Annotated in this window: 49 protein-coding genes (1 of these 49 cut by a window edge); 19 read left to right on the forward strand and 30 right to left on the reverse strand. The window is 68.7% G+C overall.

Going from position 1 to position 55,795, the window contains the following annotated elements:
- Positions 1-789, reverse strand: a 789-nt coding sequence (locus ACODTB_RS14215) for an MFS transporter (protein WP_488929426.1), incomplete at its 3' end; no start/stop codon positions are given.
- Positions 786-1,490 (reverse strand): ProQ/FinO family protein, encoded by a 705-nt coding sequence (locus tag ACODTB_RS14220; RefSeq protein ID WP_488929427.1) that lies wholly within the window; start codon positions 1,488-1,490, stop codon positions 786-788. The genes ACODTB_RS14215 and ACODTB_RS14220, both read right to left, overlap by 4 nt.
- Positions 1,491-1,830: 340 nt before the next feature.
- Between ACODTB_RS14220 and ACODTB_RS14225 the strand changes: the two genes are divergently transcribed.
- Entirely contained in the window at positions 1,831-2,721 is an 891-nt protein-coding gene (locus ACODTB_RS14225) for a hypothetical protein (RefSeq protein ID WP_291112023.1), read from the forward strand.
- Positions 2,722-2,788: 67 nt separating this feature from the next.
- On the opposite strand, the gene ssb is transcribed toward ACODTB_RS14225, so the two are convergent.
- Complete coding sequence (gene ssb / locus ACODTB_RS14230) at positions 2,789-3,289, reverse strand: single-stranded DNA-binding protein (RefSeq protein WP_291112021.1); 501 nt, start codon at positions 3,287-3,289, stop codon at positions 2,789-2,791.
- Positions 3,290-3,395: 106 nt separating this feature from the next.
- Here ssb and ACODTB_RS14235 point away from each other — a divergent pair, with 106 nt between their 5' ends.
- Positions 3,396-4,769 carry a chloride channel protein gene (locus ACODTB_RS14235; protein ID WP_291112019.1) on the forward strand — a complete coding sequence of 458 codons (1,374 nt, stop codon included), beginning with the start codon at positions 3,396-3,398 and terminating at the stop codon, positions 4,767-4,769.
- On the opposite strand, the gene ACODTB_RS14240 is transcribed toward ACODTB_RS14235, so the two are convergent.
- Positions 4,752-5,945, reverse strand: a complete 1,194-nt coding sequence (locus ACODTB_RS14240; RefSeq protein WP_291112073.1) for an MFS transporter — start codon at positions 5,943-5,945, stop codon at positions 4,752-4,754. The two genes, ACODTB_RS14235 and ACODTB_RS14240, sit on opposite strands and share 18 nt — an antisense overlap.
- 277 nt (positions 5,946-6,222) lie before the next feature.
- Here ACODTB_RS14240 and uvrA point away from each other — a divergent pair, with 277 nt between their 5' ends.
- Positions 6,223-9,276, forward strand: coding sequence for an excinuclease ABC subunit UvrA (gene uvrA, locus ACODTB_RS14245; protein ID WP_291112070.1), 3,054 nt, complete (start codon positions 6,223-6,225; stop codon positions 9,274-9,276).
- A gap of 93 nt (positions 9,277-9,369) precedes the next feature.
- On the opposite strand, the gene ACODTB_RS14250 is transcribed toward uvrA, so the two are convergent.
- A complete protein-coding gene (locus ACODTB_RS14250) occupies positions 9,370-9,939 on the reverse strand; it encodes a hypothetical protein (RefSeq protein ID WP_488929428.1) in 570 nt (189 codons plus the stop codon).
- A 187-nt stretch (positions 9,940-10,126) separates the two neighbouring features.
- Here ACODTB_RS14250 and ACODTB_RS14255 point away from each other — a divergent pair, with 187 nt between their 5' ends.
- Positions 10,127-11,680, forward strand: coding sequence for a CYTH and CHAD domain-containing protein (locus ACODTB_RS14255; protein ID WP_488929429.1), 1,554 nt, complete (start codon positions 10,127-10,129; stop codon positions 11,678-11,680).
- A gap of 9 nt (positions 11,681-11,689) precedes the next feature.
- Here ACODTB_RS14255 and ACODTB_RS14260 read toward each other — a convergent pair whose 3' ends face one another.
- The 5 genes from ACODTB_RS14260 to pyrF all read right to left on the reverse strand — a co-directional run bounded on the left by ACODTB_RS14260 (position 11,690) and on the right by pyrF (position 17,472).
- Positions 11,690-12,307, reverse strand: a complete 618-nt coding sequence (locus ACODTB_RS14260; RefSeq protein ID WP_291112013.1) for a glutathione S-transferase family protein — start codon at positions 12,305-12,307, stop codon at positions 11,690-11,692.
- Positions 12,304-13,023: a glutathione S-transferase family protein gene (locus ACODTB_RS14265; protein ID WP_291112010.1), complete on the reverse strand. Its 720-nt coding sequence runs from the start codon at positions 13,021-13,023 to the stop codon at positions 12,304-12,306. Before ACODTB_RS14265 ends, ACODTB_RS14260 begins: the two co-directional genes overlap by 4 nt.
- A gap of 120 nt (positions 13,024-13,143) precedes the next feature.
- On the reverse strand, positions 13,144-14,604 hold the full coding sequence (locus tag ACODTB_RS14270) for a DUF1501 domain-containing protein (RefSeq protein WP_291112008.1): 1,461 nt from the start codon (positions 14,602-14,604) through the stop codon (positions 13,144-13,146).
- 10 nt (positions 14,605-14,614) lie between these two features.
- The gene (locus ACODTB_RS14275) at positions 14,615-16,477 is read right to left on the reverse strand and encodes a DUF1800 domain-containing protein (protein WP_291112005.1); all 1,863 of its coding nucleotides are present in this window, start codon (positions 16,475-16,477) and stop codon (positions 14,615-14,617) included.
- A gap of 155 nt (positions 16,478-16,632) precedes the next feature.
- A complete protein-coding gene (pyrF, locus tag ACODTB_RS14280) occupies positions 16,633-17,472 on the reverse strand; it encodes an orotidine-5'-phosphate decarboxylase (protein ID WP_444687585.1) in 840 nt (279 codons plus the stop codon).
- Between the two features lie 86 nt (positions 17,473-17,558).
- Here pyrF and ACODTB_RS14285 point away from each other — a divergent pair, with 86 nt between their 5' ends.
- Positions 17,559-18,461: a DMT family transporter gene (locus ACODTB_RS14285; protein ID WP_291112000.1), complete on the forward strand. Its 903-nt coding sequence runs from the start codon at positions 17,559-17,561 to the stop codon at positions 18,459-18,461.
- A gap of 50 nt (positions 18,462-18,511) precedes the next feature.
- On the opposite strand, the gene ACODTB_RS14290 is transcribed toward ACODTB_RS14285, so the two are convergent.
- The 3 genes from ACODTB_RS14290 to tsaB form a co-directional block, all read right to left on the reverse strand.
- The gene (locus ACODTB_RS14290; RefSeq protein WP_488929430.1) at positions 18,512-19,360 is read right to left on the reverse strand and encodes a uracil-DNA glycosylase; all 849 of its coding nucleotides are present in this window, start codon (positions 19,358-19,360) and stop codon (positions 18,512-18,514) included.
- Complete coding sequence (rimI, locus tag ACODTB_RS14295) at positions 19,357-19,845, reverse strand: ribosomal protein S18-alanine N-acetyltransferase (protein ID WP_291112068.1); 489 nt, start codon at positions 19,843-19,845, stop codon at positions 19,357-19,359. The genes ACODTB_RS14290 and rimI overlap by 4 nt, the downstream gene beginning before the upstream one ends.
- Before the next feature lie 146 nt (positions 19,846-19,991).
- Positions 19,992-20,762 carry a tRNA (adenosine(37)-N6)-threonylcarbamoyltransferase complex dimerization subunit type 1 TsaB gene (gene tsaB / locus ACODTB_RS14300; RefSeq protein ID WP_291111995.1) on the reverse strand — a complete coding sequence of 257 codons (771 nt, stop codon included), beginning with the start codon at positions 20,760-20,762 and terminating at the stop codon, positions 19,992-19,994.
- Between the two features lie 125 nt (positions 20,763-20,887).
- Between tsaB and dacB the strand changes: the two genes are divergently transcribed.
- Complete coding sequence (gene dacB / locus ACODTB_RS14305; RefSeq protein WP_291111993.1) at positions 20,888-22,435, forward strand: D-alanyl-D-alanine carboxypeptidase/D-alanyl-D-alanine endopeptidase; 1,548 nt, start codon at positions 20,888-20,890, stop codon at positions 22,433-22,435.
- Between the two features lie 112 nt (positions 22,436-22,547).
- On the forward strand, positions 22,548-24,860 hold the full coding sequence (locus tag ACODTB_RS14310) for a hypothetical protein (RefSeq protein WP_291111990.1): 2,313 nt from the start codon (positions 22,548-22,550) through the stop codon (positions 24,858-24,860).
- A gap of 25 nt (positions 24,861-24,885) precedes the next feature.
- Here the strand turns inward: ACODTB_RS14310 and ACODTB_RS14315 are convergent, their stop codons facing one another.
- The 3 genes from ACODTB_RS14315 to purE are packed head-to-tail and all read right to left on the reverse strand — an operon-like array spanning position 24,886 to position 27,637.
- On the reverse strand, positions 24,886-25,902 hold the full coding sequence (locus tag ACODTB_RS14315) for an L-threonylcarbamoyladenylate synthase (protein WP_291111987.1): 1,017 nt from the start codon (positions 25,900-25,902) through the stop codon (positions 24,886-24,888).
- An 8-nt stretch (positions 25,903-25,910) separates the two neighbouring features.
- The gene (locus ACODTB_RS14320) at positions 25,911-27,152 is read right to left on the reverse strand and encodes a 5-(carboxyamino)imidazole ribonucleotide synthase (RefSeq protein ID WP_291111984.1); all 1,242 of its coding nucleotides are present in this window, start codon (positions 27,150-27,152) and stop codon (positions 25,911-25,913) included.
- A complete protein-coding gene (gene purE, locus ACODTB_RS14325; protein ID WP_291111981.1) occupies positions 27,149-27,637 on the reverse strand; it encodes a 5-(carboxyamino)imidazole ribonucleotide mutase in 489 nt (162 codons plus the stop codon). Before purE ends, ACODTB_RS14320 begins: the two co-directional genes overlap by 4 nt.
- Before the next feature lie 112 nt (positions 27,638-27,749).
- Between purE and trxA the strand changes: the two genes are divergently transcribed.
- Positions 27,750-28,661 carry a thioredoxin gene (gene trxA, locus ACODTB_RS14330; protein WP_291111979.1) on the forward strand — a complete coding sequence of 304 codons (912 nt, stop codon included), beginning with the start codon at positions 27,750-27,752 and terminating at the stop codon, positions 28,659-28,661.
- Here trxA and ACODTB_RS14335 read toward each other — a convergent pair.
- The 3 genes from ACODTB_RS14335 to ACODTB_RS14345 form a co-directional block, all read right to left on the reverse strand.
- Positions 28,658-29,566 (reverse strand): phosphoribosylaminoimidazolesuccinocarboxamide synthase, encoded by a 909-nt coding sequence (locus tag ACODTB_RS14335; protein ID WP_291111976.1) that lies wholly within the window; start codon positions 29,564-29,566, stop codon positions 28,658-28,660. The two genes, trxA and ACODTB_RS14335, sit on opposite strands and share 4 nt — an antisense overlap.
- A gap of 129 nt (positions 29,567-29,695) precedes the next feature.
- Positions 29,696-30,694 (reverse strand): tripartite tricarboxylate transporter substrate binding protein, encoded by a 999-nt coding sequence (locus ACODTB_RS14340; RefSeq protein WP_291111974.1) that lies wholly within the window; start codon positions 30,692-30,694, stop codon positions 29,696-29,698.
- 40 nt (positions 30,695-30,734) lie between these two features.
- A complete protein-coding gene (locus tag ACODTB_RS14345; RefSeq protein ID WP_291111971.1) occupies positions 30,735-32,423 on the reverse strand; it encodes a long-chain fatty acid--CoA ligase in 1,689 nt (562 codons plus the stop codon).
- Positions 32,424-32,605: 182 nt separating this feature from the next.
- On the opposite strand from ACODTB_RS14345, the gene ACODTB_RS14350 reads away from it, so the two are divergent.
- Positions 32,606-33,433, forward strand: coding sequence for an IclR family transcriptional regulator (locus tag ACODTB_RS14350; RefSeq protein ID WP_488929431.1), 828 nt, complete (start codon positions 32,606-32,608; stop codon positions 33,431-33,433).
- 60 nt (positions 33,434-33,493) lie between these two features.
- On the opposite strand, the gene fba is transcribed toward ACODTB_RS14350, so the two are convergent.
- The gene (gene fba / locus ACODTB_RS14355; protein ID WP_291111965.1) at positions 33,494-34,558 is read right to left on the reverse strand and encodes a class II fructose-bisphosphate aldolase; all 1,065 of its coding nucleotides are present in this window, start codon (positions 34,556-34,558) and stop codon (positions 33,494-33,496) included.
- Positions 34,559-34,700: 142 nt separating this feature from the next.
- Between fba and ACODTB_RS14360 the strand changes: the two genes are divergently transcribed.
- A complete protein-coding gene (locus tag ACODTB_RS14360; RefSeq protein WP_291111962.1) occupies positions 34,701-35,279 on the forward strand; it encodes a phosphatase PAP2 family protein in 579 nt (192 codons plus the stop codon).
- A 107-nt stretch (positions 35,280-35,386) separates the two neighbouring features.
- The gene (locus ACODTB_RS14365) at positions 35,387-36,154 is read left to right on the forward strand and encodes a DUF481 domain-containing protein (RefSeq protein ID WP_291111959.1); all 768 of its coding nucleotides are present in this window, start codon (positions 35,387-35,389) and stop codon (positions 36,152-36,154) included.
- Here ACODTB_RS14365 and pyk read toward each other — a convergent pair.
- Complete coding sequence (pyk, locus tag ACODTB_RS14370; protein ID WP_291111957.1) at positions 36,151-37,584, reverse strand: pyruvate kinase; 1,434 nt, start codon at positions 37,582-37,584, stop codon at positions 36,151-36,153. The two genes, ACODTB_RS14365 and pyk, sit on opposite strands and share 4 nt — an antisense overlap.
- A gap of 235 nt (positions 37,585-37,819) precedes the next feature.
- Here pyk and ACODTB_RS14375 point away from each other — a divergent pair, with 235 nt between their 5' ends.
- Positions 37,820-37,978, forward strand: a complete 159-nt coding sequence (locus ACODTB_RS14375) for a hypothetical protein (protein WP_382328135.1) — start codon at positions 37,820-37,822, stop codon at positions 37,976-37,978.
- Between the two features lie 13 nt (positions 37,979-37,991).
- Here the strand turns inward: ACODTB_RS14375 and ACODTB_RS14380 are convergent, their stop codons facing one another.
- The 7 genes from ACODTB_RS14380 to ACODTB_RS14410 form a co-directional block, all read right to left on the reverse strand.
- Entirely contained in the window at positions 37,992-38,687 is a 696-nt protein-coding gene (locus ACODTB_RS14380) for a DUF1345 domain-containing protein (RefSeq protein WP_291111952.1), read from the reverse strand.
- A 25-nt stretch (positions 38,688-38,712) separates the two neighbouring features.
- Positions 38,713-40,068 (reverse strand): sensor histidine kinase, encoded by a 1,356-nt coding sequence (locus ACODTB_RS14385; RefSeq protein ID WP_291111950.1) that lies wholly within the window; start codon positions 40,066-40,068, stop codon positions 38,713-38,715.
- A complete protein-coding gene (locus ACODTB_RS14390; protein WP_291111947.1) occupies positions 40,068-41,471 on the reverse strand; it encodes a CHASE3 domain-containing protein in 1,404 nt (467 codons plus the stop codon). The genes ACODTB_RS14385 and ACODTB_RS14390 overlap by 1 nt, the downstream gene beginning before the upstream one ends.
- Before the next feature lie 18 nt (positions 41,472-41,489).
- Positions 41,490-41,891, reverse strand: coding sequence for a response regulator transcription factor (locus ACODTB_RS14395; RefSeq protein ID WP_291111944.1), 402 nt, complete (start codon positions 41,889-41,891; stop codon positions 41,490-41,492).
- Positions 41,892-42,058: 167 nt separating this feature from the next.
- Positions 42,059-42,370, reverse strand: a complete 312-nt coding sequence (locus tag ACODTB_RS14400; protein ID WP_291111941.1) for a BON domain-containing protein — start codon at positions 42,368-42,370, stop codon at positions 42,059-42,061.
- Positions 42,371-42,483: 113 nt separating this feature from the next.
- Positions 42,484-42,924, reverse strand: a complete 441-nt coding sequence (locus tag ACODTB_RS14405; RefSeq protein WP_291111938.1) for a BON domain-containing protein — start codon at positions 42,922-42,924, stop codon at positions 42,484-42,486.
- A gap of 60 nt (positions 42,925-42,984) precedes the next feature.
- On the reverse strand, positions 42,985-43,224 hold the full coding sequence (locus ACODTB_RS14410) for a CsbD family protein (protein WP_291111936.1): 240 nt from the start codon (positions 43,222-43,224) through the stop codon (positions 42,985-42,987).
- A gap of 220 nt (positions 43,225-43,444) precedes the next feature.
- Here ACODTB_RS14410 and ACODTB_RS14415 point away from each other — a divergent pair, with 220 nt between their 5' ends.
- The 6 genes from ACODTB_RS14415 to ACODTB_RS14440 all read left to right on the forward strand — a co-directional run bounded on the left by ACODTB_RS14415 (position 43,445) and on the right by ACODTB_RS14440 (position 52,129).
- A complete protein-coding gene (locus ACODTB_RS14415) occupies positions 43,445-44,077 on the forward strand; it encodes a response regulator (protein ID WP_291111933.1) in 633 nt (210 codons plus the stop codon).
- Between the two features lie 155 nt (positions 44,078-44,232).
- On the forward strand, positions 44,233-44,397 hold the full coding sequence (locus ACODTB_RS14420) for a DUF1328 domain-containing protein (RefSeq protein ID WP_291111930.1): 165 nt from the start codon (positions 44,233-44,235) through the stop codon (positions 44,395-44,397).
- Positions 44,398-44,527: 130 nt separating this feature from the next.
- A complete protein-coding gene (locus tag ACODTB_RS14425; RefSeq protein WP_291111927.1) occupies positions 44,528-47,179 on the forward strand; it encodes a PAS domain-containing sensor histidine kinase in 2,652 nt (883 codons plus the stop codon).
- Positions 47,176-47,814 (forward strand): response regulator transcription factor, encoded by a 639-nt coding sequence (locus ACODTB_RS14430; RefSeq protein WP_291111924.1) that lies wholly within the window; start codon positions 47,176-47,178, stop codon positions 47,812-47,814. The genes ACODTB_RS14425 and ACODTB_RS14430 overlap by 4 nt, the downstream gene beginning before the upstream one ends.
- 247 nt (positions 47,815-48,061) lie before the next feature.
- On the forward strand, positions 48,062-50,941 hold the full coding sequence (locus ACODTB_RS14435; RefSeq protein WP_291111922.1) for a PAS domain S-box protein: 2,880 nt from the start codon (positions 48,062-48,064) through the stop codon (positions 50,939-50,941).
- A 27-nt stretch (positions 50,942-50,968) separates the two neighbouring features.
- Complete coding sequence (locus ACODTB_RS14440; protein ID WP_291111920.1) at positions 50,969-52,129, forward strand: response regulator; 1,161 nt, start codon at positions 50,969-50,971, stop codon at positions 52,127-52,129.
- A 7-nt stretch (positions 52,130-52,136) separates the two neighbouring features.
- On the opposite strand, the gene ACODTB_RS14445 is transcribed toward ACODTB_RS14440, so the two are convergent.
- Both ACODTB_RS14445 and ACODTB_RS14450 read right to left on the reverse strand, forming a co-directional pair.
- Positions 52,137-53,315, reverse strand: coding sequence for an MFS transporter (locus ACODTB_RS14445; RefSeq protein ID WP_291111918.1), 1,179 nt, complete (start codon positions 53,313-53,315; stop codon positions 52,137-52,139).
- 11 nt (positions 53,316-53,326) lie between these two features.
- A complete protein-coding gene (locus tag ACODTB_RS14450) occupies positions 53,327-54,058 on the reverse strand; it encodes a helix-turn-helix domain-containing protein (RefSeq protein WP_291111916.1) in 732 nt (243 codons plus the stop codon).
- Positions 54,059-54,199: 141 nt separating this feature from the next.
- On the opposite strand from ACODTB_RS14450, the gene ACODTB_RS14455 reads away from it, so the two are divergent.
- On the forward strand, positions 54,200-55,795 hold the 5' portion of the coding sequence (locus ACODTB_RS14455) for an MFS transporter (RefSeq protein ID WP_291111914.1). It continues 360 nt past the right edge of the window; only the first 1,596 of its 1,956 coding nucleotides appear in the window; it begins with the start codon at positions 54,200-54,202; its stop codon lies beyond the right edge, outside the window.

Raw genomic sequence — 55,795 nt, forward strand, 5'->3', positions numbered from 1 at the left:
CCCGCCCCCCCCCGCCCCCCCGAAGCCCAGGTCGGTGCAGTAGGCCACGATGTGCACCTGCGGCATGGACATGGCCACGCAGCACGACACCCCGGCCACACACAGCAGGGCCTGCAGTGTGCCGGGCGACAGGCCGAGTGGCCGATCGCCCCGTGCGAGGCTTGCACTGGCGGGCGCAGCGACCGGCACCGGTGCCGCTTCGGGCGGCGGACGTCGACGCAGCACCAAGGCCAGCGGCAGCATGGTGAGCAGGCAGAACACGCCGATGAAGGTGTAGGCCTCGCGCCAGCCGCCGTGGTCGATGAAATGCTGCGTTACCGGTGGCCAGATCGCACCGGCCACGTAGTTGCCGCTCATGCAGATCGCCAGCGCGATGCCGCGGCGCCGGTCGAACCAGCGCGAGGTGTCGGCCACCAGGGGCGCGAAGGTGGCCGAAGTACCGAGCAGGCCGATGAGCAGGCCTTGCGCCAGGCTGAACTGCCAGAGCGTGGTGGCCGCGCCGGCGGCGATGAAGCCCAGGCCCAGGCCGACGGCGCCACCGAGCACCGGCACCATCACGCCGAAACGGTCGGACAGCTTGCCCATGAGTATGCCGCCGACGCCGAAGCCCACCATGGTGAGCGTGTAGGGCAGCGACGCGGCACCGCGATCCACCCCGAACTCGGCCTGGATGCGCGGCAGCGCCACGGTGACCGAGTACATGCCCACGCCGCCCAGCGTCATGAGCACGAGCGAGACGACCAGCCGCCACCACGCGTAGGGTGATTCGGTGGCCGTCGCGGGGCTCATGCGGCGCGGGGTGACTGGCGGGCGCGGGCGCGCTCCAGCGTGCGGCGGGCTTCGTGCACCGGCATGCCGTACATGTCGGCGAAGGCCTCCACCGTCTGCCCGCTGGCGTCGAAGGCGCGCAGCAGGGCTTCGTCGCGCGCGGCGCGGCTGGCCGCTTCGGCCAGGGCTTCGGCGGTGATGGCGTTGACGGTCTCGTCGCGCCCCATCACCAGCGTGGCGTAGGCTTCACGACCCAGGCCCGAGGCCTCGAAGGCCTGCACGATGCGCTGGCGCAGCTTGGGGACCAGGTCTTCCGGCGAGCGGCCCTGGCGGCGGCGGAACACCTCGATCAGCGCATGGTGCACGTGCTCGGGCGCCAGGGCCTCCACCGGCTGGCCTGCGAGGTCGTGGCGCGGCTGGCCCGAGGCGACCACGGTCAGGTAGCGCGACGAGCGGGTATGCAGGGCCAGCGCTGCCTTGAGGCCTTCGGCGTCCAGCACGCCTGGGTGGGCGTCGAGCAGGTCCTGGTAGATGCCGCGCTTGAGCGGCTTGAGCACCTCACCGAAGAGGCTGGGCGCGAGCTGGGCCAGCTGGTCGAGCACCGGGTGCTGGCGGGGTGGGCGCGCATCGGTGCGGGGGGCCTTGTTGCGCGGTGCGCCGCGGCGCGCCCGAGCCGGTTGGGCGGTGGCGGGCGCGTCGGGCGGGGTGGTGGCTGTGTTCATGGCTGGGAGTGGGACCGGCAGCGGGGCTGCGAAGTCCGACATCATGCCAGCGCCTGGGAAGCGGGCCACCTTCGTCCATGCATGGGGCGCCTGAACGATCCACGGTACGCCGGCTGGTTTTGAATTTCGATAACCTTTTTGTTCATTTCATACCGAAAAGGCATTGGTTTTGTAGAAAACAGTGTTATAAATTTCGGCGCGTGGGTGTTTTGAACGGTCCACCAGAGACGGGCTCTGCGCAGCAAGTGCCAATGGGTACCTCATGCCGGCGATGGTCGGACCGTGCCGGACGGTGGTGCTCCGTGGCTTCAATCCAACTTGATTCGGGAAAGACCTGGGCATGTTCGACGCATTCGACGAAGGTGGGGGGTTTGGTGCCACCCATCACAGGGGAGAGGGGTGGGGGAGGCGTGGGCGGCACGAGGGTGGCGCGCCCGAGGTCATGGGCAGTGCGGCCGGGCACGGCGTCACGGGCATGGCGTTTCGGGACGTGCTGCAGCACGTGTACGTGCGTGAAGCCGAACGCGATGCGCGCGGGCCCGCCGATCTGCGGCGGCTCAACGGGCGGCTCCTGTGCGTGCTGACCGCATGCCACGAGGTGGACACGGCCCGGCGACGGCTGATGGGCAGCCTGAACACCCAGCAGACCTTGAAAAGTCTGGCCCACCTCCTCGCGGCAAGGGGGCGCGCTGGGTTGGACCCAGGGACTGAGCAGCGCAAGCTCTCGGAAATGCTGGCCGACTTGCGATGCACGGTGGAGATGGCCACGACGATGTGGGAGGCGGCAGGCCGACACTTCACGCGGGTGACGCGCCTGTTGCCGGCCCAGTTGGACACGAATGGGACCCACTTCATCCCGGCGGCGCCCACCGAGATCGACCGGCTGGCGCTCGAAGCGCAGCGGCAAGGGGATGAGGCCATTTCGAAGACGCCGGATGGGCATCGCACCTCGGCGAGCGATCGTTTTGCCCAGGCCAGGGAGACCTACCTGCAGGCGGTCATGGATTGGGAGCTGGCGCAAGCCCGATGGGCGCACGCCGATCGCGTGCGCCAACTGGCCGAGCCCGGGTGTCACACCGGATCTCAAGGCGCGATGGCGTTCGCTCAGGCCGTGGCCGGCCAGGAGTGGCAACGCAGCAACCTGCTCATGCGGGAGGCACACGCCTGCATGACGCGCCATGCCCTCTACGCCGTCGCCCTGCAGTTGCCCGCGCACTTCGGGGTGGGCTGAGGGGGCGGCAAAAGGCCCGCAGCGCCGAGGCGCGTGCGGGCCTGATCGTGAAACCTGGCGGCGCGAGTCAGAACGGGATGTCGTCGTCCATGTCGTCAAAGCCGCTGGACTGGCGCGCGGGCGCGGCCGCCGGGGCCTGGCGCGGCGCGGGCGCCGGGGCTCGGGGGGCCGCGGCGGGGCGCGAGTAGCCGCCGCCACCGCCGCCTTCTTCACCACCGCCACCGCCCATGCCTTCGCGGCCGCCGAGCAGTTGCAGTTCGGTGGCGATGATGTCCACCGTGTTCTTCTCGACGCCGGACTGGTCGGTGTACTTGCCGTACTTCAGGCGGCCTTCGACGTAGATCGGGCGGCCTTTCTTCACGTACTCGCCGGCGATTTCGGCCAGGCGGTCGTAGAAGGTGACGCGGTGCCACTGGGTGTCTTCGATCATCTCGCCGCTGTTCTTGTCCTTGCGGCGGCTGGAGGTCGCCACGCTGACGTTGGCCACGGCCTGGCCGGATGGCAGGTAGCGGATTTCGGGATCGCGGCCGCAGTTGCCGACGAGGATGACTTTGTTGACGGATGCCATGGTGGTGATGTCCTGAAGAGAGGGCGGACCCGGGCGCGGCCGGGACGCGGCCTGACATTGTGCCGCAAGTGCCGGCCGGGCCGGCGGCGGCCGATACACTGGCCCCATGAAAGGTGAACCGGACTTCCTTCAGAACCTGCGCGATGAAATGGGAGGCGGGCGCCAATGGCTGGACCGGGTCGTGGTGATGCTCTACGCCGTGCTCGCTGGTCTGGCGGTGGTGCTGTTCACCTTGCTCGCCGAGGGGGCGTTTGCCTTGTACAGCGGCCTGCGCAGCGGCTGGTGGTGGGCGCCGCTGGTGTGGACGCCTGCGCTGACCGCGCTGGTGGTGTGGGCCGTGCGCCGCTGGGCGCCGGGTGCGGCCGGTTCGGGTGTGCCGCAGGTGCTGACCGCGCTGGACCCGGCCACGCCCTTGCGCGAACGCTCGCGCTTCGTCTCGCTGCGCTTGAGCGTGGTCAAGGTGTTGGCGGTGTCGGGCGGCGTGCTGGCCGGCCTGTCGATCGGTCGCCAGGGGCCGTCGGTGCAGGTCGCCGCCGGGGTGATGCTGCACGCGCGCCGCTGGCTGTCGCCGAACTCGGGCATCACCCACCGCGAACTGCTGGTGGCTGGCGGCGCGGCCGGCATCGCCGCGGCCTTCAACACGCCGCTGGGCGGCATTGTGTTCGCCATCGAGGAGCTGTCCCGGCGCCTGCAGGACCGCAACAGCGGCCTGATGCTGGCGGCCATCGTGATCGCCGGCCTGGTGGCGGTCTCGGCGTTCGGTAACCTGTCGTACTTCGGGCGGGTGCGGGCCGAGGCCCTGTCGTGGAGCCTGTTCCTGCCCGGCGCGCTGGTGGCCGTGGGCTGCGGACTGCTCGGCGGCTTGATGTCGCGCCTGATGCTGGCCTCGTTCATCGGCCTGCCCGACCGCTTCTGCGCCTACCGGCGCAAGCGCCCGGTCACCTTCGCGGCGATCTGCGGTTTCGCGGTGGCGGTGATCGCCGTGATCAGCGACGGCACGGCCGTGGGCGGTGGGCACGAGCACACCAAGGTGATGCTGGAACAGGTCGGCACACAGGGCGCGTCGCACCAGCCGCTGGTGTTCACGGGCCTGAAGTTCGTGGCCTCGTGGCTGTCGTCGTGGGCGGGTGTGCCTGGCGGGTTGTTCGGGCCCAGCCTGTCGATCGGCGCCGGTGTGGGCGCGGACGTGGCCTGGCTGCTCGATTCTCCGCACGGCGCGGCCCTGATCGCGCTGGGCATGTGCGGTTTCCTGGCGGCCGTCACGCAGACGCCGATCACCGCCATGATCATCGTGATGGAGATGACCGATGGCCACAGCATGGTGCTCAGCCTGATGGCTTGCGCGCTCCTGGCCAGCCTGATCTCGCGCATGATCAGCCGACCGCTCTACAGCACCATGTCGCAGCTGATGATGCGTTCGATGCGCGATGGCGCGGCGGCCCCGCCGCCGCCCGGCGAGGGTTCAGCGCCGGGCCGCTGAGGGTGGCGGCGCCTGCATCGGCCAGGCCACCACCAGCCACACCAGCATGGCCACGGCACAGACCGCGAACAGGCCCTGCGCGCCGTGCGCGCGCGCCAGCCAGCCGCCCACCGCGCCGCCGACGAAGAAGCCGACGGACTGCAGGGTGTTGTAGACGCCCAGCGCCGCACCCCGGGCGTGCGCGGGCGCCAGTTTGGACACCAGGCTGGGCTGGCTGGCTTCCAGCGTGTTGAATCCGATGAAGAACACGAACAGCAGTCCGCCCAGGGTCCACAGGCTGGGTGAGCCGTCGGCCAGGGCCCACAGCGCGAGCTGCACCGCGCCGATCAGGGCGATGGCGATCAGGAAGGCCGCGCGCAGACGGCCCCGTCGCTCCATGGGAAAGAGCGCGCCGCCCATCACCAGCAGGGATGCCACCACGGCGGGCAGGTAGACCTGGGCATGGTCCGCCTTGGGCAGGCCGGCAGCCACCAGCAGGGCTGGCACCGCCATCCACATCGCCAGCTGCACCGCGTGCAGCACGAACACCCCCAGGTTCAGGCGCAGCAGGCCCCGGTGGCGCAGCACCTCGGCCAGGCCGGCGCGCAACTGCTGCATGTCGGAGGGCCGGTGTTCGCGCGGTTCGGGCGGTGCCACCCAGATCACCACGGCGATGGCCAGCAGCGCCAGCGCGCCGGTGAGGGCAAAGATGCCCGAGAGGCCGACCCAGGCCGCCAGCGCGGGCGCCAGCATCAGGGAGAGCGCGAACATCAGCGCGATGCTGCCCCCCACCATGGCCATGGCCTTGGTGCGCACGCTGTCGCGTGTGACGTCGGCCAGGAAGGCCGTCACGGCGGCGGAGATGGCGCCCGCGCCCTGCACCGCGCGGCCGATGGCCAGCCAGGTGAGGTCCGGCGCCCAGGCGGCGATGCCGCTGCCCAGGGCAAACAGCAGCAGGCCGGCCACGATCACGGGTTTGCGCCCGAAACGGTCGGACGCCAGGCCCAGGGGAATCTGCAGGAAGGCTTGCGTCAGCCCGTACAGGCCCATGGCGAAGCCCACCCGGGCCACGTCCTCGCCGCCGGGCAGGCGGGCGGCTTCCAGCGCGAACACCGGCAGCACGATGAACAGACCCAGCATGCGCAGCGCGAACACCAGGGCCAGGGAGGCGCTGGCGCGGCGCTCGGCGGGGGTCATGCGGGCGGCGTCGGGCGGCGTGGTGGCCGCGTTGGCGGGGGAGGGGCTCAGGGTGGACAAGGCAGCGGAGGCCGGCAGGGCGGGGCAGGGGAGACAGGGGGACGGCGTATTGTCGGCGAAAGGCCGGCGGCCGCCGGGCGGAGGGGCGCAAAACCGCGTGGCGGCTTATCATGTCGGGTTGCCCTGAACCCCGCACCGCGCCTTGAACCAGAACCTTCCCCCGGACCTGAAATTGCCTGGATCGACCGGCGCCGACACCCCCGGGACGCCGCCGTCCGTGGGCGAGCCATCCCCCCGTTACCTGGGCGCCGCCCTGCGGCATGCCAGCGCGTTCCTGTCGGTGCGCGGTGCGCGCACGCACAACCTCAAGAACATCGACCTCGACATTCCCAAGCACGCGCTGGTGGTGATCACCGGGCTGTCGGGCTCAGGCAAGTCCAGCCTGGCGTTCGACACGCTCTACGCCGAAGGCCAGCGCCGCTACGTGGAGAGCCTGTCGGCCTACGCGCGGCAGTTCCTGCAGCTGATGGACAAGCCCGACGTGGACCTGATCGAAGGCCTGTCGCCCGCCATCGCCATCGAGCAGAAGGCCACCAGCCACAACCCGCGCTCCACCGTCGGCACGGTGACCGAGATCCACGACTACCTGCGCCTGCTGTTCGCGCGCGCGGGCACGCCGCACTGCCCCGACCATGGCTTGCCGCTGACCTCGCAGAGCGTGGCGCAGATGGTGGACACGGTGCTCGCGCTGCCCGAGGGCACGCGCCTGATGATCCTGGCCCCGGTGGCGCGCGAGAAGAAGGGCGAGTTCACCGAGCTCTTCGCCGACATGCAGGCCCAGGGTTATGTGCGTTTCCGTGTCGACGGCGCGGTGCTGGAGGCCGAGGCGTTGCCGGCGCTGAAGAAAACCGAGAAGCACAACATCGACGTGGTGATCGACCGCATCAAGGTGCGCGTCGACGGTGAGGAAGAGGGCGTGAATCCCTTGCGCCAGCGCCTGGCCGAGAGTTTCGAGGCCGCGCTGCGCCTGGCCGACGGCCGGGCCATCGCGATGGAGATGGACGCGCCGGAAACCCCTGGCGCGGTGCCGCGCGAACACGGTTTCTCGGCGCGCTTTGCCTGCCCGCTGTGTCACTACACCGTGGGCGAGCTCGAGCCGCGCCTGTTCTCGTTCAACTCGCCCATGGGCGCCTGCCCGACCTGCGACGGCCTGGGCCACACCGAGTTCTTCGACCCCGCGCGCGTGGTCGCCTTTCCTTCGCTGAGCCTGGCCAGCGGGGCCATCAAGGGCTGGGATCGGCGCAACGGTTATTACTTCGCCATGATCGAGAGCCTCGCGGCGCACTACAAGTTCGACGCCGAAGCCCCATGGGAGAGCCTGCCCGACGCGGTGCTACAGGTGCTGCTCTACGGCTCGGGCGAGGAAGAGGTGAAGTTCAGCTACGCGCTCGAATCCGGCGAGCGCGCGGGCAAGAAGATCAGCAAGAAGCACCCCTTCGAAGGCATCGTGCGCAACTTCGAGCGCCGCTACCGCGAGACCGACAGCGCCGCCGTGCGCGAAGAGCTGGCGCGCTACCGCGCCGTGCAGCCCTGCCCGGAGTGCGGTGGTTCGCGCCTGCGCCGCGAGGCGCGCCACGTGTTCGTGGGTGAGGGTGAACAGAAGCAGCCCATCTACAAGATCAGCCACGTCACGCTGGGCGAGGCGCTGGCCTACTTCCAGAAACTCGAGCTGCACGGCGCCAAGGGCGACATCGCCGCGCGCGTGATCAACGAGATCCGCCAGCGTCTGAAGTTCCTGAACGACGTGGGCCTGAACTACCTCAGCCTGGATCGCAGCGCCGACACGCTCTCGGGTGGCGAGGCCCAGCGCATCCGCCTGGCCAGCCAGATCGGCAGTGGCCTGACCGGCGTGATGTACGTGCTCGACGAGCCCAGCATCGGCCTGCACCAGCGCGACAACGACCGCCTCATCGCCACGCTGCAGCACCTGCGCGACCTGGGCAACACGGTGCTGGTGGTCGAGCACGACGAGGACATGATCCGCACCGCCGACCACGTGATCGACATGGGCCCGGGCGCGGGCGTGCACGGCGGGCGCGTGATGGCGCAAGGCACCTGCGAGCAGGTCATGGCCACGGCTGATTCGCTCACCGGTCAGTACCTCAGCGGCACGCGCCAGATCGCCGTGCCCGCGCGCCGCACCCCCTGGCTGCCGGTGGTGAAGAAGGGCGAAGCCCCGAAGGCGGCGCCCGCCAAGCCGCGCTTCCCGCCCAGCCCGGCGGCCGAGCGCCGCGCCGCGCGCGAGGCTGCGCACCAGGCCACGCTGGGTGAGCTGCAGGAGATCCGCGTCGTCAACGCGCGCGGGCACAACCTCAAGGGCGCGAGCGTGGCGTTCCCGGTCGGCCTGCTGACCTGCGTCACCGGCGTCTCGGGTTCGGGCAAGTCCACCCTGGTCAACGACACGCTGTACGCGGCGGTGGCGCGCACGCTCTACCGCTCGCACGACGAACCGGCCGCGCACGACGCGATCGAAGGCATCGAACACTTCGACAAGGTCATCAACGTCGACCAGTCGCCCATCGGCCGCACGCCGCGCAGCAACCCGGCCACCTACACCGGCCTGTTCACCGGCATCCGCGAACTCATGGCCGAGATGCCCACCGCGCGCGAGCGCGGCTACGGCCCGGGCCGTTTCAGCTTCAACGTGGCCGGTGGCCGCTGCGAGGCCTGCCAGGGCGATGGCGTGGTCAAGGTGGAGATGCATTTCCTGCCCGACGTGTACGTGCCCTGCGAGGTCTGCCACGGCCAGCGCTACAACCGCGAGACGCTGGACGTGCAGTACAAGGGCCGCAACATCGCGCAGATCCTGGACATGACGGTGGAGCAGTCGCACGCCTTCTTCAGCGCCGTGCCCACGCTGCATCGCAAGCTGCAGACCCTGCTCGACGTGGGCCTGTCCTACATCCAGCTCGGCCAGAGCGCGACCACGCTGTCGGGTGGCGAGGCGCAGCGCGTCAAGCTCGCGCTGGAGCTCTCCAAGCGCGACACCGGCCGCACGCTCTACATCCTGGACGAGCCCACCACCGGCCTGCACTTCGCCGACATCGAACTGCTGCTCAAGGTGCTGCACCAGTTGCGCGACGCGGGCAACACCATCGTGGTGATCGAGCACAACCTCGACGTCATCAAGACCGCCGACTGGGTCATCGACATGGGGCCCGAAGGGGGCTCCGGCGGTGGCACGGTGGTGGCGCAGGGCACGCCCGAGACCATCGCCGCGCACCCCGACAGCCACACCGGGCGCTACCTGCGCCGCCTGCTGACGGTCTAGAGGCCTGGTTGTTGCCGTAGGCCGCCGGGTCCACACGCGCCCCGGGTGAACAGGGTCGCGGCGGCCACCAAGGTCGTGAGGCGCACCGCCGACTCAGAATCGGCCGAGGTCTTCGATCGCATCCACCACCATGCCCGTGCCCACGGCGATCATCAGGATGTCGGCCGCCACGCGCACGTACTTGTAACCCGAGGGGGGCAGGCCGATCTGCACCGACACGCTGTTGGGCACCGGGTAGTACACGACGTCGCGCGGCAGCGGATAGCCCATGCGCCACTTCTTCGCCTGGCCGGGGGGCATGCAGCCGTTGTGTTTCTTGGCCAGGCCCGGCGGGCATTTGCCGGCCTTGAACCGGGGCTCGTAGTACTCGTGGGCGAAGCGGCGCTGGGGCTCGCCGAAGTAGCCGCCGATCTGGATGTTCACCGACACGCTGGACGAGGGCGAGCGTGGCCCGTCGCGGCGATCGTCCCGCCGGTCATCGCGGCGGTCATCGCGGCGGTCATCGCGGCGGTCATCCCGGTGCTTCTCGTGCTTTTCATGCTTGTCGTGTTTGCCACCCTGCTTGCCGGCCCATTCGGGTTTTTCGGCCAGGGCCGGCAGGCTGCTCAGCAGCATCAGGCTGAAGAAGGCGATGGAGAGGCGCGTGCGCGATGGATGGGTCATGTCGTGGGCTTGTGTGTTGTGTCGAACGACCGAGCCGCAGGGGAGCACGATCTGTCGCGATTCTGGCGTGGCGCGTGGCCGTCGACGTTACAAGGCGTAAGGCTGTGGCGGGCTCGCCGCGTGGCGCGGTAGATGAATTTCCGCGGGGCTGGCAGACTCGCCGCTCCTCCCGTGCCCCAACGACCCCATGCCCCAGGAAACCGAACTCAAGCTCGAACTGCACCCCGAGGACCAGCCGCGCCTGCTGGCGCACCCGCTGCTGAGCGCGGCCCCACCGCACCGGGAGCGCCTGTTCAACACCTATTTCGACACCTCCACGCTGGCCCTGCGCGCGCAGCGCATGGCGGTGCGCGAGCGCCGCGTGGGCCGCCGCACCCTGCTGACGGTGAAGACGGCGGGCACCTCGGTGGGGGGCCTGTCGCGCCGCGGCGAGTGGGAGGCCGCTTGCCGCCCGGGCCGCTTCGACTTCGCGGCCCTGGTCGACGACGAGGCGCTGGCGCAGCAACTGCTGTGCGTGGCGTGGCAGCTGGTGCCGGTGTTCCGCACCGACTTCACGCGCCGCAGCTGGACCCTGTCGCACGGCGGTGCGGTGGTGGAGGTGGCGCTGGACCAGGGGTCCATCACCACCGGCAACGCCGAGGGCAGCCACCGCCAGGCGATTCTCGAGCTGGAGCTGGAATTGCTCAGCGGCCCGGTCGATGCCTTGCTGGACCTGGCGCACACGCTGGCCCTGGGCCCGAGCGGGCAGGCCGCCCAGGGGCTGCGCCTGCTGCCGGCCCAGCGCAGCAAGGCCGAGCGGGGCTATGCCCTCTTCACCGGCGAACGCCTGCGGCCCAGCAAGGCCGAGCCGCTCGCGCTGAATGAGCAGATGGCGCCGGTGCAGGCCTTCCAGGCCGCCGCGCTGAGCTGCCTGAGCCACCTGCAGGCCAACGAGGCCGGCGTGCGGCCGCCCGGGCCGGATGGCGCCGTGCCCGACCCCGAGTTCGTGCACCAGGCGCGGGTGGCCCTGCGGCGGCTGCGCACCGGCCTGCGCCTGTTCCGGGCCCACCTGCCACGCCGTTTCGTCGCGCACTGGGCGGCCCAGTGGAAAACCCTCGCGGGCCAGCTCGGCGACGCGCGCAACTGGGATGTGTTCGCCACCGAACGCCTGCCCGCGTGGCAACCCGAGGCCGTGCCGGGCGCACCGATGGCGCCCGCCGAGCAGGCTTTGCTTGATTGGGTGCGGGACCAGCGCCAAGCGGCCCACCAGCGCGCGGCCGATGCCCTTGGCGGATGTGAGCACGCGCTTCGAATGCTGGCATTCACCCGGGCCGTGCTGGCTTTGCAGGCCCGCGGCGAAGCTCCGCAGAGCCTGCCTGACTGGGCGCGCGACACGCTGCGCCAGCGCCACCGGGCGCTGCAAGCCGAAGCGCGCCGCGCGCGCCGGCTCGGGCCGGAGGGACGGCACGAACTGCGCATCGCCTTGAAGAAGCTGCGGTACGCGCAGGAGTTCCTGGCCAGCGTGTTGCCGCCCAGGCGGTTGGAGCGCAGCACCGAGGCGCTGGCGGATGCGCAGGAGTTGCTCGGGCAGCTCAACGACCTGAGCACCGCGCAGGCCTTGCTGGCCACCGTGCCAGAAGGCCTGGCCACGCCCTGGGTCGAGCGCTGGCAGGAGGGTTTGCGGGCTCAGCTCGCCTCGGGCTTGCAGGCCCTGCCGGCCATGGAGCGCGCGCTGGCGCGCACACCCACGCCCTGGGGTTGAGTCCGGGCTTCAGACCAGGGCGCTGGGCCGCGTGGCCACGCGGTCGCGCCAGGCCTGCAGCGCGTGGAAGCCCTCGTCGGCGGGCTTGAAGCGCATCAGCCGTGCGAACTCGACGGTGCAGAAAGCGGTGATGTCGGCGATGGTGAAGCGGTTGCCGGCCACCCAGGGCTGGCGCTGCAGCTCGGCGTCGAGCCAGGCGGCGGTCTCGCGGGCCTTGGCCACCTGCGAGTGGCCGAAATCGGGAAACTGCGGCTGCTCCAGCGGCGCCAGGCCCGGGTGCGTGTGGCGGATGGCGTTGGCCATGGGCAGCATGAAGTACCACTCCATGCGCCGGTCGGCCATCTCGATGAAGGCACGTTCCTCGGCGTTCTGCCCCATCAGGTTGGGTGTGGGGTAGCGGCCCTCCATCCAGGTGCAGATCGCGCGCGTCTCGGTGAGCACGCGCCCGTCGTCGAACTCCAGCGCGGGCACGCGCGCCAGCGGGCTCTTGGCGCGGTAGCCGCTGGACTTGTGTTCCTGGGCGTTGAGGTCGATGTTGACCAGCTCCAGCCCGTTGATGTTCTTCTCGACCAGGAACATCAGCACCCGGCGCGGGTTGGGGGCGCGCGGCGATACATACAGCTTCATGCGGCCCCCCCGCCCGCCTTCAGGCTCTGGCCGGTTTCCATCAGGCGCCGGGCGTCCTCGGCGAAGCGCTGTGCGCCCTGTTCCCCGTCGCGCTCCAGGTCCATGGTCGAGGCCGGCCGCTCGATGCCGCGCTGCACCGCCGGGCGCGCACGGATCGCGTCGCGCCAGCGCTTGAGGTGGGGCAGGTCGCCAATGTCCACGCCCGACCACCGGTGGGTGCGCACCCAGGCCCAGTTGGCGATGTCGGCGATGGAGTAGTCGCCTGCGAGGTACTCATGCTGCGCCAGGTGGCCGTCGAGCACGCGGAACAGGCGCTTGCATTCGCCCTGGTAGCGGTCGATCGCGGCCGGGATCTTCTCGGGAAAGTAGCGGAAGAACACATTGGCCTGGCCCATCATGGGTCCGATGCCGCCCATCTGGAACATCAGCCACTGCATCACGAGCGAACGCCCTTTCATGTCCGACGGCATGAGTCGGCCGGTCTTCTCCGCCAGGTAGATCAGGCAGGCCCCGGACTCGAATACCGCAAAACCGCCGGCCTCGTGGTCCACGATGGCCGGGATGCGGCCATTGGGGTTGATCTTCAGGTAGTCGGGCTGCCGCTGTTCGCCTTCGCCCAGGTTGAGCACCTTCAGCGCGTAGGACAGGCCCAGCTCTTCGAGCGCGATGGACACCTTGTGCCCGTTGGGCGTGGCGGCGGTATAGAGATCGATCATGCAGAGGCCCGCTGAAGAAGTCGGGCCATCTTAGGGGCACTCCACCAGAGAGAGGTGTCAGGTCGGGAACACCGGGGAACCGGCTCTGCCGGGCCGCAGGCGCGGCGCGGGGGGAGCTCTCTACAGCATGAAGCCCAGGTTGGTGGGGTAATCGGCGCTGTTGAAGTTGCCCAGGTTGGGCAGGATGCCGTTCATCTCGGCGCCCTGCACGCCGAACCAGGTGGCCAGGGTGCCGGCGTACTGGTCCACCGAGGTGCTGGGCAGCAGCCGGCCCTGGCCCACGTGCCACTGGTCGTTGGCGTCGGTGGTGGAGTTGCCCACGCTCACCGGTGGCGCCTTGCCGTAGAAGGCCTTGCCGCGCACCGCACCGCCGACCAGGAAGTGGTGGCTGCCCCAGCCGTGGTCGGAGCCGTCGCCGTTGTTGCTGAGCGTGCGGCCGAAGTCGGACGCGGTGAAGGTGGTGACCTTGTCGGCCACGTTGAGCGCCGCCGTGGCGTTGTAGAAGGCGGTGAGCGCCGAGCTCACGCGGTCCATCAGCGTGGCCTGGCCGCCGATGAGGTTGTCGTGCAGGTCGAAGCCGCCGATGGAGACGAAGAACACCTGGCGCTGGTTGCCCAGCTGGGCGCGCGCGGCGATCAGGCGCGCCACCATCCTGAGCTGGTCGGCCAGGCCGTTGGCGGTGGGGAAGGCGTTGAACGGTGCGTCGGTGGCCGGGAAAGCGGCCAGCGCCGAGGTGAGCGCGCTTTCGGCGCCCACCGCGCGCGCGGTGACGAGGTTGTATTCGTTCTCCAACACGTGGGTGCGGGTCTGCAGCGCCAGCGAGGTGATGGCCGCGCGCACCGCGGCCGAGTTGTAGACGTTGTTGTTGACCGCGCTGATCTTCACCGCACCGTTGGTGCTGACCTGGTACGACAGTGCCTGGTCGCCGGAGAGGAACACCGTGTTGCCGGTGACCGAGACGCAGGTGAGCACGCGGTTGGTGTTGGCCGAGAGCGCGAGGTCGCCGATGTGGCCGCCCCAGCCGGTGGTGGCGCCTTCGGGCTGCGACGATTGCCAGACCGACTGCTGGTCGTTGTGCGAGAACAGCTTGGGCGGCAGCGGGTAGGCCACGCGGTTGCCGCTGTGGTACTGCTGGCGGGTGACCGGCGCCACCAGCGGGCCGACGTTGAGCTGCACCGCCGCCACGCCGCTGTTGAACAGGCCGGCCAGGCCGGTCATGGACGGATGCAGCGCGTACTGCTTGCCGCCGGGCAGGGCCACGGTGGGGTTGAGCACGGTGGGCGTGAGCGCGGCCTGCGCCAGGGCGATGCCGCCGGCCGTGCGGTTCGCGCCGCCGCCGCGGATGGCGCTGTACTGGTCGTAGCTGGCGGTGTCGTAGTTGACGACGGTGTTGGCGTAGTCGTTGCCGCCGTTGAGGAACACGCAGACCAGGGCCTTGTAGTCGGTGGCGTTGAACGCCGCCGCGTCGGCCATGGCCGCGAGGTTGAGCGCGGTGGGCAGGGCCGCGCCGGTGAAGGCCAGCTGGCCGGCGCGGCGCAGGAAGGCGCGGCGGGTGTGCAGATCGGGCTGGATGAAGTGCATGTCGGGCCCCTTACTTCTGGATCAGGTATTCGGGACAGGCCATGACCATCAGGATGGCGGCCCAGATGCGGCGGCGCTTGACGGTGTCGCTGCTGGCCGTGGTCACCTGCGTGGCATTGAGCGCCGAGACCATGGTGGCGCGCGAGGCGCTGGAGATCTGGCCCGCCGCGAGCACCAGGCAGACGTGGTTCACCAGCGCCGTGGCATCGGCCACCAGTGCAAGCTCGCGGCTGTAGTTGGCCTGCACGTCGTAGGCGTAGTTGGTCCAGGCGGCCTGCGGCACGCCGGGTTCGGGGCAGTTGATGCCGCGTTCGATCACGCCCTGCATGAAGTTCAGGTAGCCGCCCACGGTGGACTCGTTGACCAGCTGGAATTCGGGCGCGGTGGCGCCCGAGGCCGAGAGCGCGGTGCCCGGTGGCACATAGCCCGGCCGGAAGAAGTTGAACACGGAGGGCGAGCGCAGCGGGCTCTGGCCGAGCTGGGTGGCCGCGTTGTTCAGCTCGAAGATCTTCCAGCTGCCGGCCGCCGACGTGACGCCAAAGGTGCGCGCCCACTGGATGAAGCGCAGCATGGGTTCGCGCAGCTTGCCGAAGGTGGTGCTTTGCAGCGAGGCCGGCCCACGTGCCTCGTCGTCGAGCAGGATCGCCACCCACACCGCCTTGAGGTCGCCCCGCACGCCCGCACCGTTGTCGTTGAAGCGCGATGCGACGCGCGCCACGTAGGCCGGGCTGGGGTGGCTGGTCACCAGGCGCTGGATCATCTGGCGCGCGAAGAACGGGCCGGCGTTCGGGTGGTTGAACAGGGCGTCCAGCGCCATCCGCAGCGCGGTGGGCCCTGGTGTGTTGGCCGGCACCGTGGTGCCCAGGAAGCGGGCTTCCAGGTTGGAGTGCCGGTTGGGGTTGAACGACATGCGCTTGCCCGCGAAGGCCTTCGACTCGATGGTGTAGCTGTCCACCGGATGGCGCACGCCGTCGGAGGTGTCGAAGTCGTAGCCGGTGAACACGCGCGCCAGGCCGGTCACGTCGGCCTGGGTGTAGCTCTCCAGCGGCACGCCGCCGCTGGTCTTGGGCGTGCCGTCGAGGTTGAGTTCGACCACGCCGATGGTGAAGAGCTGCATGACCTCGCGCGCGTAGTTCTCGTCGGGCACGCGGCCGGTGTTGGTGTTCTCTTTCTGGTTGCCCTTGGTGTTGAGGAAGTAGCCCATCGCCGGATGCAGCGTGACATCTTCCAGCAGCTGGCGGTAGTTGCCGAAAGCGTTGCGCACCAGCGTGTCCCACCAGCTCGCGTAGGCGTGCGAGCGCCAGGTGAACTCGGCCGAGGCGAGCGAGGAGACGAAGAACTCCGAGAGCGCCAGCGCGGCGCGCTTGCGCATCATGTCCGGCCCGCTCAGAAGCTGGTTCCAGATCATGAAGTCGGCCGGGTACTGGTTGAAGAAGTAGCCGTTGGCGTCCACCGCGCCGTAGCCCCGGGCCTCCAGCCAGTTCCAGCCGGTGATGCCCTGATAGCGCGCGAACTGGTTGGACAGCCATTGCGCGCAGCCCATGCCGCGCAGCTCGGCCATCTCCGCCGGTGTGGAGGAAAACTGCGCCTGCTGAAGGAAGCGCGCGGCCTCGGCGTCGTTCGTGGGGTTGATGTGGCTGTAGCCGGCGATGGGAAAGTCGATCACGCCCACCGCCGGTGCCGCGTCAGCGGTGCTGCTGCCACCGCCACCGCCACCGCCGCCACAAGCCGCGAGCAGCGCGGCCGCCGCCAGCGGCGCGAGCGCGTGCCGGGACGTTGGCGTGGGGTTCTCCGGCGAAGAGCCTGGTTCGTGGTGTGTGTCGGCCGCGCTCGCATCGGCCGCGTGTTCAGGCGCTTCTTCGATGTCCATCATGACGATCCCTCCTCGGTTCGACGAGCGCGAGTGTAGGGAGGCGCCTTCAGCGGAAAAGGCCGAATTTCAAGTCGTTACAAGTGGGTGTGGCGCGTTCGCGGCACCCGCCCGGCGGCGCTACCGCCGGGGTTTGCCCGGTGGCCATCCGTCGAAATTCAGGTGCGCGCGGCGCGCAGTTCGTCTCGTGTTTTCTGCGCCACCCGGCGCGCCGCGTCCGCGAAGTCCGCACCGGCCGACGCATACAGAATGGCGCGCGACGAGTTCACGATGATGGGACCGGTGGTCTCATCGCCCTGGGTGCGCAGGCCAGCCTTCACGGTGGCCACGGCATCGCCACCCTGCGCGCCCACGCCGGGAATCAGCAACGGCAGGGTGGGCGCGATCTCGCGCACGCGCTCGATCTCGGCGGGGTAGGTGGCGCCCACCACGAGGCCGAGCTGGCCGTTGAGGTTCCATGGTCCTTGCGCGAGGCGTGCCACGTGTTCGTACAGGCGCGGTTCGCCATCGATGGAGGCGAAGCGCTGGTTCTGCAGGTCGTCGCCACCGGGGTTGGAGGTGCGGCAGAGCAGGAACGCTCCCTTGCCGTGGTACTGCAGGTAAGGCTGCACCGAGTCGAAGCCCATGAAGGGCGAGAGCGTGACCGCGTCGGCACCGTAGCGCTCGAAGGCCTCGATCGCGTACTGCTCGGCGGTGCTGCCGATGTCGCCGCGCTTGGCGTCCAGGATCACCGGCACCTGCGGCGCCACGCGGCGCATGTGCGCCATCAGCCGCTCCAGCTGCTCTTCCGCGCGGTGCGCCGCGAAGTAGGCGATCTGGGGCTTGAAGGCGATGGCGGTGTCGGCCGTGGCTTCGACGATGGCGGCGCAGAAGTCGTAGATGCGGGAGGCGTCGTTCTTCAGGTGCGCGGGGAAGCGGGCGGGATCGGGGTCCAGGCCCACGCACAGCAGGGAACGGTTCTGGCGCTCGGCGGTGCGCAGCATGTCGAGAAAGGTCATGGGCCGATTTTAGTTGGCCGCCTGCCGCGAGGTCTTGGCAGTCCCGCGACAGACACCGCCGCCCCGCGCCGCCTAAGATCACGCCCATGCACGCCCTGTCCCGACAACAACTCGTCCTGCTCGTCCTCCTCACCCTCGTCTGGGGCATCAACTGGCCCATCATGAAGTTTGGTGTGACGGGTTTTCCACCCCTGACCTTCCGCACCATCTGCATGTGGATCGGGCTGCCGGTGCTGGGCCTGTTCCTGTGGTGGCGGCGCGTGCCCTTCCGCATCCCGCGCGAGCACTGGCGGGAGCTGGCGGTGCTCACGGTGTTCAACATGCTGTTCTGGCACACGCTGGCGATCCTGGCAATCCAGACGCTGTCGAGCGGGCGCGCCGCGATCCTGGGGTACACCATGCCGGTGTTCTCGGCGCTGGTGGGGAGCTGGTGGTTCGGTCAGCGGCTGGCGGGCCGTGCCTGGGGTGGCGTGGCGGCGGCGGCGCTGGGCGTGCTGCTGCTGCTGTGGCACGAACTCACGCAACTCTCGGGCAAGCCGCTGGGTGTGGTGATGATGCTGGTGGCCGCTGCCACCTGGGCGGTGGGCACGCAGATGATGCGCCGCACGACGATTCCGACGCCCACGCTGACCATCTCGTTCTGGCTCACGGCGCTCACCACGGTGTGGATGACCGTGTTGTCGCTGACCTTCGAGCGCTCGGCCTGGGTCTGGCCCACACCGGGCATCTGGTGGGCCATCGTCTTCAACGCGCTGGGCGTGTTCGCCTTCGCCCAGGTGGCCTGGCTCTCGCTCGCGCGCGACCTGCCGCCCATCGCCTCCACGCTGTCGGTGATGTTCATCCCCGTGCTGGGCGTGTTCACCGGCGCGTGGTGGCTGGGTGAGGTGCTGCATTGGCAGGACTGGGCCGCCGTCGCGCTGGTGATGGTGGCGATCGCGTCGGTGTTGTGGCCGTCGCGCTCCGCCGCTGCGCGGGGCACTGCCCCCTGAGGGGGCTGATCCGGCACGGGGCGGCCCGGCGCCGGATCGCGTGGCCTTCCTCAGGCGTTGTCCAGCGTGTGCATCGCCAGGCACAGGTCGGCCCAGGCCTTGCCCTTGTCGCCGGGGGTGCGCAGCAGGTAGGCCGGGTGGTAGGTCACGATCACCGGCACGCCTTCGTAGCGGTGCACCCGGCCGCGCAGGCGGCCGATGGGTTCGGTGGTCTTGAGCAGCGACTGCACCGCGAAGCGCCCCATGGCCACGATGACCTTGGGCTTGACCAGCGTCACCTGGCGCACCAGATAAGGCTCGCAGCGCGCCACTTCCTCGGGCTGCGGATTGCGGTTGGCAGGCGGGCGGCACTTGAGCACGTTGGCGATGTAGGCGCCTTGCGCCCCCTCGCCCTGGCGACTGCGGCCCACCGCGCGCAGCATGTTGTCGAGCAGCTGGCCGGCCGCACCCACGAAGGGTTCACCCTGCAGGTCTTCGTTTTCACCGGGCGCTTCGCCCACGATCATCCAGTCGGTCTGCACGTCGCCGACGCCGAACACAGTGTTCTTTCGTCCCTTGCACAGGCCACAGGCCTGGCAGTTGGCCACGGTCTCGCGCAGCTCGGGCCAGTCCATGCGGTCCACGTGGCTGGGGCGGGAGGGTGGGGGTTCGGCGGGCGCGGGCGGCGCGCTGCTTGGGGTTGGGGTCGGGGTTGGCACCGGGCGCGAAGGCGCAACGACCGGTGGCGCCGCGACCCTGGGCGTCTGGGCGGCGGTCTGGGGTGCCTCCACCAGGGGGGCCGCCACGGCCGGCGGCACGGGCTTGGGTGCCCAGACGCGCACGCCCATCTCGGCCAGCATGGCGCGCTGGCGCGCATCGAGCAGCGGAACAAACGAGGTGTCGAGCACGTCGTCGCTCATCGGGGGCCCCTCGCCGCCATCAGGTTCAGGCTCATGACGATGGCGTCTTCCCGGCGCAGGTGGCCGTCAGGGTAGTAGCCCTTGCGCAGGCCGACCTGCGAGAAACCGTAGCGCTCGTACAGGCGGCGCGCGGCCTCGTTGCTCTGGCGCACCTCCAGCCAGAGCCACTGGGCCTGCTGTCCGCGCGACCACAGCACCAGCGCGTCGAGCATGAAGCGCGCCCAACCCTGGCGCTGGTGGGCCGGTGCCACGGTGATGTTGAGCAGGTGCACCTCGTCCACGCCCGGCATGGCCACGAGGTAACCCAGCAGCGCGCGGCCATCGGCGTGCACGGCCTGGGCCTGTTCGCCTGGCAGCGCCTCGCCCAGCAGCAACACGGCCGGGTAGCCGGCCTGCAGCGAATCGTGGAAATGCTTGCGCGACCAGGGGTGGGCGTAGGCCGTGACTTCCACCGCCCGCACGGTGTCCAGGTCGGCCTCGGTCATGGGCTCGAAGGCGATGCGGCGTTCGCGGGTGGCCGGGGAGCGCCCGGTGTCCGGCAGCGGCCACGCGGCCTGCGTGGGCAGGGGTTGTGTGGCGCCGGGGGTCATGGCCCGCAGCAGGGCGTTCACGGTGGTGTCCATCGTGAGCCTCACGGCGTGACCACAGCCGAGGCCGCGCGCAGGCGCTCGCGCTCGTCGGTGGTCTGGGCCACCTTGTCGCGCACATACAGCGGCAGGGCATCGCGCGCGGCCACCGCCGCGCCCGCGGCCAGCAGGCCGGGCGCCAGGCGCAGCAGCGCGGCGGCCGTGGGCAGGGCCGGCAGGCGGGTGCCCGGCAGTTCGGCCAGCGCGCTGGCATAGCTGTCGAACGCGTTGCCCGCGAGCAGGGTGGCGCCATCGGCCTGAAGGTGCGCGCCCAGGTCGGCCGGCGCGCACAGGCGGGCCGGCGCCAGCGGCGACAGCCCTGCCGCCGTGCAGGCGTAAGTGGCCACGTACAGCTCGCCCATGCGGGCGTCGAGCAGGGCGGCGATGCGCTTGGGCCGGGGCTGGCCGGTGTGCTGCTGGTTCCAGTGGGCCTCTTCGGCCAAGGCCAGCAGGGTGTCGACCGGCAGCACCGGCAGGCCCTGCGGGCGGGCCGCATCCTGCGCCCCGTAGGCCAGGCCCTGGGCCACGGCACAGGCGGTGCGCAGGCCGGTGAACGAGCCCGGCCCCCGGCCGAACACCACGGCGTCCAGGCTGCTCAGGGCCCAGCCCGAGGCATCGAGCAGCTGTTTCACCAGCGGCAGCAGGGTGGTGGATGCCATCGCGCCGCCCGGCCCGCTGTGCTGCCACAGCGGGCCGCCGGGCGCGCCGTCGCCCAGGGCGACCGACAGGGTGTCGGTGCTGGTTTCAAGGGCGAGCAGGCGCAAGGCGGAAGACATCCCGGGATTATCGGGCACCGGGTGCCCCGCTTCCGGGGTAGGGTGCGCCACCGGCCATCCACCGCAACGGCCATTCACACGGCCGTGGCCGGCGCTTTCCCGGTGCCGTTTCATAATGAAACACCATGTTCGATATCGACTTCCTCCGCCGTTTGACCGCCTTGCGCCAGGTGCGCGGGCTGGTGCTGAGCCTGCTGGCCGGCCTGGCGCTGCCCGCCTGCGCCCAGATGGCGGGCCGGAGCGACCCACTGCCGCCCGCGGTGCTGGCGGCCATGAGCCGGGCCCAGGTGCCGGCCAGCGCGCTGTCGGCGCTGGTGATCTCGGTCGATCCCGACGCCCATGAGCGCCTGCGCCACCGCGCCAGCACCCCGGTGAACCCGGCCTCGGTGATGAAGCTGGTGACGACGTACGCCGCCATCGACCTGCTGGGCAGCGATTTCACCTGGAACACCCGCTTCTACACCGACGGCACGGTCGAGAACGGCGTGCTGCGCGGCAACCTGTACGTGCGCGGGGGCGGTGATCCCAAGTTCGTGCTCGAGCGCATCCAGGAGGCCTACCTGGCCCTGCAGGCCAAGGGCGTGCGCGTGATCCTGGGCGACATGGTGCTCGATCACAGTGCGTTCGAGCTGCCCGCCATCGACCCCGGCGCCTTCGACGGCGAGGCCCTGCGCCCCTACAACGCCACGCCTGACGCGCTGCTGGTCAATTTCAAGTCGGTCATTCTCACCTTCCAGCCCGACCTGGCCAACGGCGTGGCCCGCGTGGTCAGCGAGCCGCCCATGGCCGGCCTGGCGGTCGACGCCTCCGTGCCGCTCTCGCGCGGCACTGCCTGCGGCGACTGGCGCGGCACCGTGCAGGCCCGCTTCGACGACCCGAACCGCATCCGCTTCGAAGGCCGCTACCCGCAGGTCTGCGGCGAACTCAAGTGGCCTGTGGCCTACCAGCAGCCCGCGAGCTATGCCGCGCGCGCCATGGAAGGTCTGTGGCGCGCCAGTGGCGGCTCCATCACCGGGCAGGTGCGCGATGGCACCATGCCGGCCGAGGTGCAGTTGCTGCACGAGGCACGCTCGCTGCCCCTGTCCGAGGTCATCGTGGACGTGAACCAGTGGAGCAACAACGTGATGGCGCAGCAGGTGTTCCTCACGCTGGGCCAGCTGGCGCCGCCGCAGACGGCCACGCCCGTGCTGGCCGTGGTGGCCCCGGGTTCGGCCGCCGCCCGGCTGGTGCCCTCGCGCCCGGCGCGCTTCGAATACTCGCGCGAGGTCGTGACCGACTGGTGGAAACGCACCTTCGGCCCCCGCGTGCCGGGGCCGGTGCTCGACAACGGCTCAGGCCTGTCGCGCGAGGAGCGCATCACGCCCGAGGCGCTGGCGGGCCTGCTGCGCCATGCCGCGCGCCACCCGCAGGGCGTGCAGTTCGTGCAGTCGCTTTCGATCGCGGGTGTCAGCGGCACCGCGGCGCGGCTGGCGCGCGGTGGCCAGAGCGCCGCGCGCGGCAACGCCTGGGTCAAGACCGGCACGCTGCGCGACGTCACCGGCATCGCCGGCTACGTCAACGCGGCCAATGGGGCGCGTTATGTGGTGGTCGGCTTCATCAACCATCCCAACGCCTCCGCCGCCCGGCCCGCGCTGGACGCGCTGCTGGAGTGGACAGCCCTTTTGCCCGACTGAGTGCGGCGCCCTAGGCGTAAACCCGGTACGTTCTGGTACCGGGTTTTTTTAGGATCGACCATTCCCGGAAGATCCTTTCTCCTCTTTCTCCTCTTTCTCACGAGGTTTCCCCATGCGTTTCATGGCCGGATGGTTGGCGTCGCTCGCCTTGGTGTTGACAGCTTGCGGTGGCGATCCTGCGCCCAGCACGCCCAACCCCAACGCGGTCTATCCCCGTTTCGACCCCACGGCGGGTGACCTGCCTTTCAACAACGACCTCGTCTTCGCCGGATCGACCGATGGCACGGCCCATGTCGGCGCGCCCTCCGATCCGGTGCGTGCGGCGCTCAACCAGCTGGACGGTTTCTCCACCTCAGGGTATTTCGACGTGATGCTGTCGGGCTCGGTGGCGCCGGCGACCGCGCAGGCAGGCCAGAGCGTGCGCCTGATCGAACTGGAGACGGGCACGGCCGACCCGCTTCCGATGACCAGCGTGACTGGCGTGCGCGGCGTGGCCTCATTCGACGTGCAGGTCGTGTCGCTCGACGGGGCGTCCGGCAATGCCGTGCGCCTGCGGCCCACGCAGCCCCTGAAACCGCGCACCAAGTACCTGGTGGCATTGACCGACGACCTGCGCGATCTCGCCGGCGCCCGCATGGGCCGTTCGGCGTCTTACCAGGCCGTGCGCAACAGTGCCACCGCCATCGCCCCCGCGCTGCTGCCCGTGCGCCAGGCGGTGCAGGCCTGGGAGGCCCTGGCCGCGGGCGTGATCGCCGCGGGCAGCGGGGGCACCTTGTCGCCTGCCCAGGCGCAAGAGAAGCTGCTGTTGACCTACACCTTCACCACCACCGACACCCTGGGCCCGCTGCGGGCCATGGGCTCGCCGCGCGGCACCATCGCGCAGCGGCAGATCGACGCGGGCGAGCTGCAGGCCACGGCCGTGAACAACGCGCAGTCTCTGGAAGCCTCCAACCTGCTGCCATCGCCGAAAGCTCGGCCACTGGGCATCAACGAGCTGACGGGCATCGACTTCAACCTTTTTTCGGCGTCGCTGGCGGCCAACGTCGGCAAGCTCTACACCGGCTTCCTCGAACTGCCGTACTACCTCACGGCGGCCGACGCACCCGGGCTGGCCTTCGGCGAGTTCCTGGCCCGGCCCTGGAAGCCTGACGAGATCCTGGCCGGTGCGCTGGTCTCTCCGGTGCCGGCCGATGCCGACGGCAGCCGCAACGTCACCTGGCGCTATCCCTTCGCCCGGCGCACCGGCAACGAGTTGGTGCCGTTGCAGCTCACGCTGCCGCAGAACAACTGGGTGCCCGGCTATGCGGGCGCGGCCAACTGCGGCCAGATCTACACCGCCACGGGCTATCCCACGGTGATCTATGTGCATGGCATCACCAGCGACCGCACCTCGGTGGTGGCCCTGGCCCACACCCTGGCCTCGCGCTGCATTGCCACGGTGGCGATTGACCTGCCGTTGCATGGCGTGCCGGCAAACAGCGCCTTCGTGAGCACGCTCAACACGCAGCGGTCGGGCTCCATTCCGTTCGCCGCGCTCTATGGCGCCAACGTGCCCCGGGAGCGGCACTTCGAGGTCGCCGGCGCCCCGGGTGCGCCCGCGCCGATGAACTTCGTCACGCCGGGAACGAACGACGGGTCGGGCGCGCAGTTCATCAACCTGCCCTACCTCACGGTCACGCGCGATCACAGCCGGCAGGCGGTGATGGACCTGCTCAACCTGAACGCCAGCCTGGGCAGCCTGAACACGGCGGTGCAAGGTTTCGCGAGCGCGCCGCCGGGGCTCGACCTCAACCGCATCTACGTGGTCGGCGTGTCGCTGGGCGGCATTCTGAGCAGTGTCTTCACCACGGTGAACCAGTCGGCCATCGTCAACGACACCGTGTTCGGGCTGCCTTCTCCGCTGCCGCCGATCCGCGGTCTGGTGGCCAGTGTCGCCGGCAGCCAGGTGAGCCAGATCCTGGCGCGCTCCGCCACGTTCGCGCCGGTCATCAACAACGGTCTGTCGACCTTCGGCGTGCTGCCGGGCACCAGCCACTACGAGCGGTTCTTCTACACCGCGCAGGCGGCCGTGGACTCGGCCGATCCGGTCAACTTCATGGGCACGCTCGCCACCCAGGGCGTGCCGGTGCTGGTGCAGCAGGTCAACGGCGATCTCGTGGTCCCCAACGGGGCCCCGGAGGCACCGCTGGCCGGCACCAGCGCCCTGGCCCGCCTGCTGGGGGCCACGCGCCTGGGGGTGGGCGCCACGGCGTTGGGACGCGGCTATGTGCGGCACACGGCGGGCGGGCACGTTTCGCTGCTGCGACCCGAGGGCGGGGCGCCGCAGGTCACGGCGGAAATGCAGACGCAGGTCGTCACCTTTGTGCTGAACAGCGGCACGGTGTCCGTCGGCGGCGCCGCACCGGGGAACATCGAACCGCCCTGACCCCTGACGTTTGGCGGTACCGGGCTCAGGCCGCCGCGCGCCGCAACCTGTCGCGCACACCGTCCCAGGCGGGGTCTTCCGGCGGTGTTTCCACCCAGATCAGGCGCACGCCGGTGGCATCCAGCTCCCGCAGCACCGCGAACAGCTCCTGCGCGGCGGCAGCGGCGTCATCGGGCATGCGTCGGCGCGGCACACCCCGGGCGGGCTCGAGCGGGCTGCGGGCGTAGACCGCGATGTGCTTCGCATCGCTGCCCAGCACCTGGAACGCCGCACGGAGCTGAGCGGCATCCATCAGCCGCACCTTGGCGCGCGGCGCGTAGTGCGACTCCAGCGTGCCCGAGGCGCGCGGCGCGGCCTCGTCGCGCTCCCGCAGGGGCTGGCCGCAGGCCGCTTCAAGTTGCGCCACGGTGATCATGCCGGGGCGCAGCAGCACGGGGTGGCCGCGCGTGCAGTCGACGATGGTGGATTCGATGCCCACCGGGCAGGCGCCGCCGTCGAGGATCAGCAATTCGTCTTCCGCCAGGCGGGCGAACTCCTCGGCCACGTGCGCGGCGGTGGTGGGGCTCACACGGCCGAATCGGTTGGCGCTGGGCGCGGCCACGCCGCTCACGCCGCGCGCGGCGGCTGCGCTCAGCAGGGCCTGGGCCACGGGGTGGGCCGGGCAGCGCAGGCCGACCGAGTCCTGCCCGCCAGCGGCGACCGCGGCCACGCCTTCGCGGCGCGGCAGGATCAGCGTGAGCGGGCCGGGCCAGAAGGCGTGCATGAGCGCGGCGGCAAAGGCGGGAACCTCGCGCGCGTAGTGGTCCACGCCCGCGCGCCAGCCTCGCGCGCCCTGGCCCGGGGCGAGGTGCACGATCAGCGGGTGGTCGGCCGGGCGGCCCTTGGCTTCGAAGATGCGGTGCACCGCCGTGGCGTTGTCGGCATCGGCCGCGAGGCCATAGACGGTCTCGGTGGGCATGCCCACCAGCGAGCCGGCGGCCAGGCGCTGCGCCGCGCGCTCGATGGCGGCGGGGTCTTGCGCGGACAGCAGCGGCGGTGGCATGGCGCGCCTCAGGCGCCGAGCGCGGGCAGGCCGAGCAGCGCCAGCACCTGCTCGGTGGTCTCGCGCACCTGGGCCACGCTGGCGCCGGTGATGTTGAGGTGGCCCATCTTGCGGCCCGGGCGGGCGCCCAGCTTGCCGTAGAGGTGCAGGTGGGTGCCGGGCAGGGCCAGCACCGCGCCCCAGGGCGGCGACACGGGTGTTCTGCTGGCTTGCGCGCGCACGGCGTTGGGCGCGAACCAGAGATCGCCCAGCAGGTTGACCATGATGGCCGGGCTGTGCTGGCGCGGCGTGGGCAGTGGCAGGCCGGCGAGCGCGCGCACCTGGGCTTCGAACTGCGACAGGTCGCAGGCGTTCTGTGTGTAGTGGCCGCTGTTGTGCGGGCGTGGCGCCATTTCGTTGACCACAAGGTCGAGCGCGCCATCGGCGTTCTCCACCACGAAGTACTCGACGCACAGCACGCCCACGTACTGCAGGTGGTTCGCGATGGCCACCGTGCTGGCCTGCGCGCGCTGTGCCAGCGTGGGATCGAGCGCGCCGTCGAAGACCTCGGTGAGAGCGAGGATGCCGTCGTGGTGCGTGTTCTTCTGCACCGGAAAGCTCACGACCTGGCCGTCGGCGCCGCGCGCCACGATCACCGAGCATTCGGCGCGCAGCTGGAGCAGCTTCTCCAGCACGCAGGGCACCTTGTCCAGATCGTCCCAGGCGGCGGCGAGTTCTTCGCGCGTGGACACGCGCACCTGGCCCTTGCCGTCGTAGCCCATGCGCGCGGTCTTCAGGATGCCGGGCAGCAGATCGGCCGGCAGGGCCTTGAGCGAGGCGTCGGTGGTGATGACGGCGTGCGGCGCCGGCGCCACGCCGCTGATGGGCGCGCAATGCTCGAAGTGGGCCTTCTCTTTCACGCGGTCCTGCGCCACGGCCACGCAGGCGGCGGACGGCGCCACCGGCCGCTGGGCTGCGAGCGTGAGCAGGGCCTGCGCCGGCACGTTCTCGAACTCGGTGGTGATGGCGTCACAGCGCTGCATCAGCTGGGCCAGGCCCTGCTCGTCGTCGTAGGCCGTCTTGATGTGGTGGTGGCTGACCAGGCCGGCGGGGCTGGCCGGATCGGGATCGAGCACCACGGTGAAATAACCCATGGCCTGCGCGGCCTGCACGAACATGCGGCCGAGCTGGCCACCACCCATGACGCCCAGCGTGGTCTGCTGGCCGCTGTGCACGGAAGGGTTGCCGGGGAGAAGGGTCTTGAGGCTCATGCGGGCAGGGTCATCGCGCGGGCGGCGGCGGTCTGTTGGGCGCGGAAGGTGTCGAGCTTGTGGCGCAGCTCGGGGTCGTGGCTGGCCAGCAGGGCCACGGCGAACAGCGCCGCGTTGGCCGCGCCGGCCGCGCCGATCGCGAAGGTGGCCACGGGGATGCCCTTGGGCATCTGCACGATGCTGTGCAGCGAGTCCACGCCGCTGAGGTGTTTGCTGGCCACCGGCACGCCGAGCACCGGCACCACGGTCTTGGCCGCCAGCATGCCCGGCAGGTGCGCCGCGCCGCCGGCGCCGGCGATGATCGCCTTGAGCCCGCGCCCGGCGGCTGCCTCGGCGTAGGTGAACATGTCGTCGGGCATGCGGTGCGCCGAGACCACGCGCGCCTCGTGCGCGATGCCGAAGTCCTGCAGGATCTGCACGGCGTGCTGCATGGTGTCCCAGTCGCTGCTGGAGCCCATGAGCACACCCACTTGGATGGAGTTCATGACGGTGCCTCTGGCCGATGCGCCCCCCGCGGGGGGCTGGAGCGGTCGCGCGCATGGCAGGGCATGGCGTCTCCGGTAAAGTGTGGATTTTACGTTTGCCCAGGCCGCTCCCATGATCAACGTCACCGTCGCCAACTTTGAAGCCGAGGTCATCGAGGCTTCGATGCACACCCCCGTGCTGGTGGATTTCTGGGCCCCGTGGTGCGGCCCCTGCAAGGTGATCGGCCCGCTGCTGGAGAAGCTGGAGGCCGACTACGCCGGCCGCTTCAAGCTGGTCAAGATCGATTCCGACCAGGAGCAGCAGCTCGCCGCCGCCTTCGGCATCCGCAGCATTCCCACCTGCGTGCTGCTCATGAACGGCCAGCCGGTCGATGGTTTCATGGGCGCGATGCCCGAGGGCCAGATCAAGGCCTTCCTCGACAAGCACCTGCCCCCCGGCGGCGACGAAGCCGAGGCCGAGGCGGTGGAGCCCGATGCGCAGGACGCGCTCGCCCAGGGCGACCTGGACGGCGCGCTGGAGAAGATGCGCGAGGCGGTGCAGGCGGCACCAGACAACGACGACGCGCGCTTCGAGCTCGTGAAGCTGCTGCTGGAGATGGGGCAGGACGACGACGCCAAGGTGGCGTTCGCCCCGGTGATCGCCAAGGCCGCGGGCGTGCGCCGGCTCGACTCGCTGCAGCGCTGGATGGCCGCGCGCGATGCGCAGGCCGAGGTGGCCGACCCCGATGCCCGCGCGGCGGAGCTGCAGGCCGCCATCGCCGCGAACAAGCGCGACTTCGAATCGCGCTTCGCGCTCGCGCAACTGCTCATGGCCTACGGCCAGTGGACGGCAGCGATGGACGAACTGCTGGAGATCCTGATGCGCGACAAGGCCTGGAAAGAGGAGCTGGCGCGCAAGACCTTCATCGCCATCCTCGACGTGATCGACCCACCCAAGCCCAAGGTGGCCGAAGGCCAGGTGCCGCCCGAAGACCCGACGGTGGCGACCTACCGCCGCCGTCTCTCCAGCGTCGTTCTCAGTTAATTCATCAGGCGCGTGAGCGCCTCCTGATACTTCGCAGAGGTTTTCTCGATCACCTCGCGCGGCAGGCGCGGCGCGGGGGGGGTCTTGTCCCAGGGCTTGCCGCTGACCTGTGCGGTCTCCAGCCAGTCGCGCAGGAACTGCTTGTCGTAGCTCGGCGGGTTCTGGCCCACCACGTAGCTTTCGGCCGGCCAGTAGCGCGAGCTGTCGGGCGTGAGCACCTCGTCCATGAGCACCAGCTTGCCGGCCTTGTCCAGGCCGAACTCGAACTTGGTGTCGGCAATGATGATGCCCTTCTTCAGCGCGATCGCCGCGGCCGCCTTGTAGAGCGCGATCGACACGTCGCGGATCTGCGCGGCGAGCTCGGGGCCGATCATCTCGACCGTGCGCTCGAAGGTGATGTTCTCGTCGTGCTCGCCCATGGCCGCCTTGGCCGCGGGCGTGTAGATGGGCTCGGGCAGCTGCGACGCGTTCTGCAGGCCTTCGGGCAGTTTCACGCCGCAGACCGAGCGGCTTTCCTGGTACTCCTTCCAGCCGCTGCCGGCCAGGTAGCCGCGCACCACGGCCTCCACCGGGATGGGCTTGAGGCGCTGCACCAGCATCGAGCGGCCCGTGACCTGCGGCACCTCGGCGGGCGAGACCACGCTCTCGGGCGCGTCGCCGGTGAGGTGGATCGGGCAGATGTTCAAACCCTTGGGGCCGAGCTGATCGAACCAGAACAGCGATAGCCGGGTGAGCAGCTCGCCCTTGCCGGGGATCGGTTCGCCCATGATCACGTCGAATGCGCTGATGCGGTCGCTCGCCACCATGAGAATGCGGTCGTCGCCCACGGCGTAGTTGTCGCGCACCTTGCCGCGCGCCAGCAGGGGCAGGGAGGTCAGGGCCGAGGTGTGCAAGGCAGAGGTCATGATCGGATCGGAAAATAGCAGGACAAGAAAAAAGCCCGTTGAACAGCCAACGGGCTTTGAACCATTCCGGGGGATTATCGCAAGTTGGCGGCGGGATGGGGCCGAAAGTCGAGTCCGCCGGTGCGGCGCCTATTTGGCGGCGAGCCCCAGGCGCTCGATCAGGGCTTTGTCCTTGGCGTAGGTCTCGGCCGCCCACCTGCGGTAATCGTCGCCGCTGCGGTACCACATGGCCTGGTTGAGCTGGCCCAGCACCTCGATGTGCCTGGGGTCCTCCATGGCCTTCTTGAACGCGTCGTGCAGCACCTTGGTGACGGCCGGGTCCATGCCCTTGGGGCCGGCCAGGCCGTAGGGCGAGGTGGACACCACGCCGTAGCCGAGCTCCTGCGCGGTGGGCACTTCGGGCCAGCGCTGGGTGCGCTGCTCGCCGAAGGTGACCAGCAGGCGCATCTGGCCGCCGTCCACGTACTTGTCCCAGCCGCTGGCATCGCTCTGCGCCATCACGTGGCCGCCGAGCAGGGCGGCCTGCAGGTCGGCGTTGCCTTTGAAGGGCACGTGCGTGAGCTGCACCTTGGCGTTGCCGGCCAGTTCTTCCATCAGCAGGTGCGGGCTGCTGCCGGTGCCGGTGGAGCCGTAGTTGATGGCGCCCGGCTGCTTGCGCGCGGCCTCGATGTAGTCCTTGAAGGTCTTGTAGGGCGAGTCGGCCTTGACGGTCAGGCCGAAGGTGTAGCCCGAAACGCCGATGATGTAGGTGAAGTCGGTCAGCGGGTCCCAGTTGGTCTTCTGCATGTGCGGCATGCGCAGCAGGCCGAGCGGGAACTGGGCGATGGTGTAGCCATCGGGCTTGGCGGTCTGCGCCATGGTGCTCGGGCCCAGGGTGCCGCCGGCACCGGGGCGGTTCTCGATCACGATGGGCTGGCCCAGGTGTTTGCTGGCGATCTCGGCCAGCGCGCGCAGGTGGCGGTCGGTCGAGCCGCCGGCGGGCCAGGGAATGATCATGGTCACGGGGCGGTTCGGGTACGCGGGCGATTGCGCCCGCGCGAGGCCGAACGGGGCCAGGCCCGCGCTGGCGGCGCTGGCCAGCAGCAGCGCGCGGCGGCGCTTCGAGGGGGGTGATGAGGGGTGTTGCATGCCTTGTCTCCTTCTGTGGTGATGCCGGGTGGGCTGTTGCTCAGGAGGGATGGGGTGTCTGTGCGTCGCGCGCGGCCTGCTGCTCCTGCAGTTCGCGCCACATCACCTTGCCGCTGCCCGAGCGGGGCAGCGTTTCCACGAATTCCACGATGCGCGGGCTCTTGTAGGCGGCCATGTGGCCGTGCGCCCAGTCGATCACGTCCTGTTCGCTGACCTGGCCACGCTGTCCGGGCCGCAGCACCACCAGGGCCTTGACGGTCTCACCGCGGCGCGCGTCGCGCACGCCGATCACGCAGGCTTCCTGGATCGCCGGGTGGTGGTACATGAGCGCCTCCACCTCGGCCGGCCAGACCTTGAAGCCGCTGGCGTTGATCATGCGTTTGAGCCGGTCGGTCATGAAGAAGTAGCCTTCTTCGTCGACGTGGCCGAGGTCGCCGGTGCGCAGGAAGCGCCGGCCGTCGATGTCGATGAAGGATTCGCGCGTGGCCTGTGGGTTGCGCCAGTAGCCCTGCATGAGCTGCGGCCCGTGCACCACGATCTCGCCGGTCTCGCCGGTGGGGCGTTCGGCCAGGGTGTCGGGGTCGAGCACGCGCGCGTCCACGTCGAACACCGGCAGGCCCAGGCACTGGGGCTTGGGCCGGTGCGTGGGGTTGATGTGGGTGGCGGCCATGGTCTCGGACATGCCATAGCCCTCGATGTAGTCCTGGCCCGTGAGCGCCTTGAGGCGCGCGGCCACCGCGTCGGGCATGGCCGCGCCGCCGCCGCGCACGCAGGCCAGGCTGGCGAGGTCGAACTGGTCGAGCTGCGGGTGCGCGAGGAAGTCGATCACCATGGTGGAGATGGCCTGCCACATGGTCACGCGGTAGCGCTGCATGCAGGTCGCGGCGACCTCGCGGTCCCAGCGCGAGAGCACCACCAGGGTCGCGCCCGCGTACAGCGGGCCGTTCAGGCTGCCGGAGAGGCCGGTGACGTGGAAGAAGGGCAGCACGGAGAGGCAGACCGCGTCCTGCGAGGTGCCGAACCAGCGCACGCCGCCGACCAGCGTGCTCATCACGCTGCGGTGGGTGTGCATGCAGCCCTTGGGCAGGCCGGTGGTGCCCGAGGTGTAGGGCATGGCGCAGAGGTCGTCGGGCCCGGTGGTCAGCGGCCCGGGCGTGCGGGCAGCGGCCACCATGTCGGCCCAGGCCACGAGGCCGGGGCCTTCGATGGGTGCGCGCGGCGCGGCCACGAAGTCGGGCACGCGCAGTTCGGTGGGCACGCGCAGGTGGTCGCTGTAGGTGGCGACCACGAGGTGGCGCAGGCCTTCGCCCTCGGTGGTGAGCAGCGGTCGCAGCTGCGGCAACAGGTCCTGCGCCACGAAGGCCGCCTGCGCGCCGCTGTCGCTGAGGCAATGGCGCAGCTCTTCCACCCGGTTCATCGGGTTCACCGGCACCACCACCGCGTTGGCGCGCAGGATGCCGTAGAAGGCCAGGGCCCATTGCGGGCTGTTCTGCATGCACAGCAGCACGCGGTCGCCCGGCTTCACGCCGCACACCTGTTGCAGGTGCCCGGCGATGTGCTCGGCCTCGCGCAGGAAGTGCGCGTAGCTCAGCGGCGTGTCGTAGAAGACGATGAAGGGCTTGTCGGGAAACCGCGTGGCCGAGACCTCGAGGTTGTAGAAAAGGTTGGTCTGCGGCAGCGTGAGTTGCCGGGGCAGGCCGGGCGGCCAGTGGGCCGTTTGCGAGGGCATGGTGATTGATTCCGCTTGGCGGAAAACAAGAAAATGAAGGTCAATATACGGTCCACGCCTTGGATGTGTAAATGCCATTCAGGGAAACCGAGCATCCGGCATCCGATGAAAGAGCTTCAGAATTCCGATGAGCGGAATACGGCAGGTGCTGTATTCCGATCTGCAGAAAAAGGAGACATCCCATGGGGCGCCAGCGCCACACGCCATCCACCTCGCTGGCCGACACCGATCCCGCCGAGGACCGCCGTTTCGTCACCGCGCTGGCGCGCGGGCTCACCGTGCTGCGCTGTTTCGGCCCGTCCGACCGCTGGCTCGCGCACCAGGAGCTCGCGCGCCGCACCGGCTTGCCGCAGGCCACCGTCTCGCGACTCACGTTCACGCTGACCAGCCTGGGCTACCTGCGGCACCGCGCGGCCACCGGCGAGTACGCGCTGAGCCCGGCGGTGCTCTCGCTGGGCTTCAGCGTGCTGTCCAACTTCCAGGTCGGGCGCATCGCGCGGCCGTTCATGGAAACGCTGGCCGAGCACACGCAGGCGGCGATCTCGCTGGGGGTGCGTCACGACACCTCGGTGGTCTACGTGGCGCACTGCCGCAGCACCGCACGCCTCATCCTGGGGCTGGATGTGGGCACGCGCCTGCCGTTCGCAGAAACCGCCATGGGCCGCGCCATCTGGTGTGCCGCCACGCCCGGCATGCAAGGCCTGGTGGCGCGCCGGCTGCAGGCGCAGGACGCCACCCTCTGGCCCGAGCGCGAGGCGGGCCTGCGGCGTGCGGAGGCGGAATGTGCCCGGCGCGGCTACGCGGTGTCGGCGTCGGAGTGGGAGAGCGAGATCGCCGCGATTGGCGTGGGCATCGACCTGGGCGACGGCCGCGAGCCGCTGGCCCTCACCGTGGGCGGGCCGTCGTCGCGGCTGCAGGGCGAGCTGCTGCACGAGGACTTCGGGCCGGCGCTGGTGCGCACCGGGCGCGAGATCGTGGCCGCGATCCAGGCCGCCGGCTGGGAAGATTGACCCCTCGCCCATGAAAAACGCCACCGCGAGGGTGGCGTTCTGGCAGGAGCGAAAGGCGGGTCAGTTCACGAGCTGGGCGAGTTCGCCCTTGGCGTACTTGGCGGCGACGACCTGCAGGCTCTCGCCCTTGATCTTGCTGCCCTGGCCTTCGCAGCCGAACTCGAGGTAACGTGCCTTGCAGACCTGCTTGGCGGCTTCGCGCGCGGGCTTGAGCCACTCGCGGGCGTCGAACTTGTCGGGGTTCTCGGCCAGGAACTTGCGCACCGCACCGGTCATGGCCAGGCGGATGTCGGTGTCGATGTTGATCTTGCGCACGCCGTGCTTGATGGCTTCCTGGATCTCCTTCACCGGCACGCCGTAGGTTTCCTTCATCTTGCCGCCGTACTGGTTGATGATGGCCAGCAGCTCGGCCGGCACGGAGGACGAGCCGTGCATCACCAGGTGGGTATTGGGAATGCGCTTGTGGATTTCCTTGACGCGGCTGATGGCCAGGATGTCGCCGGTGGGCGGACGGCTGAACTTGTAGGCGCCGTGGCTGGTGCCGATGGCGATGGCCAGGGCGTCGAGCTGCGTGGCCTTGACGAACTGTGCGGCCTCTTCGGGGTCCGTGAGCATCTGGCTGTGGTCCAGCTTGCCTTCGGCGCCGATGCCGTCTTCCTCGCCGGCTTCGCCGGTTTCCAGGTTGCCCAGGCAGCCGAGCTCGCCTTCCACGGTGACGCCGACCTTGTGCGCCATGTCCACCACCTTGCGGGTCACGTCCACGTTGTAGTCGAACGAGGCCGGGGTCTTGCCGTCTTCCATCAGCGAGCCGTCCATCATCACCGAGCCGAAGCCCAGGTTGATCGCGCCTTCGCAGACCTTGGGCGAGGTGCCGTGGTCCTGGTGCATCACCAGGGGAATGTGCGGGTAGGCCTCCATCGCGGCCTGGATCAGGTGCTTGATGAAGGGCTCTCCGGCGTATTTGCGGGCCCCGGCGCTGGCCTGCAGGATCACCGGCGCGCCGACTTCGTCGGCGGCGGCCATCACGGCCTGCACCTGTTCGAGGTTGTTGACGTTGAAAGCCGGAATGCCGTAGCCGTTGGCGGCGGCGTGGTCGAGCAGTTCGCGCATGGAAACGAGCGCCATGAGATTCCCCTTAATCAGTTGGTAACCGTGGTGTAACCCGGCATTTTAACTTTCGACCTGTAACGCGGATGCGATGAGCTTGTGTCATTTCACACGCCCTTAATGTGCGCGGGCCAGACTGGGTCGAACTTTCAGCCACACCATGACCCACCTCGATACCCTGCTGTTCCTCTGGATCAACGCCACGGCCGACACGCCGGCCTGGCTGCTGGCGCTGGCGCGTTGGGTGTCCATCGACCTGCCCGCCCTGACGGTGGTCGGCCTCGCGCCCCTGCTGCTGTTCTGCCCGACCGGGCGCCGGCAGTTCGTTGGCGTGTGCCTGGCCATGGTGCTGGCCTGGCTGGCGGTGCGCGGCATCCGCGAGACGGTGCACGTGGCCCGGCCCTTCGAACTGGGCCTGGGCGGGCAGTGGCTCGAGCATGCGGCCACGGCGAGCTTTCCCAGCTTTCATGCGGCGGTGGCGGGCGCCTGGGCCCTGGCGCTCACCCTGTTCGCCCCGTCGCACCCACGCCGCTGGATGGTCGTGGCGGGCGGGGTGGCTCTGGTCATTGCCTGGAGCCGGGTGTTCCTGGGTTTGCACTTCGTGTCGGACATCGCTGTGGGCCTGCTGCTGGGCGCGGCCAGCGCGGTGACAGCCCGGCAGGGCTTCGCGTGGCTGGAACGCCGCCGTCGCCGCCTGGTGCCGGCGATCGTGCCAGCGGCGGGTTCCGACTCTCTCTGAGCGCGTTTCGGCGCGGCGGATACCAATCGTCACAAAACCGGGGGAACCGGGGCGGCGGCATGGCGAGTCCTTCAGGAGACACGTCAAACCCTCAGAAAGGATCCACCATGCCCTGCCGCCCCCTGATCGCGACACTGGCCGCCGTCTCGGCCCTGCTCGCGCCAGCCCTCTCGCAGGCCCAGGTCACGCTCAAACCCGATGGCCAATGGCGCTACCTGCTCACCGCAGGTGCCAACATTTCCTCGGGCAACAACGACGCCAGCACGCTCAACCTCGCGGCCGAGGGCGCGCGCGAGAGCGACGACGACAAGTGGACCTGGGCCGCCAAGGCCGACCGCGCGCGCAGTTCGGGCGTGGACACCACCGAGCGCTACGGCCTGCGCACGCAGTACAACCGCGACTTCTCGGTGGACTGGTTCGGCTTCGGCTCGGGCGAGTTCCTGCGCGACCGGTTGGCCAACATCTCCAGCCGGACCTCGGTGGCCAGCGGCGTGGGCCGGCACGTGTGGCAGGAAGAGCAGGGCTTCTTCGATGTGTCCGTCGGTCTGGGCTATACCTACGACCGTTACATCCAGTCCACCGACATTGCCGGCGCGATGCGCGACCGGTACGGCCGCCTGGAGCTGGTGCTGGCGGAGGAGTCCAGCCACAAGCTCACCGAGACCACCAGCCTGCGCCAGAAGTTCTCGCTGTACCCGGACTTGAGGGACTCGGGCAAGTACCGCGCCGTGCTGGACACGGGCCTCACGGTCGCGATGACGCAGACGCTCAACCTGTCGGCGGGCCTGAGCTACCGCTACGACAGCGACCCCGGGACCAACCTCAAGAAGGCCGACACGATGTTCGTGACCGGCGTTTCACTGAGGTTTGACTAGGCGGCCCTGCAGATCTTGAGTGTGTTGGTGCCGCCGGGCTGGCCCATGGGCTCGCCCACGGTGATGGCATAGACGTCGCCGGTCTGCACGATGCCGCGCTTCTTCAGGTGCGCCTCGGCGTCCAGCAGCGCGGAGTCGCGGTCGGTGCTGTTGTCCATGAGCAGCGGCCGCACGTTGCGGTAGAGCGTCATGCGGCGCTGGGTCGAGAGGTTGGGCGTCATGGCGTAGATCGGCATGCGCACGTTGTGCCGGCTCATCCACAGCGCGGTGGACCCCGAATCGGTCAGCGCCACGATGGCCTTGGCGCCCAGGTGGTGGGCGGTGAACAGCGCGCCCATGGCGATGGACTGATCGATGCGCTTGAAGGTCTTGCCCTGGAAGTCGGCTGAGAGCTCGCGGTACTCGGCCTTCTCGGCTTCCGAGCAGATGTTGGCCATTTCCATCACGGTTTCCAGCGGGAAGCGGCCGGCGGCGGTCTCGGCGCTGAGCATCACCGCGTCGGTGCCGTCGAGCACCGCGTTGGCCACGTCGCTCACCTCGGCGCGCGTGGGCACCGGGTTGACGATCATGCTCTCCATCATCTGCGTGGCGGTGATGACCACCTTGTCCATCTCGCGCGCGAGGCGGATCATGTGTTTCTGCAGGCCGGGCACCGCCGCATTGCCCACTTCCACCGCGAGGTCGCCGCGCGCGACCATGATGCCGTCGGACACCTTGAGGATCGCGGCCAGCTCGGGAATCGCCTCGGCGCGTTCGATCTTGGCGATCAGCGCGGGCTTGTGGGCGAGGGCGGCGCCAGCCACGTTGCAGAGCTGGCGGGCCAGCTCCATGTCGGTTGCGTTCTTGGGGAAACTCACCGCCACGTAGTCGGCCTTCAGGCCCATGGCGGTCTTGATGTCGTCCATGTCCTTGGCGGTCAGCGCGGGGGCGGTCAGGCCGCCGCCCTGCTTGTTGATGCCCTTGTTGTTGGACAGCTCGCCGCCGAGCTTGACGGTGGTGTGCACCGCCGGGCCGACCACCTTGTTGATGGTGAGCACGATCAGGCCGTCGTTGAGCAGCAAGGTGTCGCCGGCCTTCACGTCGCGCGGCAGTTCCTTGTAGTCCAGACCCACGCCCTCGATGTCGCCTGGTTCGGTGCGCGAGGCGTCGAGCACGAAGGGCATGCCCGGCTCCAGCATCACCTTGCCCTGGGCGAACTTGCCGACGCGGATCTTGGGCCCCTGCAGGTCGGCCATGATGCCGACCTCGCGGCCCGCGCGCTGGGCCGCCGCGCGCACCAGTTCGGCGCGGTCGATGTGGTCCTGGGCGGTGCCGTGCGAGAAGTTGAGCCGGACCACGTTGACACCGGCGCGGATCATCCGCTCCAGCAGGTCGGGGTCGCTGGAGGCCGGACCCAGGGTGGCAACGATCTTGGTGGCGCGCATGGACATGATGGAAGCTGTCTCCAGAAGGGGCCGCGAGGCCGGTTTGTAATTTGGTTTCAATTATCCGTGAAACCAGTTACACGCCGGTTACAGGCCGCCGCCTGTCGCTTTTGTAGGACACGTCCGACGCCCCAAGCCGCCGTTGTCCGGTGGGGCGGCGGGCCAGCCGTCCCTACAGTGGACCCACGCGCGAAGGATGCCCTCCGGAACGCCAAAGCCATTCACGGAGGACCTCATGCACATGCCAGCACCTGCCATCGTGGGTTACCTCGCGACCCTGGTGATCGCCGTGTCGGCGGCAGCGGTCCATCCCTGGTTCGACGTCGAGGCCCATTTCGTGCGGGCCGTGGCGGGCATGAACACCGCCGTCTCGGCCTTGGCCACCACACTCACGCCTTGAGCCTTGGCGGCTCTCAGCGCCCGGCGCTGGCGAACACATTGACCGCCGTGGCCAGCACGATCAGATTGAACGCGAACGACAGCAGGGCGTGCACCAGCGTGAGGTGCCGCATGCCGCGGCTGCGGATGCTCACGTCGGACACCTGCGAGGTCATGCCGATCACCGCGCTGTAGTACAGCAGGTCGAGGTAGTCCGGGTCCTTGCCGTCGGGAAAGCCGAGCCCCCGGTCGGGCGTGCCTTGATCGCCCTGGCTGCGGTAATACACCCGCGCGTAGTGCAGCGTGAACACACCCTGGATCAGCAGCCATGCCCCGGCCAGCGACAAGGCCATGAGCCCGAGGCTGGACGCGCGTTGCCAGCCTTGCAGCGCCTGCGTGGCCTGCACGTTCATCGCCACCGCCACGAGGCTCGCGCAAGCTGCGGCGGTGACCAGCACGAACAGCATCGCGGCACCCGGGTCTTCTCGTTGCGCGCGCTGCTGGGTGGCTCTTGCGTCCAGGCGCGCGGCGAGGTGCCACACCAGGCCCACGTAGGTGGCGCAGTACACGATCCAGGCCATGAGCCAGGGGGCGGGACCGGGGAGGGTGGCCCAGGTGGCGCTGGCGGCGCCCACGAGCACCGCCGGGAGCAAGGCCACCACCTGCCGCTGCCAGGCCGTGAGGTGGGTCAGCCGGTGCGGCAGCGGGTGAGTGGGCCGTGAGCGGGGCATGGGCCGGCGGGAGAGGGTGGCGCGTTCAGGCCCGATCTGCGGGGGTGTCGAGGGTCTTCGCCGGCAGCTCGGCCTCCACCAGGGTGCCCTGGCGCGGCTCGCTGTGGACGTGCAGCTGGCCGCTGTGCGACTCCACCCGCACCCGCATGCCCAGCAGGCCGTGGTGGCCCGCCGGCACGCTGTCGATGTCGAATCCCTGGCCGTCGTCGCGCACCGAGACGCGCACCGTGCCGTCCTCCTGCGCCAGTCCCACCCACACGCGGTGGGCTCGCGCGTACTTCTGGACGTTGGTCAGGGACTCCTGCACCAGCCGGTACACGGTGAGTTCCGCGTCCTTGCCGAGTTCAACCGGCGAGAGGTGCATCTCCACCTCGATGCCCATGCGGCCAGCCGCGTCCTGGCAGAGCATTTCCAGCGCGGGGATCAGGCCCAGCTGGTCCAGCGAGGACGGCCGCAGGTGTTCGATGATGCGCCGCTTCACGGCAATGCCCTCGGTCAGGCGCTGTTCGATGCTGGCCAGGCGCTCCAGCGCGGGAGGCGGCAGGGCGGGCACGCGGCGCAGGCGCGCGATGTCGAGCTTCATCGCGGTGAGCAGGCCGCCCATCTCGTCGTGCAGCTCGCGCGCCACCCGCCCGCGCTCGTCTTCCCGGGCGTTGACGTGGTGACCGGCCAGGTTGCGCAGCGCGGTGGTGCGCAAGGCCACCTGCGTGGCCAGCCGCTGGTGCTCCTCGGCCTGGCGCCGGTCGTTGTCGCGCAGCTGGCGCATGAACAGGATCAGCGCCACCCAGGCCACCAGCACCAGCAGGTGGATCGCCAGCCGGTTGATCATCATCGCGTCGTAGAGCGACACCCGCGCCGTCTTCTGGATCGCGGCGGCGCGTTCGAGCACGAACTCGAACTCCTGGCGCAGTTCGGCATAACGCAGGCGGCCCTGGTCGCTCACGGCGAGTGTCTGGGCATCCGTGCGCCGGCCCTGCTCGATCATGCTCACCCACTGGTTCAAGGTGGCCGTGCGCTCCTCGATCCGCTTGCGCACGTTCACCACCGACACGGTGCGCTTGGGGTCCAGTTCTTCCAGCCGCTTGAACGCATCCTTCTGAACCCCCTCCATCTCGTTGATGGCCTCGCGGTAGTTGCTCAGGTCGGCCTGCTGGGCGCTGAGCATGAAGGCGCGCACCGCGACCTCTGCGTCGGTGAGGGCCTGCAGGGTGCGGGCGGCCTGCTGGCGCGCATCGCTCAGCGTGATGCCCTGCATCAGCGTGGAACGCGAATGCTGGTAGCTCGCTTCGTTGACCACAAGCATGATCAGCGCCAGCGCCAGGATGATGGGCATCCCGAAGCGGTTGCGCGCCACACGTTCGATGGAGGACTTGATCATCATCAGGAGGTTGTAGCACGTGGGGCACCGGGCTGGGCCGGATCGCGCTGGCGCAAGGGCAGGCGCGCCATGACGCGGGTGCCCGAGCCCGGCACGGAGTGCACGCTGAACTGCCCGCCGAGCGACTCGATGCGGTGGCGCAGGTTCCTCAGCCCACTGGCCGAGGTGGTGCCTTGGTGGTCGGCGAAGCCCAGCCCGTTGTCCTGCACCTCCACCACCGCGTGGATGCCTTCCTGGGCCAGGCGCAGCGAAACGATCGTGGCGCTGGCGTGCCGCTCCACATTGGACAGCGCGCCCTGCACCACCGCGAACAGTGCCTGTTCGGACGGCACGTCCAGCGTGACGGGCATGAAGGCCAGGTCGATGGTCATGCCCGTCTGCCGCTCGAACTCGGTGGCGCGGTGCTCGATGGCGGCCTGCAGGCCCAGGTTGTGCAGGGCCGATGGCATCAGCTCTTCCATCATGCGCCGCTTCATCCCGATGCCCTCGTCCAGCGAGGAGCTCAGGTGCCGCAGTCGCTCGATCACTTCCGGGTCGGTGGTGTGCAGCGAGTGGCGCAGCCGCGTGAGGTCGAGCTTGGCGGCGGTGAGCAGGGCGCCCAGGTCGTCGTGCAGCGCGCGCGCCAGGCCGCTGCGCTCGCCGTCGCGCATCTCCTGCAGGCCGAGGTTGAGCTGCGCGAGCTCTTCCGTGCGCAGCCGCACCTGGCTCTCCAGCGAATCGCGCTCCATCTGCAGATGGCGGGCATGTTCGATCTGGCTGGTCTGCAGGGCGGCATTCTTGCGCAGGAAGAACACGTAGGCCAGCAGGCTCAGCAGCGTCAGAACGTACACGCCGACGTGGCCCACCGCCAGCGTGCGGTAGATGTCCGCCCGTTCGATGCCGAGGCGGCGCTCTTCCGTGACCATCAGCACGTCGGCCACCCGGCGCACCCCCTCCATCTTCTCGCGGCCGATGTCGGTGAGCATCAGCCCGTGCCAGGCGGCGTGGGAGCCGGCGTTGTACAGCGCGATGGTCTCGGTGACCTCCGAGGTTTTTTCGCGCGCACGCTCCTGCAGGCTGTCCACCAGGCGCAGCAACTCGGGGTCGCTGCGGTAGTGCTCGCGCAGGCGGCTGATGGCATGGGCGATGTCGGTTTCGGCGGCCTGGTAGGGGTCGAGGTACTGAGGCCGGCCGGTGAGCAGGTAGCCGCGCTGGGCGGTTTCCATGTCGAGCAGGCGGCGCATCACGGTCTGGATGGCGTTGCGCGCGGTGTCGCGCGCGCCCAGGCTGGCGAGGGATTCCAGGGCGCGCTGGTAGGTCCACTCCGCCCCGGCCAGCACCCCCAGCGCCAGCAACACCGCCAGCGCGATGGCCAGCGGGGTTCGCCAGGGTGAGCGGCGCCCGGGAATGGGAGAGGGGGAGGGCATTGGAGGGGCTGGCCGGACCTATTGAAGACCGCCGGGCGCGGTGGCCGAGCCGTCGGAAATGCGTTCGCAATAGGCGATCAAGTCGTCCAGTTCGCACGACTTGTCGAACACACGGTCCGCCCCCAGCAGCGCGCAGCGCTTGCGGATATCGGGCGTGGCGTAGTTGGTGAGCACCACCCGGCGCGCCGGCACATTGGACTCCTGGGCGGCTTTCAGCACACCCAGGCCCGAGCCGGTGACCAGGAAGATGTCGATGATCATGAGGTCGAACCGATCACCTTGTTGCAGCCAGTTCACGGCCGTTTCTTCGTCGCTGGCGTGCCCGACCACCTCCACGTTGGCCAGCTCTTCCAGCGTGGACACCAAGTTCTCATAGATGACCTTGTTGTCCTCGACGATGTAGGTTCTGAGCGGTGACATGGGCAGGCGGGCGTGAGCGTTCCAGGGTATTTCCGGTGCAGGTGAAAACACCCGAGGATGCTTTCACGCACAAACGCAGCCATCATGCCGCGTTTGTGCTCTCCTTCGCCTTCAGAGGCGCTGATTTTGATGTAGGCGGCGTCCTACAGGACCAGCCCCCGTCTCTTTCAGCGGACCACGATGTCGTTTTTCACGGATTTCACGCCGCTGACGTCACGAGCCAGGCGCTCGGCCGCGCTCTTTTCACCGGCGGACTTGGCGAAGCCCGAGAGCTGCACCGTGCCGTTGAGCGTCTCGACGTTGATGGACGTGGCGGCCACGACCGGGTCCTTGGCGTAGGCGGCCTTCACCCGGGTCGTGATGGTGGCGTCGTCGACGTAGGCGCCGACGGTCTGTTGATCGCGGGCCACGGCACAGCCGGTGACCTGAACGACGGCGGTGGCGGCGGCAATGGCCAGCAGGGTGTGCGACAGTTTCATGGGATTCTCCTCAGGGTTTGGGTTCTTGGAGCAACCGGCGAGCCCCCAGGGAGGGCCCGCCGGTGGCGGTGGTGGTCATTTGAGATTCAGAGAGAGATGGGCCTGGGGGCTGGTCAGCCCTTGGCCTCGACGGTCAGGCGGTTTTCCACCTTCACCACGCCTTCGACGGCGGCGGCCAGGACGGTCGCGCGATCTCGGGCGGCGGGGTCGGGTGCGGTGCCTTTCAGTTCCACGTGGCCGTTGGTGGTGTCCACGTCGATCTTGAGCGCACTCAGTTGCGAGTCGCCGGCCAGGGCGGCATTTACCTTGGCGGTGATGGCCACGTCGGCGGCGCCCATGGCGATCTTGTCGGCGGCTTCGTTGCCGGCGGCCTTCACGTCCTGTGCGGCGTTGTTGGCATCGGCGCGCAGTTCAGCGCCCGCTGCCTGGGTCTGCTCCACCGTGCTGTCCATGCGCTGGCCCACGGTTTCGTCTTCCTTCTGGCCACACGCCACGATCAGGCTGGTGGCCATGGCGGCTGCGGCGATGGCCGCGAGTCGGGTGTTGCGTTTCATGATGTTGTCCTTTCAGATCGCCGGTCAGGCCGACGAAGGTGAATGAAGCAAATTCGCAGGTCAGTGCGGCTTGCGGTCGTTGGGAGTTTCGAACCAGTCGTCGCTGACGCGCCGTTCCCAGTCCGCCACCTGGCGTTCGGCTTCGTCCTTGGCCACGCCGTAGCGTTCCTGGATCTTGCCGGTGAGCTGTTCACGGCGGCCGGCCACGACGTCGAAATCGTCGTCGGTGAGCTTGCCCCACTGCTCGACCATCTTTCCCTTGACTTGTTTCCAGTTGCCTTCGATGCGATCCCAGTTCATGGCGACTCCTTGTGGTTGGGTTTGCAGGTACCGGTCAGAAGACCGTGAAGCCACTGTAGGAAATCCGCCGGTTGCCGGATGTCGGGCGGCGGGCCGAGCGTGTGTAGGACATGGCCGATGCGCGGGGTGGGGTTGTAGGAGGCGTCTGACTGCCCCCGGGGAGCCGGCCTGTTAAATTGCTTGCGGCCCACACATAAAAGAAGCAAGCATCAAGGACACCATGATCAAAGTCGGAATCGTTGACGACCACGCCATCGTGCGATCAGGCCTGCGCCAGTTCCTGAGCGAACACGTGGACCTGAAAGTGACGGGCGAGGCCAACAACGGCCGTGAGGCCCTCGAACTCGTGCGCGGGGGCGAGGTGGATGTGCTGTTGATGGACATCTCCATGCCCGACCACAGCGGCGTGGACGCGCTGCAGGCCATCAAGGCGCGCTTTCCCGATCTGCCGGTGCTCATCCTCAGCGGCTTTCCCGAAGCGCAGTACGCCACCACGCTGCTGCGCTATGGCGCCAGCGGTTACCTGAACAAGGACTGCGCGCCCGACGACATCGTCACGGCCATCCGCACCGTGGCGCGCGGCCGGCGCTACATCAGCCCGGCCGTGGCCGAGCTGCTGGCCGACAACGCCGCGGGCGATGCCGAGCGCCCACCACACGAACTGCTGTCCGAGCGCGAACTGCAGGTGTTCCTGCGCCTGGCCAAGGGTGAGACCATCGGCAACATGGCCGAGTCCATGTTTCTGAGCATCAAGACCGTGAGCACCTACCGCACGCGCGTGCTCGAAAAGCTCAAACTCACGAGCAACAGCGACCTCACCTACTACGCGCTGAAGAACGGCCTGATCCAGTAGGCGGCGCGCGCGAAGTGTCGGTGCCGTCCTACGAGACAACGGCGCTCGGGCTTGCAGCTTTCTCGCACCGGGGTCCCTACAGTGAAGGCATCACAACGGTGGTCGTTGTGAACCCACCAAAAGGCCGGACCACCGGCCTCACACAGGAGCCCACCATGCTGCACTACGCCGTGGTTTTCTTTGTCATCGCCCTGATTGCCGCTGTGCTGGGCTTCGGCGGCATCGCCGCCAGCGCGGCCGGCATCGCCAAGCTGCTTTTCGTGGTCTTTCTGGTCATGGCCCTGGTCTCGATCGTGGTCGGCCTGGTCCGAAAGCGCTGACGAGCCATTTCGCTCGCTTCACCGCGACGAGGGCCCGACCGGTGTCTGCCGGTCGGGCCCTCGTTTTTTTGGCCGGTGGCCCTGAGCTGGCGCGCGCCTGAATGTGCCTCCAGGCGCGCACAATACCCTGATGTCTGCGCCCAAGGATTGCCCCACGCCCCGAAGAACGGAACCTTCAGCTATCCGGGCCGCAGTGTGGAGTGATGAACAGGGCTATCGGTTGCTGTTCGATGCCCACCCGCAGCCGATGTGGGTACTCGAGCAGACCAGCAAACGCATCTTGGCCGCCAACGCGGCGGCCGTCGCGCGTTACGGATATTCACACGAGGAGTTCCTGCAACTCAACATCAGGGACATCCGGCTCGCGCCGCAAAGCCAAAGCCAGGCGGGTGAGGAGCCTGAGCGAGAGCCTGTGGGCATCGGTGGTCAGCGATCGACGAAGCGAGAGCAACATCGACTAAAAGACGGCAGCCTGATCGATGTCGACGTTTCCTTCAGCGACCTGGACTATGAAGGCCGTGCGGTGAGCCTTGTGGTGGCCAACGAGGTGACCGCGCATGTGGCGCTGCAGCGCCACGTCGAGCATGCCCTGCGGGAAATGGGGACCGCGCGGGAATTGCTGGACCACGTGATCAATCGGGTGGGCGACGCGATCTTTGCGCTCGACAGGGAAATGCGTTTCACCTACCTCAATGCGCCTGCCGTGAGCCTGCTCCAGCGCGATCGAGCCGAACAACTGATCGGTCGATACATCTGGGACGAGTACGAGCTGGAGCAGGCGCAAGCTTTCCACCAAGCGTACGACAGGGCGTTGCGGTCCCAACAGGCGCAAGTCTTCGAGGCGTTCTATGCGCCCTGGAACAAGTGGTTTGAAGGACGCGTCTTCCCTTCGCCAGAGGGGATTTCGATCTTCTGCAACGACATCACGGAACGCAAGGCGTTCGAACGCCGGCTGCTCGACCGCGAGCGTGATTTCCGTCTGCTGGCCGAGCAGACGCCGGCGATGATCTACCGGGCGTCTCTCGAACCCCCGTATCGCACGTTGTATGTCAGCCCGTCCATCCGCATCCTCGGCTACACAGTGAGCGAATGGATGGCCGATCCGCTGATGTGGACCAAGGCGCTTCACCCCGACGATTGCGAACGCGCGGTGGCTGCGTTGTCGGATGAATACGTGGACGGTATCGACCACCAGATTCAGTACCGCTTGCGCGACGCACAGGGCAATTGGCGCCATTTTCGCGACCGTTCCTGCCGGATCGATCCTGCCGATGGGAGTCCTGCTTATGTGCAAGGCATCGCGCTGGATGTCACGGATCTGGTGGAGAGTGAACAGGCTTTGCGCGAAAGCGAAGCCAGTTTGCGACGCAGTGAGCAGCGTTATCGACTGGCTGCGGCCAGCGGTCAGGTGTGGGACTGGGACATGTTGAGCGACAGACTCAGCTTCAGCGACGATTTCTGGCGGCAGCTTGGGTTTGAACCGTTTTCGGCTTTGGACTATCGCAGCAGCCGCCTGGCTGCCATGATCCATCCCGAGGACCTGGTTCGGCATCATCATGCGATGCACCGCCATCTCAAGAACCGGGAGCCGTTCGATCTGGAGATTCGCATCTGCGATGCGTGGGGCGAATGGCGCTGGATGCATGTTCGTGGACTGGCCGAATGGAGCGACGCAGGGCGGGCCGTCTACATGGCCGGCACGACCGTCGACATCACGCCGCGCAAGAGGGCCGAGGCGGCACTGCGTGAATCCGAGGCCTACCGGCGCAGGCTGTTCGAGCAACTGGCCGACGGCGTGCTGCTGATCGACTCCGGCAACCGCATCCTGGACGCCAATCCGCAAGCCATGACCATGCTCGGCTACGCCAGTGAGAGCCTGCTCAACCTGCCGCTGCAGGCCTTGCTGGCGGACCAGCAGTCGACCGTCCCGCCCGACACACTGAAGACCCAGCCATTCGATACAGGTCCGCTGGCGGAATGGAACGTCGTACGTCGGGATGGCACTGTTGTGCCGGTGGAGGTGAGCACGCGTGCGCTCGACAGCACCCGCTGCATCGCCGTGCTGCGCGACATCACCGATCGTCGCGCAGCGCAGACAGCGCTGATCACCCACCAGTTTGAACTCTCCGAACTCAATCAGCGGCTGATGCAGCAGGAGCGGATCACCACCCAACGCCTTGCCCAGGCGCTGCACGACAACCTTGGCCAGTCTCTGGCGGTGGCTCGCCTGAATCTCGACACCTTGCTGATCATGGCGGGCGAGACCTTGCCGCCCGTGCTTGCGGAACAGTGTCAGCATCTCTCGGGTGTTCTGGCGCAAGCGGTGCGGGATGTGCGCAAAGTGCTGGCCGACCTGCGGCCACCCCTGCTCGAGGAACAAGGCCTGGCGGCCGCGCTGGACAACGAAATCCGGGGCGCGTTGTCGGCCTCGGGCCCCGACGTGCTGCTGGAGGTTGTCGATGGGCTGTATCGCCAGCGGTGGCCCTCCGACGTGGAGTACAGCGCTTTCATGGTGGCGCGCGAAGCCGTCGCCAACGCCCGGCTTCACGCACATGCGTCGCTGATCCGGGTGGTGCTGGAAGGTGATGCGAACCGGCTCAATGTGCACGTCGTTGACGACGGTGTGGGCATCGCCCCGAACATGCAGCTCGGCCGACCCGGCCATCTGGGCATCGTGGGCATGCGGGAGCGGGCCATCTCCATCGGCGCGCGCTGTTCCATCACCGCAGAAACAGGTGGCGGCACACGCGTCAGCCTTAGCTGGAAGGCGCCTGGACCATGAGCAACATCTACCTGGTCGACGACCACACACTCATGCGTGACGGATTGCGGGCACTGCTGGAAGCCGCCGGACATTGCGTGGTGGGCGAGTCGGCTGACCCGACGCGAGCGCTGGCCCAGCTGCGCGAGCTTGGGCCGGTGGTGGTTCTGCTCGATCTGAACCTGGACCAGCGCTCAGGTTTCGAGTTGCTGACCGAGCTGCAGCGCCGGGCGCCGGAGGTGCGCTCGATTGTGCTGACCATGTCGGCTCAGCCGCGCCATGTGGCTGAGGCGCTGAGGCTGGGTGCGGCTGGATATGTGCTCAAGGGATCGCCCGCCTCCCAGCTGCTGCAAGCGGTCGATGCCGTGAGCAAGGGGCAACGATTCCTGGGGCCCGATGTGGCCGAGCTCGCCGTGCAGGGGTTCACCGCGCCGGGTGACGACGCCCTGGACACGCTCTCGGTGCGTGAGCGCCAGATCGTGCTGATGGTGGTGCAGGGGCAGTCCAGCGCGGAGATCGGGCGCGCACTGCACCTGTCGCCCAAAACGGTGGACTCGTACCGCAGCCGCATCATGGCAAAGCTTGGCGCGCCTGACGTGCCAGCCCTTGTGCGCTTCGCCATCCGCAACGGCCTGATCGATGCGGGGGGCGCCTGATCCGTGGCGCCATCCCCGCATCGTCTTGCGCGATAGCAAACACAGACGAACGCAACACGATCGACCCCCCGGGCCGCATCGAGAACTCCCCACAGACCGCGAGCAGCGGTCTTTTTAAAGTCCATCGCAGATGTGGGTCGGTGTATCCGACCTTCCCTTGGACGGCATGCGGATGCGCAAAAGAACGTGTTCTGACGCATTCGCAGCTATGGCCGCGTGCCCTCTGCAACCCCATTGATGCCACCTCATGCAATCCGCTACCCTGTCCCCCGGCGAGTCCCGGCGTCTGGACATCCTGGACTCCCTGGGCGTGCTCGACACGCCAGCCGATCCCGTGCTCGATGGCATCGTGCGGGCTGCGGCCCAATTGATCGGTTGCCCTGTCTCGCTGCTGAGTCTGGTCGATGAACGGCGCCAGTGGTTCAAGGCGCGCCATGGTCTGAATGCGGAGCAGACCCCGCGCGAACAGGCGTTTTGTGCCCACGCCATCCAGCAGACCGACTTGTTCGAGGTGAACGACGCTCGGCTGGACGCGCGGTTCGCCGACAACCCGTTGGTGACTGGCGAGCCCCACGTGGTCTTCTACGCCGGCGTTCCGCTGTCTGTGGAAGGTCATGCCATGGGTACGCTGTGCGCGATCGACCGCCGCCCGCGCCAGCTGTCCGACGTGCAGCGCCAGACGCTGAAAGACCTCGCGCGCGCGGCCGAGCATTGGCTGCAAACGCAGAGGGCCGATGCCGAGCGCCGCAATCTGTTTGACCAGATGGGCGACGGGATCCTGCTGGTCGATCGCACCCACCGTGTGATCGAAGTGAACCGCGCAACCGCGCGCATGCTCGGTCACCGCGCCGTTGAATTGCGGCAGATGCACCTGCGCGAGCTGTTGCCTGCAGGCGAACACACCCGCCTCGCGCGCGCGACGCTGCGGGTGCTCAAGGGCGGCGAGCAACTGGCCGACTGGCGGGTGTTGCGGCGCGATGGCAGCTGCTTCATGGCGGAGGTCAGTGTCCGGATGGTGGGGCAGCAGCGTTTTGTGGTGGTCATGCGCGACATTTCACAGAGGCATTCGCAGGAGCAGGAGGTGCGGCTGCTCTCCATGGCGGTCGAGCAAAGCGCGCAAAGCATCGTGATCACCGACCTGAACGCCAACATCGAATACGTCAACGCCGCGGCGCTGACGAGTTCGGGTTACACCATGCGGGAAATGCTGGGGCGAAATCCGCGCATGTTGCAGTCGGGCAGGACGCCGCGGGAGACCTATGCCCAGATGTGGCAGCAGCTCACCGCGGGCAAGGCATGGCACGGTCTGCTCTTCAACCGTCGCAAGGATGGCGTGGAGTACGTCGACGCCGCAACGATCACCCCCATTCGAGACGCTCGAGGGACTGTGACCCAGTACCTGGCCCTGATGCTGGATGTGACAGAGAAGCGGCGCCTGACCGAAGAACTGGAGCGCCATCAGACCCACCTGGAAGATCTTGTTGAGCAGCGCACGGCGGCGCTGGTGGACGCGCGCCGTGCAGCCGAGGCTGCCAGCGAAGCCAAGAGCGCGTTTCTCGCCACCATGAGCCACGAGATTCGAACGCCCATGAATGGCGTGGTGGGCAGTCTCGATTTGCTGCAGCACTCGGGGCTCTCGGCCTACCAGCGAGATCTGATCGATACCGTCAACGAATCGGCGCTGGGTCTGCTGACCATCATTGATGACATCCTGGATTTCTCCAAGATCGAGGCGGGTCAGCTCAAGCTGCAAACCGAAGCTGTTTCGCTGGAGCGACTCACCGACAGTGTGTGCAACGCCTTGCGCCTCACGGCCACGTCCCATGGCGTCGATCTGCGGGTGGATGTGGCACCGGGCTTGCCCGACTGGATCCTGAGCGACGAGACACGGCTGCGCCAGATTCTCAACAACCTGCTTGGCAACGCCATCAAATTCTCGGCTGGCATAGGTCGAGCAGGCCGGGTGGAGCTTCGGGTGCAGCCGTGCGGGCCAGACTTGCCGGGGCACCTTCAGTTGAGCGTGACCGACAACGGCATCGGCATGAACCCGGAGGTGCTGCAGCGCATCTTCCAGCCCTTCGTGCAGGCCGAAAGCGCCACCACGCGGCGTTTTGGCGGCACCGGGCTGGGTTTGTCGATCTGCAAGCGGCTGGCCGATTTGATGGGGGGGTGCGTCAAGGTCGACAGCGAGGCGGGCCAGGGCTCCACCTTCACCGTGACCTTGCCTTTCCAGTCCACGTCGGCCCCCGAGCCCGTGGCCGATGACAAACCTGCCATGGTCACGCGCACCGGGCCGCACTTCGTGCCATCCGGCGGCCCGCTGGTGTTGGTGGCCGAAGACAATTCCGTCAACCAGAAGGTGATCGGGCACCAGCTCGCGCTGTTGGGGTTGGCGGTGGAGATGGTCGGTGACGGACTCGAAGCCTTGGCGCTTTGGCGCGCGGGCCGGGCCACCCAACGCCATGCGTTGCTGCTCACCGATCTGCACATGCCGGGTATCGACGGTTACACGCTGGCCACCACCATTCGCAGCGAGGAAACGGGTGGATCGCGTCTCCCGATCGTGGCCTTGTCGGCCAATGCCTTGCATGGCGAGATCGAACGCTGCCGTTCGGCCGGCATGGATGATTACCTCAGCAAACCGGTTCGGACGGACCAGTTGGGCGAGATGGTCAGGCGTTGGCTGCCGTCGGATGGGGCACCAGCCCTGGCCTCGTTTGGCGCTTCGGACTGTGAAGAAGTGGATGTGGTCGAAGTCGAGCTCGGCCACTGCATCTACGACGAACAGGCGCTGGAGCGTCTGGTCGGCGAAGAGCCCGGGCTGCTGGCCGAGTTCCGCCAGCGTTTCATGGTTTCTGCCCTGAACACCGTGGACGAGATGCGCCGCGCCGCCGGCGACGGCAACACGGCCACCCTGTCCGGCCTGGCTCACCGCCTCTCGTCCTCCTGTCGCATGATCGGCGCCGTGGCGCTGGGCGAATGCTGCAGCCGCATCGAGCGCGCTGGCCCCGGCAGCAGCCCCAGCGAGATGCACAGGCTCATGGCCCAGCTGGAAGACGCGCTGGCGCATGTCATGACCCGCTTGTCCGGTCACGAGGAATGGCAGCGTTCAAACGCTGCCGATTGAGCCGAACCAACCAACCCGGACCTGACGATGAAGCACAAAGACGCGCGCATCCTCGTTGTCGGCGACAACGCCGTGGATGCAGAACAGGTCTGCGGCATGCTGCGCAGTCGTTACCCACTCACCGAGGGCACGACAGATCCGATGAAGTCGGACGCGGTATTCGACCGGCTGAAGCCGCAACTGCTGGTGCTGGCCTTCAAGTCACTGGAAGCCTGTGAGCGCTTCTACCTGGGCCTGTATCGGCGCAGCGAGGTGATCCAGTCGCTGGCACACCGCACGCTGCTGCTGTGCGACAAGGAAAGCATGCACCGCGCCTTCGATCTCTGCATGCAGGAGGTGTTTGACGACTACGTGCTGTTCTGGCCCCTGGTGCACGACGCCAGGCGGTTGCCCATGTCGGCGCACCTGGCGCTGTGCGCCCTGGACCAAGAGCAGGCGCTTGAACCGCTGTCCGAGTTGGCTACCCTGGCCCGACGTGCCGAGGCGCTGGAGGAGCAGCTCGCGCAGCAGGTGAAGCTGGGTCGGGTGCACGCGAAGAACGCGCAAAGCTCCGCGCGCATGGCCCAGGTTTCGGTCAGCCGCGCGATGGGGGGCCTGTCCGAACGCATCCTGGCCAACGGCCTGGACAACGCTCTGACGGTGCGCGACGCCTCGCGCGTGAAGCAGGCCTTTGGCGATCTGCAGCGCGAGTCCTTGATTCCCACGCTGGAACACGTGGTGCGGGCGGCCCAACCGGTGCACGATTGGGTGGACACGATCACCAGCGAACTGGCCGAACCACTGAGAGCCACCCAGGCGATGGTGCACCGCGCCAAACTGAGTCGCCCGCAGCTGCTGGTCGTGGATGACGATGTGTTCATGCGCCGCTTGCTCAAACAGGTGCTGAACAGCGCGCAATACGACGTCGAAGCGGTGGGCACCGCGGCAGATGCCCAGCTGTTTCTGGCCACGAACCGGCCAGACCTGATCCTGATGGACGTCTTGTTGCCGGACTCCAACGGCATCTTGCTCACGCGCGATTTCAAGGCCAGCAAGTCCAACGTGGGCGTTCCAGTGATCATGATCACGGGCCAGATCGAAAAGGAGGTGATCGTGGAAAGCCGCAAGGCGGGCGCCGTGGGCTTCGTGGCCAAGCCGTTCAACCGCGACCTTCTGCTGAAAAAGGTGGCCAAGCACCTGGCGCACTGAGGCCGTCTCAGGCGTGTCGAGCTTCCTCGCACCACAGCGGCCACAGGGCCCACAGGCCCAGCGCCGGGCCGATCGCCAGCCAGGGCAGCAGCGCCCCCAGCGCCACGTGTTCGGCGAGCGAGACGAACAGCAGGATGCTCACGATCGAAATGCCGAAGCCGATGCTGTTGGTGAGCGTCAGCACGCTGCCCACGGCCTGGGGCGGCGCGTTGCGCGCGGTGAGCGTGGAGAACTGCGGCGAGTCGCCCGAGACCGTGATGCCCCAGAGCACCAGCCAGGCGAAGAACAGCGCCGTGGGCGCGCCGATGGCCCAGGGTGCCGCGAGGCAGCAGGCGCCGCTGAGCGCGAGCTGCGTGCCCGCCACCCGCGCGCTGCCCCAGCGCGGCGCGAGCCAGCCCCCGCCCGCGCAGCCGATCGCGCCCGCGCCCAGCACGAGGAAGGCGGTCCACGAAAGCGCCGTGCCCTCGAAGCGCGTGGCCAGCACCAGCGGCACCATCACCCACATGGTGTAGAGCTCCCACATATGGCCGAAGTAACCGAGCACCGAACTGCGCACACGCGCATCCGTCCACATCGTGGCCAGGGCGCGCCATTGCAGCGTGGTCACGCGCTGGGCCGCGCCGGGCGGATCGCTGGTGCCGAAGTACAGCAGCAGGCCGCCCGCGGCGGCCAGCGCCGCCACGCCCAGCATGAGCGTGGGCCAGGGCAGGGCGCCGCTGAGCGCGCGCAGCGCGTGCGCGCTGGCCGAGCCCAGCACCAGCGCCCCGATCAGCAGGCCCAGCGCACCGCCCAGGCCGCGCGTGTACCACTGGGCCGCGATCTTCATGCCCACCGGGTAGATCCCGGCCAGGAAGAAGCCGGTGGCGAAACGCCAGGCCAGCAGCGCGGTGGGGTCGCGCACCATCCACCAGGCCCCCACGGTGCAGGCTGCGCCGGCCAGCGAGCACACGAGGAATACGCGGCGCGGCGCGAACCGATCGGCGATGGCCAGCAGCGCGAACAACAGCGTGCCGGCGATGAAGCCGAACTGCAGCGCCGAGGTGAGCGTGCCCACGGTGCTGGTGGGCCAGCCCAGCTCGTGCTGCAGATCGGGCATGACGGCGTTGACCGCGAACCAGAGCGAGGTGCCCAGGAACTGGGCCAGCACCAGCACGGGCAGGATGTGGCGCGGAACGGGGTGGTTCATGCCGGTCTCACTCAGCGCCGCAACTGGGTGAACGCCTCGAACTCCCAGCTGCGCATGGCCAACACGAGCGTGTAGCCCTCGCGGTCCTTCTCGCTGAGCTTCTGGTCGGTCTGGTGCTGCTGCGCGAAGTCCTGCGCCACGCGCTGAAGGCGCTCCAGGAAGGCCGGCGCCAGCGTGCGGCTGACCGAGCCGTGCACCAGCATCACGCCTTCGCCGCTGCCGTCGAAACCGCCCGCGAAATAGTCCAGCAGCGCGTGCTCGCGGAAGTAGTTCATCACCGGCCCGTGCGGTCGCCAGCGGAAGGTCTTGGCCAGCTTGAGGCGGTAGCGGTTGAGCGGGCGCAGTTCGATGATGCCGATGCGGTCGAGCTGCGCCAGGTACTTCACGCACTCGGCCTCGCTCAGCCGGTACTGGGCGGTCATCTGCTCCAGCGTCCACTGGCTGAGCACGCAGATGGCGACGAGCAGCAGTTTCTTGTCGGCCACCACCGCGCGTTCCTGCTCCTGCGATATCTCGCGCAGCAGGGGCTGGTTGTCGGCCACGCGCCGCGACAGCTCGGCGAAGTCCAGCTTCAAGGCGCGGCAGATCTCGTCCACGCGCGAGAGCGACATGTCGCCGCCGGCCAGCATGCGTTTGACGCTGGACTCCGCCATGCCGATGGCCTGCGCGAGATCGGCGTAGGTCATCTGCGCGGCCTTCAGTTCCTTCTTGAGCGCGAGAACGAGGTCAGCGGTGGTGCTCATGGGGTCGATGGGTATCGGTATTCGGTACTTGAGGTTCGGTCTGGATCGACTGTATCGGAAAGTGATGCCGTATGGGGTGGGGAGCATCACATTGCGCCGTGCGGCAGAATCCGCCGCACAAGTCCACAGGAGGAGATCCGCATGAGCCCATCCACCGCCACGTCCGCCGTGGCCCATCCGTCGCACGCCCCGGCCCACGAAGGCGGCCAGTTCGCGCTGCTCGGCCAGCGCCGCTTCGCGCCCTTCTTCTGGACGCAGTTCCTCGGCGCGGCGAACGACAACCTGTTCAAGTTCGCCTTCACCGTGCTGGTGACCTACCAGCTGCAGGTGGCCTGGCTGCCGCCCACCCTGGCCGGGCTGGTGATCGGCGCCCTGTTCATCCTGCCTTTCCTGCTGTTCTCGGCCACCAGCGGCCAGCTCGCCGACAAATACGACAAGAAGACGCTGATCGTCTTCGTGAAACGGCTGGAGGTGCTCATCATGGCCCTGGCCGCGTGGGCCTTCTTCAGCACGAACATCGTGCTGCTGCTGGCCTGCACCTTCCTCATGGGTCTGCATTCCACGCTGTTCGGCCCGGTGAAGTTCGCCTACCTGCCGCACCACCTGGGCGAGCGCGAGCTCACCGGCGGCAACGGCATGGTGGAGATGGGCACCTTCGTGGCCATCCTGTTGGGCAACCTGGCCGGCGGGCTGATCATCGCCGTGCCCGAGATCGGCGCGCACCACGTCGGCTTCAGCTGCGTGGCCCTGGCCATCCTGGGCCGCGTCACGTCGCACTACGTGCCCGCCACGCCCGCCACCGACCCCGGCCTGAAGATCAACTGGAACCCCTTCACCGAGACCTGGCGCAACCTGAAACTCGCGCACGGCAACACGGTGGTGTTCCGCTCGGTGCTGGGCATCAGCTGGATGTGGTTCTTCGGCGCCGTCTTCCTGAGCCAGTTCCCGAGCTTCGCCAAGGAGGTGCTGCACGGCAACGAGCAGGTGGCCTCGCTGCTGCTCATCGTGTTCTCGGTCGGCATCGGCACCGGCTCGCTGCTGTGCGAGGTGCTCTCGCGCCGGCACGTGGAAATCGGCCTCGTGCCGCTCGGCGCCATCGGCATGAGCGTGTTCGCCATTGACCTGTACTTCGCCTCGCGCGGCCTGCCGCCGGTGGCCAGCCAGGGCGTGGCCGAGTTCATGGCGGTGCCGGGCCACTGGCGCGTGCTGGCCGACCTGACCCTGCTCAGCCTGTTCGCCGGCCTGTACAGCGTGCCGATGTACGCGCTGATCCAGATGCGCAGCCAGCCCACGCACCGCGCGCGCATCATCGCGGCCAACAACATCCTCAACGCGCTGTTCATGATCGCCAGCGCGCTGATTGCCGGGGCGCTGCTGGGTGCGGGCTTCACGATCCCGCAGATGTTCCTGCTGGTGGGCCTGGCCAACGCGGTGGTGGCGTTCTACATCTTCATGCTGGTGCCTGAGTACCTGTTGCGCTTCGTGGCCTGGGTGGCTTCGCGCTGCGTGTACCGCTTCAAGGTCACGGGCGACATGCACATCCCCACCGACGGCGCGGCCGTGATCGTCTGCAACCACGTGAGCTTTGTCGACGCGGTGCTGCTCATGGCCGCGAGCCCGCGCCCGATCCGCTTCCTGATGGACCACCGCATCTTCCGCGTGCCGGTGCTGGGCGCGCTGTTCCGGCTGGCCAAGGCGATTCCGATCGCGCCGCAGAAGGAAGACGCGGCGGCCTAC

The organism is Hydrogenophaga sp. FG152 (assembly GCF_057809615.1).

What these genes read in the sequence shown, in the direction of transcription:
- ACODTB_RS14360 (WP_291111962.1), top strand. Translation starts at nt 34,701, where the DNA reads ATGACCCACCTCGATACCCTGCTGTTCCTCTGGATCAACGCCACGGCC.
- pyrF (WP_444687585.1), bottom strand. Translation starts at nt 17,472, where the DNA reads ATGACCTTTCTCGACATGCTGCGCACCGCCGAGCGCCAGAACCGTTCC.
- dacB (WP_291111993.1), top strand. Translation starts at nt 20,888, where the DNA reads ATGTTCGATATCGACTTCCTCCGCCGTTTGACCGCCTTGCGCCAGGTG.
- fba (WP_291111965.1), bottom strand. Translation starts at nt 34,558, where the DNA reads ATGGCGCTCGTTTCCATGCGCGAACTGCTCGACCACGCCGCCGCCAAC.
- trxA (WP_291111979.1), top strand. Translation starts at nt 27,750, where the DNA reads ATGATCAACGTCACCGTCGCCAACTTTGAAGCCGAGGTCATCGAGGCT.
- ACODTB_RS14445 (WP_291111918.1), bottom strand. Translation starts at nt 53,315, where the DNA reads ATGAACCACCCCGTTCCGCGCCACATCCTGCCCGTGCTGGTGCTGGCC.
- purE (WP_291111981.1), bottom strand. Translation starts at nt 27,637, where the DNA reads ATGAACTCCATCCAAGTGGGTGTGCTCATGGGCTCCAGCAGCGACTGG.
- ACODTB_RS14345 (WP_291111971.1), bottom strand. Translation starts at nt 32,423, where the DNA reads ATGCCCTCGCAAACGGCCCACTGGCCGCCCGGCCTGCCCCGGCAACTC.
- ACODTB_RS14290 (WP_488929430.1), bottom strand. Translation starts at nt 19,360, where the DNA reads ATGAGCGACGACGTGCTCGACACCTCGTTTGTTCCGCTGCTCGATGCG.
- ACODTB_RS14435 (WP_291111922.1), top strand. Translation starts at nt 48,062, where the DNA reads ATGCAATCCGCTACCCTGTCCCCCGGCGAGTCCCGGCGTCTGGACATC.
- ACODTB_RS14415 (WP_291111933.1), top strand. Translation starts at nt 43,445, where the DNA reads ATGATCAAAGTCGGAATCGTTGACGACCACGCCATCGTGCGATCAGGC.
- ACODTB_RS14365 (WP_291111959.1), top strand. Translation starts at nt 35,387, where the DNA reads ATGCCCTGCCGCCCCCTGATCGCGACACTGGCCGCCGTCTCGGCCCTG.
- ACODTB_RS14270 (WP_291112008.1), bottom strand. Translation starts at nt 14,604, where the DNA reads ATGCACTTCATCCAGCCCGATCTGCACACCCGCCGCGCCTTCCTGCGC.
- rimI (WP_291112068.1), bottom strand. Translation starts at nt 19,845, where the DNA reads ATGACCGAGGCCGACCTGGACACCGTGCGGGCGGTGGAAGTCACGGCC.
- ACODTB_RS14310 (WP_291111990.1), top strand. Translation starts at nt 22,548, where the DNA reads ATGCGTTTCATGGCCGGATGGTTGGCGTCGCTCGCCTTGGTGTTGACA.
- ACODTB_RS14340 (WP_291111974.1), bottom strand. Translation starts at nt 30,694, where the DNA reads ATGCAACACCCCTCATCACCCCCCTCGAAGCGCCGCCGCGCGCTGCTG.
- ACODTB_RS14380 (WP_291111952.1), bottom strand. Translation starts at nt 38,687, where the DNA reads ATGCCCCGCTCACGGCCCACTCACCCGCTGCCGCACCGGCTGACCCAC.
- ACODTB_RS14315 (WP_291111987.1), bottom strand. Translation starts at nt 25,902, where the DNA reads ATGCCACCGCCGCTGCTGTCCGCGCAAGACCCCGCCGCCATCGAGCGC.
- tsaB (WP_291111995.1), bottom strand. Translation starts at nt 20,762, where the DNA reads ATGTCTTCCGCCTTGCGCCTGCTCGCCCTTGAAACCAGCACCGACACC.
- ACODTB_RS14400 (WP_291111941.1), bottom strand. Translation starts at nt 42,370, where the DNA reads ATGAAACTGTCGCACACCCTGCTGGCCATTGCCGCCGCCACCGCCGTC.
- ACODTB_RS14320 (WP_291111984.1), bottom strand. Translation starts at nt 27,152, where the DNA reads ATGAGCCTCAAGACCCTTCTCCCCGGCAACCCTTCCGTGCACAGCGGC.
- ACODTB_RS14390 (WP_291111947.1), bottom strand. Translation starts at nt 41,471, where the DNA reads ATGCCCTCCCCCTCTCCCATTCCCGGGCGCCGCTCACCCTGGCGAACC.
- ACODTB_RS14350 (WP_488929431.1), top strand. Translation starts at nt 32,606, where the DNA reads ATGGGGCGCCAGCGCCACACGCCATCCACCTCGCTGGCCGACACCGAT.
- ACODTB_RS14430 (WP_291111924.1), top strand. Translation starts at nt 47,176, where the DNA reads ATGAGCAACATCTACCTGGTCGACGACCACACACTCATGCGTGACGGA.
- ACODTB_RS14255 (WP_488929429.1), top strand. Translation starts at nt 10,127, where the DNA reads ATGCCCCAGGAAACCGAACTCAAGCTCGAACTGCACCCCGAGGACCAG.
- ACODTB_RS14285 (WP_291112000.1), top strand. Translation starts at nt 17,559, where the DNA reads ATGCACGCCCTGTCCCGACAACAACTCGTCCTGCTCGTCCTCCTCACC.
- ACODTB_RS14375 (WP_382328135.1), top strand. Translation starts at nt 37,820, where the DNA reads ATGCCAGCACCTGCCATCGTGGGTTACCTCGCGACCCTGGTGATCGCC.
- ACODTB_RS14225 (WP_291112023.1), top strand. Translation starts at nt 1,831, where the DNA reads ATGTTCGACGCATTCGACGAAGGTGGGGGGTTTGGTGCCACCCATCAC.
- ACODTB_RS14275 (WP_291112005.1), bottom strand. Translation starts at nt 16,477, where the DNA reads ATGATGGACATCGAAGAAGCGCCTGAACACGCGGCCGATGCGAGCGCG.
- pyk (WP_291111957.1), bottom strand. Translation starts at nt 37,584, where the DNA reads ATGTCCATGCGCGCCACCAAGATCGTTGCCACCCTGGGTCCGGCCTCC.
- ACODTB_RS14425 (WP_291111927.1), top strand. Translation starts at nt 44,528, where the DNA reads ATGTCTGCGCCCAAGGATTGCCCCACGCCCCGAAGAACGGAACCTTCA.
- ACODTB_RS14385 (WP_291111950.1), bottom strand. Translation starts at nt 40,068, where the DNA reads ATGATGATCAAGTCCTCCATCGAACGTGTGGCGCGCAACCGCTTCGGG.
- ACODTB_RS14410 (WP_291111936.1), bottom strand. Translation starts at nt 43,224, where the DNA reads ATGAACTGGGATCGCATCGAAGGCAACTGGAAACAAGTCAAGGGAAAG.
- ACODTB_RS14405 (WP_291111938.1), bottom strand. Translation starts at nt 42,924, where the DNA reads ATGAAACGCAACACCCGACTCGCGGCCATCGCCGCAGCCGCCATGGCC.
- ACODTB_RS14265 (WP_291112010.1), bottom strand. Translation starts at nt 13,023, where the DNA reads ATGATCGATCTCTATACCGCCGCCACGCCCAACGGGCACAAGGTGTCC.
- ssb (WP_291112021.1), bottom strand. Translation starts at nt 3,289, where the DNA reads ATGGCATCCGTCAACAAAGTCATCCTCGTCGGCAACTGCGGCCGCGAT.
- ACODTB_RS14335 (WP_291111976.1), bottom strand. Translation starts at nt 29,566, where the DNA reads ATGACCTCTGCCTTGCACACCTCGGCCCTGACCTCCCTGCCCCTGCTG.
- ACODTB_RS14450 (WP_291111916.1), bottom strand. Translation starts at nt 54,058, where the DNA reads ATGAGCACCACCGCTGACCTCGTTCTCGCGCTCAAGAAGGAACTGAAG.
- ACODTB_RS14260 (WP_291112013.1), bottom strand. Translation starts at nt 12,307, where the DNA reads ATGAAGCTGTATGTATCGCCGCGCGCCCCCAACCCGCGCCGGGTGCTG.
- ACODTB_RS14440 (WP_291111920.1), top strand. Translation starts at nt 50,969, where the DNA reads ATGAAGCACAAAGACGCGCGCATCCTCGTTGTCGGCGACAACGCCGTG.
- ACODTB_RS14420 (WP_291111930.1), top strand. Translation starts at nt 44,233, where the DNA reads ATGCTGCACTACGCCGTGGTTTTCTTTGTCATCGCCCTGATTGCCGCT.
- ACODTB_RS14220 (WP_488929427.1), bottom strand. Translation starts at nt 1,490, where the DNA reads ATGAACACAGCCACCACCCCGCCCGACGCGCCCGCCACCGCCCAACCG.
- ACODTB_RS14240 (WP_291112073.1), bottom strand. Translation starts at nt 5,945, where the DNA reads ATGACCCCCGCCGAGCGCCGCGCCAGCGCCTCCCTGGCCCTGGTGTTC.
- ACODTB_RS14395 (WP_291111944.1), bottom strand. Translation starts at nt 41,891, where the DNA reads ATGTCACCGCTCAGAACCTACATCGTCGAGGACAACAAGGTCATCTAT.
- ACODTB_RS14235 (WP_291112019.1), top strand. Translation starts at nt 3,396, where the DNA reads ATGAAAGGTGAACCGGACTTCCTTCAGAACCTGCGCGATGAAATGGGA.
- ACODTB_RS14250 (WP_488929428.1), bottom strand. Translation starts at nt 9,939, where the DNA reads ATGACCCATCCATCGCGCACGCGCCTCTCCATCGCCTTCTTCAGCCTG.